We start from the raw sequence: 46614 nt of genomic DNA on the forward strand, positions 1-46614 counted from the left end.
TATCTCGGCGCCACCCGACAGGTGGTGGTCGAGACCGACGCCTTCGGCCCGCTGACCGCGACCGGCTTCGCCTGGGAGGCGGCGGCGGACCTCGGCCTCGGCGCCACCGCCTGGGTCAGCTGGGCGCCGGAGGCCACCGTGCTGATCGAAGACGAAGCCGACGGCAGTTCGGCCTGAACAGACAGGGGGCAATCATGACGGCATCTCGGTATCGCGCGGATCTCGCCGCCATCGCGGCGGAGCGGTTCGCGGACGGACACATTGACCGGCGCAGCTTCCTGGCCGCGCTCGGCGCCCTCGGCGTCACGCCGCTGCTCGTCTCCGGCCCCGCCGGGGCGGCGGCGCAGGAGGTGGTGGTGGTGAATTTCGGCGGCGACGCCGTGCCGGCCTGGGGCAAGGCCTGGGGCGAACCCTTCACCAAGGACAGCGGCATCAAGGTCACGGTGCTGGGCGCCGAACCGACGCCCGGCGCGATCAAGGCGATGATCGACAGCGGCAATGTGGTGTGGGACTGCACCGACGCCGACGGCTTCTACCTGCCGATCCTGAGCAAGCAGGGTCTGATCCAGCCCTATGACTACAGCAAGGTCGACAAGGCCAAGGTGCGGCCGGAATTCGTGTTCGACTACGGCTGCGCCACCTACATGTATTCGACTGTCAACGCCTTCAGCCTGGACAAGACCGGCGGCAAGACGCCGAACGGCTTCAAGGACTACCTCAACTTCAAGGACTTCCCGGGCAAGCGCGCCATCTACAAATGGCTGGTCGGGTCGCTGGAGGCGGTGCTGATCGGCGCGGGGGTCGAGCCGGACAAGCTGTATCCGCTCGACGTGAAGAAGGCGTTCGCCATCATCAAGGACAACCGCGACCAGTTCCTGCTGTGGGGCGGCGGGGCGGAAAGCCAGCAGCTGTTCCGCGACGGCGAGGTGACGATGGGGCCGATCTGGTGCACCCGCGCCTCGGTGCTGGACCGCGATTCCGGCGGCAAGATCACCTGGACCTGGGACCACGGCATCGTCGCCCCCGGCGTGCTGCCGGTGCTGGTGAAGAACCCGGCCGGCGCCGCCGTCTTCGACTTCATCGCCTCGACCCAGACGCCCGCGCGGCAGGTCGAACTCCTGAAGCTGCTCGGCAACGGCCCGGCCAACCCGGCGGCGAGCGCCAGCCTGACGCCCGACCTGCAGAAGATCGACTGCGGCTACGAGCCCAACTTCAAACGCCAGATCCCGATCGACAGCGCCTGGTACGCCGAGAACTACGACACCGTGCAGAACGACTTCCTCGACCTGATGGCGGGTTGAGGGATGATGCCAACGGCCTTTGAGATCCCCGCCTCAGCCTTTCCTCGTCATGGCGAGCCCCGCAGGGGCGTGGCCATCCAGGGCGGCTCGCACCGGCCCCTGGATGGCCACGTCGCTTCGCTCCTCGCCATGACGGGTCAATGGTTCGGGCTGCGTTTCGGGCCGCCGGCATGACAGCACGCGCCGCCCTCGACAGCGCACCCCCTGCCGTCGCCCGGCGTCGCACGCCGGCGTCGGCCTGGGCGCTGGTGCTGCCGCTGATGACGGCGCTGCTGCTGCTTTACTTGGTGCCGCTGGCCAACATCCTGTGGATCAGCGTCACCGATCCCGCGCCCGGCCTGGGCAACTACCAGCGGTTGGTCGATTCCGACGCGATGCAGCGGGTGCTGTGGACCACCTTCCGCATCGCGGCCTGGACCACGGTGTGCGCGCTGCTGCTCGGCTACCTCGTCGCCTATGTCATGCTGCATGCGACGCCGCGGCACCGGCTGTGGATCACCGCCTTCGTGCTGGTGCCGTTCTGGGTGTCGGTGCTGGTCCGCGCCTTCGCCTGGCTGACCCTGCTGCGCAGCGGGGGGTTGGTGAACGGGGCGCTGGCCGGGCTGGGGCTGATCACCGAGCCGCTGCCGCTGGTGCGCAACGAGTTCGGCGTGCTGGTCGGCATGGTGCATTACATGGTGCCCTATGCCGTGCTGCCGCTCTATGCCGGGATGAAGGGCATCGACCCGGCCCTGGGCGCCGCGTCGCGCTCGCTCGGCGCCGGGCCGCTGCGCACCTTCCTCGAGGTGTTCCTGCCGCTGTCCCTGCCCGGGATCTTCGCCGCCGGCCTGCTGGTCTTCGTGCTGTCGCTCGGCTTCCTGGTCACGCCCGCGATCCTGGGCGGCGGCAAGGTGGTGATGATCGCGGAATATGTCCGGCTGCAGATCTTCCAGACCGTGCGCTGGGGCGTCGGCACCATGATGGCCTCGGTGCTGCTGCTGTCCGTCCTGGCGCTGATCGCCATGCTGTCCCGGGTCGTGGATGTCCGCCGCCTGTTCGGGGGAGGGGCCTGATGCGCTGGTCCGTCCTGGTCGCCCTGTGCTGGGCCGTCCTCTTGTTCCTGATGCTGCCGACCCTGGTGGCGATGCCGCTGTCGGTGACGCCCAACCGCTATCTGTCGCTGCCGACCGACGGCATCTCCTTCCAGCATTACGAGACCCTGTTCGGCGACCCGGTCTGGCGGTCGGCGATGCTGCAGAGCCTGGGCATCGGCCTGGCCGTCACCGCCCTGTCGGTGACGCTGGGCACGCTGGCGGCGATCGGGCTGTGGCGGCTGTCCTCGGGCTTGGGCGAGCTGGCGCGAATGCTGGCGCTGGCGCCGCTGATCGTGCCGCCCGTGGTCTCCGCCCTCGCCTTCTACCGGTTCTTCGCCGATCTCGGGCTGCTCGACAGCTTCGCCGGGGTGATCCTGGCCCACACGCTGCTGGCGGCGCCCTATGTGCTGGTCACGGTGTCGGCGGCGCTGGCCGCAGTCGACCCGCGCCAGGACCAGGCGTCGCGCTCGCTCGGCGCCTCGCAGTCCCAGACCGTCCGCTGGGTGATCCTGCCGCAGATCCTGCCCGGCATCCTGGCCGGCGCGGTGTTCGCCTTCCTGACCTCCTGGGACGAGATCGTGGTGACGCTCTTCATCGCCGCCCGCGCCGTCTACACCCTGCCGCGGAAGATGTGGGACGGCATCAACGACCAGGTCGACCCGACCATCGCCGCGGCGGCGACGGTGCTGTTCGCCGTCACCCTGCTGCTGGTGATCCTGCAGATCCTGCGCGCCGGCCGGGAGCCGGCGTCTTCCGACCGAGAGGTTGTGCGATGACCGAGACGAGCCCGGCCGAGACGGCGCCGGAAGGCTTCACCTGGACCCTGCCGGCGGCCTGGTACCGCGACCCGGAGCGCTACGAGCAGGAGCGCACGCGCATCTTCGCCCGCAACTGGATGCTGTTCACCTGGTCGGGCCGGCTGCAGGCGCCCGGCGACTATGTCACCGGCACCGTCGCCGGCTATCCCGTCTTCGCCATCCGCGGCGAGGACGGCCAGGTCCGCGCCTTCCACAATGTCTGCCGCCATCGCGGCGCCCAGCTGCTGACCAAGCCGGAGGGCCAGTGCCCGCGGCTGGTGGTCTGCCCCTATCACAGCTGGAGCTACACGCTGGACGGCAAGCTGAAGCGGAACCCCGATTTCGGCTCGGCCGCCGCCTTCGATCCGGAGGAATGGGGCCTGTTCCGCATCGCCGCCGAGGAATGGCGCGGCCTGGTGTTCCTGCGGATCGAGCGCGAGGGCGAAAGCCTGCGCGACTGGCTGGGCCCGATCGACGCCCTGGCCACCGACTATCCGCTCGAGCAGCAGCACTGGTTCGCCGAGAAGAACCGCGACTGCGAGGTCGACTGGAAGACCTACGGCGAGAACTACCTGGAATGCTACCACTGCCGGACCATGCATCCCGGCCTGTGCGCGTCGCTGGACATGGACCGCTACAGCATCGACGTGCATGGCGATGCCGGCATGTTCCACCTGCACGCGCCGAAGCGCGACGGCGGGCTGACCCGCGGCGTCTACTTCTACCGCTTCCCGTTCCTGATGCTGAACCTCTACGACTGGGGCAGCTCGATCGCCACGATCGAACCGCTGGGCCCCGGCCGCCTCCGGCACATCAACTGGTACTTCTTCACCGATGTCTCGCCGGAGAAGGCGGAGGAGAACCGCCAGTCGATCGCCTGGTCGGCCCAGATCGTCAGCGAGGACCTCGACATCATCACCGGGGTGCAGCGCAACCTGAACGCCGGGATCTACCAGCGCGGCCCGCTGTCGCCGAAGCACGAGCACGCGGTGCTCGGCTTCCAGGACATGGTCCGCCGCGGCATGGACCACCCCGCCCCGCGCCACCGCGCCGCCGCCGAATAGCCGCCCTTTCCCGGCCCGTCCTTTCGCCGAAAGACCGATCGCACCATGACCACGACCTCGATCCCCCAGGGCAGCAGCACCACGGCCAAGCGCTACGACGCCATCATCATCGGCGCCGGCCACAACGGCCTGGTCTGCGCCAACTACCTCGCCCGGTCCGGCCTGAAGGTGCTGGTGCTGGAACGGCGCAAGGTGCTGGGCGGTGCCGCGGTGACCGAGGAGATTGCGCCGGGATTCCGCGCCTCGATCTTCTCCTACCTGATGAGCCTGCTGCACCCGCGCATCATCCGCGACTTCGAGCTGAAGAAGCATGGGCTGGAGGTGCTGCCCTGCTCCGACATGGTCTCGCCGGTCGGGGGCGACGACTACATCCTGTTCTCCGACGACATGGCCAAGACCCAGGCCAGCTTCGCCAAGTTCTCGAAGAAGGACGCCGCGATCTATCCCGAATTCGACCGCTACCTGCAGGAGGCGGCGCAGGTGGTGCGCAAGCTGCTGTGGGAGACGCCGGTCGACCCGGCCCGGCGCGACTGGCGCGGCTTCCGCGAGGGTGCCTCGATGCTGTGGCGGCACCGCAAGATCGGCCGGAAGATGTACCGCATCGCCGACATGCTGAGCATGAGCGCCTACGACTTCCTGCGCGAATGGTTCGAGGACGACCGGGTGATGGCGGTCCTGGCTTATTACGCCTCGATCGGCACCTTTGCCGGGCCGAAAACTCCGGGGTCGGCCTACGTCATCATGCACCACATCATGGGCGAGCATGAGGGCGCCGGCGGCTGGGGCTTCATCAAGGGCGGCATGGGCGCGATCACCCAGGCGCTGGCCTCCTACGGCCGCACCATCGGCGTCGACCATGTCACCGAGGCGGAGATCGCGGCGGTGCGGCTGACCGGCGACCGCGCCACGGCGGTGACCACGACCAAGGGCGACACCTATTCGGCCCGGGTCATCGTCTCCAACGCCAGCGCCAAGACGCTGTATCTCGACATGATCGGCGAGGCTCATCTGCCGGCCGAGGTGCTGCGCGAGATCCGCGGCTACCGCAGCTTCTCCACCGCCTTCAAGATGAACATCGCCTGCGAGCGGCCGCCGCAATACCGCATCCTGGACAAGGTGCGGACCGAGGGCGCGCTGGGCAATTTCAACTATCCGACCTACATGCACATCGCGCCCGACATCGACTATCTCGAACGGGCCTATGACGACGCCAAATACGGCTGGTATTCCAGCCGGCCGTTCCTGACCCCGGTGGTGCCGACCATCGTCGACGACACCCTGGCGCCGCCGGGCAAGCATGTCGTCAACCTGTTCGGCGGCCACGCCCCCTACACGCTGAAGGGCGGCGACTGGGCGACGGAGAAGGACAAGTTCCGCAAGACCGTGTTCGACACGATCGAGGACTACGCCCCCGGCTTCTCCAACGACGTGATCGAGGCCCAGCTGTTGGTGGCGCCGGACATCGAGCGCATCGTCGCCCTGCCCCAGGGCCACATCTTCCATGGTGAGCTGTCAACCGACCAACTGTTCTTCCAGCGCCCGGTCTCCGGCTATGCCGACTACCGCACGCCGTTCCGGGGGCTTTACATCTGCGGATCGTCGATGCATCCGGGTGGCGGCGTCTCCGGCATCCCCGGCCACAACGCCGCGCGCGAGATCCTGCGCGACGTCAAGGCCAGGCGGGCGTGAAGCCCGACGGCATGAAGGTGGGGCGATGACCGAAGGCGAACACTCGGACCTGGAAGCGGCGGAGGCCGAGGCGCCGCCGTCCGGCGACCCGGTCGACACCATCGGGCCGCAGATCCGCGAGCTGCGGCAGCAGCGCGGCCTGACCCTGACCCGGCTGGCCGCCACCACCGGCCTGTCGGTCGGCCACCTCTCGCAGGTCGAGCGCGGGCTGTCGACGCCGACCATCCGCCAGCTGCAGCTGATCAGCAGCGCCATGGGCGTGACCATCGGCTGGTTCTTCCGCGACCCCGAACCGCGCGACGACGAGGACCGCGTCGTGGTCCGCGCCGGGCGGCGCAAGGTGCTGGACATGGGCGGACTGGGCCTGACCGACGAGCTGCTGGTGCCGCATCTCGACGGCCAGCTGGAGCTGCTGCTGTGCACCATCCAGGCCGGCGCCGGCAGCCCGGACGCCTACACCCATGAGGGCGAGGAGGCCGGCTTCATCCTGTCCGGCGCGCTGGAGCTGTGGGTCGACGAGAAGCTGTACGTGCTGGGCACCGGCGACAGCTTCGCCCTGGCCAGCACCCGGCCGCACCGCTACCGCAACCCCGGCCCCGGCATCACCCAGGTGATCTGGGCGATCACCCCGCCCAGCTTCTGAGGGTGGACGCCGGCGCTCCATCGTCGCAAACCGATACGGTATTGCCTGGCGCGAAGCTTTGTGCATACATAATTGCTCAGACCGACAATGAACGTGCACAATAGACGCGCAGGGAGGCAACTTTGGACACGAAGCCCGATGCATCGCTGTCCGAGCGGATCCGGCTGGCCCTGACCGACGACATCTCCACCGGCCGCCTGGCGCCGGGGACGGTGCTGGACGAGGCGCAGCTGGCCGAGACCTACGGCGCGTCAAGAACCCCGGTGCGCGATGCCGTCCGCCACCTCGCCGCCGCCGGGCTGGTCGAGGTCCGGCCGCGCCGCGGCATCGTGGTACTGCCGATGACGGTCGAGACCCTGTCCGAGATGTTCGAGGTCACGGCCGAGGTCGAGGCGATGTGCGCCCGGCTGGCCACCAACCGCATGACCGCGCTGGAGCGCGGCAACCTGGCAGCGCTGCATGAAGCGTCGGAGGGGCATCTGAAGGCCGGCGACATCGCCGGCTACGATGCCTTCAACCTGGAGTTCCACGAGGCGATCTACCGGGCGACCCACAACGCCTTCCTGGTCGAGCACGCCCTGCAGCTGCGGGCCCGGCTGCTGCCGTTCCGGCGGACCCAGCTGCGCTATGCCGGCCGGCTGGTGCAGTCGCGCATCGAGCACGGCCAGATCCTGAAGGCGATGACCCGCGGCGACCCCGACGAGGCCGCCTTCGCCATGCGCGAGCACATGCTGAACGCCGGCAGCGCCCTGGCGCGCTTCCTGGCGCCGCCGCCCGCGACCGACTGAACCACGCCGCATCGCGCGGCATATAGCGGGACGGCGCAAACCGCCGCCCGCGCCGAAGACTCATATCTCGGACTCAAGGGGAGGAATCGCGTGTCCGCGCAGATCGCATCCATCATCGGGCTGGTCGTGATGTTCGTCGTCGCCACCGCCCTGCCGATCAACATGGGCGCCCTCGGCTTCGCCCTGGCCTTCCTGGTCGGGACGGTGTTCACCGGCATGTCGGCCACCGCCATCCTGGCCGGCTTCCCGGGCGACCTGTTCGTCACCCTGGTCGGCATCACCTACCTCTTCGCAATCGCCCAGAACAACGGCACGGTCGACTGGCTGGTGCATTACTCGGTGCGGCTGGTCGGCGGCCGGATCTCGGCGATTCCCTGGGTGATGTTCGCGGTCTCGGCCGTGCTGACCGGCATCGGCGCGGTCAGCCCCGGCGCGGTCGCCATCATCGCCCCGATCGCGCTGCGCTTCGCCGCCCGCTACCGCATCCACCCGATGCTGATGGGGCTGATGGTGGTGCATGGCGCCCAGGGCGGCGGATTCTCGCCGATCAGCATCTATGGCGGCATCACCAACCAGGTGGTGCAGCGCGCCGGCCTGCCGGGCGATGAGATCGTGCTGTTCCTGTCCAGCCTGGCGTTCAACTTCCTGATCGCCCTGGTGATCTTCTTCGTGTTCGGCGGCCACCGCCTGGCCCTGCGGCGCCCGGGCGACGACCTGGAGGCCACGGTCGATGCGGCGCAGCCCGACACCTCGGTCGCGGTGCGCGGCCATGGCGGCACCCCGGCGGCGCCGGCCGGGCCGCGGCCGGGCGCCGTGGTGCGCGAGGGCGCCGACGACCATGTCGCGCTCGACCGCGAGCAGGCGCTGACCCTGACCGGCCTGGTGGTGCTGGCGGTGGCGTCGCTGGCCTTCAGCCTGAATGTCGGGCTGGTGGCGATGAGCGTCGCGGTGGTCCTGGCCCTGGTCTGCCCCAAGGGGCAGAAGGGCGCGGTCGACAAGGTCAGCTGGTCGACCGTGCTGCTGATCGGCGGCGTCATCACCTATATCGGCGTGCTGCAGAAGGCCGGCGCGGTCGACTATGTCGGCGGCGGCGTCTCGGCCATGGCCATGCCGCTCTTGGGTGCGCTGCTGCTGTGCTATGTCGCCGGCGTGGTCTCGGCCTTCGCCTCCTCGGTGGCGGTGCTGGGCGCCACCATCCCGCTGGCGGTGCCGCTGCTGACCCAGGGCCATCTCGGCGTCCCCGGCCTGATCGCCGCGATCGCGATCTCGACCACCATCGTCGATGTCAGCCCGTTCTCGACCAACGGCGCGCTGGTGGTGGCCAACGCACACGGCATCGACCGCGACGCCTTCTTCCGGCAGATGCTGATCTACAGCGGGATCGTCGTCGTGGTCGGCCCGCTGCTGGCCTGGCTGGCCCTGGTGGTGCCGGGGATGTTCTGACCGGCCTGAACTGGCCGGCCAGAATTCATCGACCGACCGGTCAGGAAATGCCGAAGCGGCCGCGCCAGCGCTCGATGTCGTTCACGGTGACGTTGCCGCCGCACAGGATCAGGGCCAGCCGGGCGTCGCGCGGCAGCCGGTCCTTCAGGCGCAGCGCCGCGGCCAGGGTGCAGCCGGCGGCCGGCTCGGTCACCACCTTGGCCTGTTCGATCAGCATCTGCACGCCGCGCACAGCATCCGCGTCGGGCACCACCAGCACCTCCTCCACCGCGTCGCGCACGATCGCCAAAGTGCGTTCGGACACGGACGGCGCGCCAAGAGTGGTGGAGATCGAGGTGATGGCCGGCAGGCGCACCGGGTGCCCGGCCGCCAGCGCCTGGCTCATCGCGTCGGCGCCCTCGGTCTCGACGCCCCAGATCCGGATGTCGGGCCGCAGCGCCTTCACCGCGGTGATGACGCCCGAGATCATGCCGCCGCCGCCGATCGAGGCGATGATGTCGGTGGTGTCGGGCGCGTCCTCCAAGAGCTCCAGCCCCATGGTGCCCTGGCCGGCGATCACCCGGGGGTCGTCGAACGGATGGATCATGGTGCGGCCGGCCGCGCCCTGGCGCTCGGCCTCGGCGAAGGCGGCGGAGATGTCGTCCACCAGCACCACCTCGGCGCCCTCGGCGCGGGTGCCGGCGACGTAGTTCTGCGGCGTCGCCTTGGGCATGACCACGACGGCCTTGAGGCCCAGGATGCGGGCGGCATAGGCGACACCGAGGGCATGGTTGCCGCCGGAGACCGCGACCACGCCGGCGGCGCGTTCGGCCTCGTTGAGGCTGAGCATGGCGTTGAAGGCACCGCGCGGCTTGAACGAACCGGCATGCTGCAGCAGCTCCAGCTTGGTCACGACGGGCAGGCCGAGCGTGGCCCGCAGCAGCTCGCGCGGCACGGTCGGGGTGCGCAGCACATAGGGGGCGATGCGGGCGCGCGCCTCGCGGATGGTCTCGAGCGTGATCGCGGTCACGATGGTCCTCGTCCTGGCGGAAGCCGGGCCCGGACGGCCATCGGCTGGGGGCTGCGACCCGGAACCGAGCGACTCAGAACTGGCGCAGCAGCCTTTCGATATAATCCCGCTCCGGCGCCGGACGCGAGCGGTCGTTGAGGCGCTGGCGCAACTCGTCGAGGATGGCGCGGGCGCGCTCGGTGTCGAATTTGGTGGGCAGGCCGACATCGCCGTCGGTGGTGCCGCCGCTGTTGGTCAGGGGCCGGCCGAGCGGATCCTGGTTCTCGAAATTCTGCCCGTTCTGGCCCCGGCCCGCCATGCCGGGCTGGGCCGTCATGCCTTCCATCATCTGCTGCGCCATGCCCTGCAGCCCCTGCTGCAGCTGGTCCAGCGCCTCGGTCTGCGACGGCACCGCCCCTTCGGGGTTGCCCTGGGCCAGCGCGTCGCCCGCCTGCTTCATCGCCCGTTCGGCGCGGCCGAGCGGCATCGGGATATCGCCGCCCATGTCGCCGAGCTCGCGCATCACCTCGCCCAGCGCGCGGCGCAGCGCCTCCTGGGTCTGCGCGTTCTGCTCAGGCGTGCCCGGCGGCGGCTGGCCGGATTCGCCCTCCTCGCCGCCCTGCTGCGACTGCTGCTGGCGGAAGGTCTGGTCCAGCAGCTGGCGCTGCGCATTGGTCAGCTTCTGCAGGTCCTTCATCAGGTTCATGGCGCGCTGCTGGGCCTGGGCCTGTTCCTGGCTCATCGCGCCCATGCGCATGTTTTCCATCATGTTCTGCATCTGCGACAGCATCTGCCGGGCCTGGTCCTTGGCGCCGGATTCGGACAGCTGCTGCATGCGGTCGATCATGTCCTGGAACTGCTTGCGGTCCATCACCTGCGCGTCCGGCGGCAGCTGGGTCTCGGTCATCTCGCCGCGCCGCATCTTGTCCTGCATCTGCTCCGCCATCGCCTGGAGATAGCGGTCCATGGCGCGGCGCAGCTCGTCGGTCAGCTGCCGGATCTCCTCGTCGTTGGCGCCGCGCTCCAGCGCGTCGGCCAGCCGCTGCTGGGCGTCGCGCAGCGACCGCTCGGCCAACGACATGTCGCCGTCCTCGATGCGCAGCGCGGTGTCCCACAGCAGGTCACGCAGCGGCGCCACCGGCGGCGGCGCCGAATCTTCAGCGAAGAACAGCCGCCGGGCGGCGGTGCGCAGGGCCAGGAACACCACCTTGTCGTCGTAGTAGCGGTCCGGCCGCTGCGACAGCGTGTCCAGCGTCTCGGCCACGCTTTCGGCCTGGTCGGGCTGCAGCGTCAGGATTCGGCGCTGGTCGATGATGGCGCGGGCGACCGGGTGGTGGAATTCGCGCTCCGGCAGGGTCACCCGCTCCGGCGCGGTCACCGCGGTCTGGCCCGCCGCATCGGTTGCGGTCAGCACGATGTCGACTGCCTGGCCGGCCCAGGGATGCGGCGTCAGGTCCTGGTAGCTGGTCGACTTGACCTCGCGCGGCCAGCGCCCTGGCACCGACAGCGGGATCACCAGCGGCGTCGCGTCCAGCACCGCCGGCGCGCCGGGGGCCAGGGTCACGGTCGCGGTCAGCAGGGCGATGCCATAGTCGTCGGTCGCGGTGGCGTCGAGCCGCAGCGCCTGGCGTTCTGTCGGCTTGGGCTTCTGGCCGAAGGCGATGGTCGGCGGCGCATCGGGCAGGATCTTGACCGGCCAGTCGCCCAGCACGGTGCCGCCCTGGCTGACGGTCAGGCGGTCGCCCGCCGTCACCTTGGCCTGCAGCTCGAAGCTGCCGCCGTCGATGGTGGCGAAGTCGGTCTTGGCCCCGGCGAGGCTGAGGCTGGGCGTCGAATCGCCGCCGGCGACGCGGCCCACCAGGGCGCTGCCGACCGGGATCTCGATCGGCCCCGTGGCCGGGCCCGAGGCGCCGTTGGACGGCCCCGCGACTTGTCCCGCGGTCAGGTAGATCGGCGGCCGGCCGGTGTAGGTCGGCGGGGTGACGAACAGGTCGAGCCGCGGCGCGGTCGCCGCAGCGGCGCCGAACAGCCCGGGCGTCACGGCGCGGCCGAGCCGCGGCCCCCAGTCGCCGCCGGCGGTGACGAAGGCCAGGGCCAGGCCGATCACCACCAACCCGCGCAGGGCGAAGCGGTCGGTCTCGGCGTTGCGCGGCCGCGGCAGGCCCGGCCGCAGCGCCCGCAGCTGGGCGGCGCGCAGCAGCTGGTGGCGCTGCCACAGGGCTCGGCTGAGCGCGTCGGTGGTGCCGGTCGCCTGGGTGTCGTGCAGGCCGGTCAGCGGCCGGTGGTCGATGCCGCTGTCGCGTTCCAGCCGGCGCCGCGCGGCGAAGCCGTCGGGCAGGCGCAGGCGCCACAGCGGCCGGCTGGCCAGCATCAGCCCCGCCGCGAAGCCGGCCAGGATCAGCGCATGCAGCCAGCCCGGCAGGTCGGGCAGCAGGTCGAAGCCGGCGATGACGAGGAAGGCGCCCAGCACGGTGACGGCCGGCCAGGTGGCACGCCACACCACCTCCCAGGCCGCAGCGGCCCAGGCCAGCGCGATCTTGACGCGCGGCTCGGACGGCGCAGCCGTCTTGGGAGACTCGCTCGGGTTCCGGGCCACCTCTCCTCAAACCTCCGTCATGCCAGCCAGGGCGGCAGGCTCTCTCCAGCGACCATCTCTTCAAATGTGGGCCGTTTTCTGACGATGGCAAAGTGGTCTTTGTCGACCAGCACCTCCGGCACCAGCGGCCGGGTGTTGTAGGTCGACGCCATCACCGCGCCATAGGCGCCGGCGCCGGTGAAGGCGACCAGGTCGCCGGCGGCCAGCGGCGGCAACGCCCGGCCCTTGGCGAAGGTGTCGCTGCTTTCGCACACCGGGCCGACCACGTCGAATTCGGCCTCCACCGCGCCTTCCGCCGGCTGGCGCAGTGGCACGATGCCGTGCCAGGCGTCGTACATCGCCGGGCGGATCAGGTCGTTCATCGCCGCGTCGAGGATGACGAAGTTGCGGGTCCGGCCCGGCTTGATGAAGATCACCCGCGACAGCAGGACGCCGGCGTCGCCGCAGATCGACCGCCCGGGTTCGACCATCAGGCTGCAGCCGAGGTCGCCGACGGTCTCGCGCACGATCCGGGCGTAGTCGGCCAGCGACGGCGCCGCGTCGCCCTTGTAGGAGATGCCGATGCCGCCGCCGAGGTCGAGCCGCTCGACCACATGGCCGGCGCCGCGCAGCTCGCGCACCAGCTCGGCCAGGCGGCGATAGGCGTCGCGATAGGGCGACAGGTCGAGCAGCTGGCTGCCGATATGGGCGGCGATGCCGACCGGGCGGACGCCCGGCAGGATGTGCGCCCGCTCGAACGCCGCGGCCGTGTCCTCCAGCTCGATGCCGAATTTGTCGCCCTTGCGGCCGGTCGAGATCTTGGCGTGGGTCTTGGCGTCGACGTCGGGGTTGACCCGGAACACCACCACCGCGTCGCGCCGGACCCGGACCGCGACCTGGGACAGCAGTTCCAGCTCCTGCAGCGATTCCACGTTGATCTGGTGGATGCCTGCCAGGAGCGCCGCCTCGAGGTCCTCCGCCGTCTTGCCGACGCCGGAGAAGACGATGCGGTCGGCCGGGCAGCCGGCGGCGAGCGCCCGCTGCATCTCGCCGGTCGAGACCACGTCCACCCCGGCCCCCTGGCGCACCAGGGTGCGCAGCACGGCGAGGTTGGAATTGGCCTTGGCGGCGAAGCAGACCGACATCGGCAGGCCGGCCAGCGCGTCGACATAGGCGCGATAGTTCGCGACCAGCGCCGCCGAGGAATAAACATAGGCCGGCGTGCCGACCTGGGCGGCCACGGCGGCGAGATCGACGTCCTCGGCGAAGAGGGCGCCGTTGCGATAGGAAAAAGCGGTCATGTGGAGGGATAGCCCCGCGGGTAGGCCGACGTCTTGGGGTCGGGTGCGCTGACCGACGCCGCCTTCTTGCCGCAGGCGACGAGGCCGAAGGCAAGGGTGGCGGCGAGGAGGAGACGCAGGAGGACGGACGGTTTCACAGGAAACGCTCCTTTGCGGTGCGGACGGCCTCGCGCACCCGGTCGGGGGCCGTGCCGCCGAAGCTCTTGCGGCTGGCGACCGAGGCCTCGGCCGTCAGCACGGCGTAGACGGCATCGGTGATGCCGGCATGGACCGCCTGCATCTCGGCCAGCTTGAGGTCGGACAGGCCGCAGCCCTTGTCCTCGGCCAGCTTCACCAGATGGCCGGTGATGTGGTGCGCCTCGCGGAACGGCACGCCCAGGGTTCGCACCAGCCAGTCGGCCAGGTCGGTGGCGGTCGGGAAGCCCGCCTCGGTGGCCCGGCGCATCGCCTGCGGGTTGACGGTCCAGCTTTCGACCATGCCGGTCAGGGCCGCCAGGCACAGCATCAGCGTGTCGTCGGCGTCGAACACCGGCTCCTTATCCTCCTGCATGTCCTTCTGGTAGGTCAGGGGCAGGCCCTTCATCACCGTCAGCAGGGCGGCCAGGCCGCCGAAGACGCGGCCGGTCTTGCCGCGCACCAGCTCGGCCGCATCCGGGTTGCGCTTCTGCGGCATGATCGAGGAGCCGGTCGAGAAGCCGTCGGACAGGCGGATGAAGCGGAACTGCGGCGTCGACCAGAACACGATCTCCTCCGCCAGCCGCGACAGGTGCATGGCGCAGATGCCCGCGGTGGCGAGGTAGTCGAGCGCGAAGTCGCGGTCGGACACGCTGTCGAGCGAATTGGCGGTCGGCCGGTCGAAGCCCAGCGCCGCGGCGGTCATGTGCCGGTCGATCGGGTAGGGCGTGCCGGCCAGGGCGGCGGCGCCGAGCGGGCATTCATTGGCCCGGGCGCGGGCATCGGCGACGCGGCTGCGGTCGCGGCCCAGCATCTCGACATAGGCCAGCAGGTGATGGCCGAAGACGATCGGCTGGGCGACCTGGAGATGGGTGAAGCCGGGCAGGATGGTGTCGGCATGCGCCTCGGCCTGGCCGATCAGCGCGGCCTGCAGCGCCTGCATCCCCTGGTCCAGCCGGTCGAAGGCGTCGCGCACCCACAGGCGGAAATCGGTCGCCACCTGGTCGTTGCGGCTGCGCGCGGTGTGCAGCCGGCCGGCGGCCGGGCCGATGATTTCGGTCAGCCGCGACTCCACGTTGAAGTGGATGTCCTCGAGCGAAGTCTTGAATTCGAACCGGCCCTCGGCGATCTCCTGCTCGATCTGGTCGAGGCCGCCTGTGATCGCCGCAGCGTCTTCGGCGGGAACGATGCCCTGGGCGGCGAGCATTGCGACATGAGCGCGCGACCCGGCGATGTCCTGCGCCCAGAGCTTGCGGTCGAAGCCGATCGAGGCATTGATCCGCTCCATGATCGCAGCCGGGCCGGCGGCGAAGCGGCCGCCCCACATGGGATTGGTGCCCTTGTCGGGCACGACGGGGGCGGCAGGCTGGGTCGGATCGGGCATGGGGAGCGGACCGGATGAGCAGAAGAGGAACGATCGCCGGGGGCGTGGCCGGCCTGGTACTGCTGCTGGCGGCGGGTGCGGCCTGGTGGACGCAGCGGACCCCGGAGGGCCGGCCGCCCCTGGGCGGCGCCGTCGCCAGTTTCGTCCTGGCCGACCGGACGGAGCCGGCCCCGGAGATTACCTTCTCCGACGCCGCGGGCAACACCCTTCGTCTCGCCGACTTCAAGGGCAAGGTGGTGCTGGTCAATCTGTGGGCGACCTGGTGCGCCCCCTGCGTCAAGGAGATGCCGGCGCTGGACCGGCTGCAGGCCAAGCTGGGCGGGCCGGATTTCACGGTGCTGGCGCTGTCGATCGACCGCGAGGGGCTGGCCAAGGTGCAGCCCTTCTTCGCCCAGAACAAGATCGCGGCGCTGGCCGCCTATCTCGACCCGGCCGGGCGGTCGCCGGCGCTGTTCGGCGCCCGCGGCCTGCCGACCACGCTGCTGATCGGGCGCGACGGCACCGTGATCGGCCGGCAGGAGGGCGGCGCCGCCTGGGACGAGGAAGCCGCCATCCGGCTGATGCGGTACTATCTCGATCTCGGGAAGGCCAAGTCGGCCTGAGACGCGGTCTCGCGGCGGCGACGGCTCAGATCGGTCTCTCAGAGGGGCGTGGCGCCCACATAGAAACCGAGCAGCAACATCACGCCATAAACCCAGATAATCGTGCGGAGCATCATGACCTTTGTCCTCGGGCTCTAGGCCCGAAGACAGATGTACGCCGTCCATCGTGAAATCACTGTGACCGCGGTCACGGCTTCGGCCGCTGGGCAGGATTGTCCCGTGCGCAGCCTCATGATATACATAGAGACATGTATATCATGGTGATGTCATGCGTGTAGCCAAATGGGGGAACAGCCTGGCGGTGCGGCTGCCCGCCGCCGTGGTCGAGGCGCTGAGCCTGAAGGAGGGCGACGACGTCGAGATCCACATCGCCGCCGACCGAACCTTCCTGGTGGACCGGGACCGCAGCCGGAGTGAGGCGCTCGACCGGCTCCGCGCCCTGCGGCGACCCCTGCCGCCCGGGTTCCGCTTCGACCGCGAGGAGGCCAATGGCCGCTGACGCGTTCCTGGACACCAACATCCTGCTCTACGCGATCGCCCAGGACGACAGCCGCAGCGCCATCGCGGAAGCGCTCCTCGCCTCCGGCGGCGTGATCAGCGTGCAGGTGCTGAACGAGTTCGCCTCCGTCGGCCGCCGCAAGCTCGGGATGTCCTGGGACGAGATCGGCGAGGCGCTGTCCGCGATCCGTGCCCTCTGCCCGCCGGTCGTGCCGATCACGGTCGAGACCCACGATGCCGCGCTCGCGATCGCCGCTCGGCTGGGCCTCAACCTCTACGACGCCTTGATCGTCGCGTCGGCGCTGCAGTCGGGGTGCCGGACGCTGTTTTCCGAGGACATGCAGGACGGCCAAAGCATCGACGGCCTGACCATCAGGAACCCGTTTGCCGCGTCCTGAGACTTTTGATCTGTCATGCCCGGGCTTGACCCGGGCATCCAGAAACTGTCGACATCTTCTGGATTGCCGGGTCAGGCCCGGCAATGACAGGTAGAGAGTCAGAGAGGTGCACCCGATGATCCTCCCCCGCCGCTCGCTGCTCTACGTCCCCGGCGCCAATGCCCGCGCGCTGGAGAAGGCCCGGACCCTGCCGGCCGACGGGCTGATCCTCGACCTCGAGGATTCGGTGGCGCCCGAGGCCAAGGCTGAGGCCCGCGACCGGGTGGTGGCCGCGGCCCAGGCCGGGGGCTGGAGCCCGCGCGAGGTGCTGATCCGCGCCAACGCCCTGGACACGCCCTGGGGCGCGGACGACCTGGCCGCCATCGCCACCAGCGATGCCCACGGCGTCGTGCTGTCCAAGGTCGAGCGGCCGGAGACGGTGCGCGAGGCCGGGGCGGCCCTGAGTGCCGCCGGCGCCCCCGACAGCCTGGCCCTGTGGTGCATGATCGAGACGCCGCTGGGCGTGCTGAACGCCGCCGCCATCGCCGGGGCCACGCCACGCCTCGCCGGGGGGCGCGTGGCCGGGCTGATCCTCGGCACCTCGGACCTGGCCAAGGATCTGCGCGCGGCGCATGAGCCGGGGCGGCAGCCACTGCTGACCGCGCTGGGGTTGTGCCTGCTGGCCGGGCGGGCCTACGGGCTGGCGGTGATCGACGGCGTGCATCTCGACCTCGAGGACGAGGCCGGCTTCGCCGAGTCGTGCCGCCAGGGCGCGGCGCTGGGCTTCGATGGCAAATCGCTGATCCACCCCAAGACCATCGCCGCCGCCAACACCGCCTTCGCCCCGACGGTCGAGGCGGTGGAGAACGCCCATCGGGTGATCGCCGCCCATGCCGCGGCCCTGGCCGCCGGCCGCGGCGTCACCGTGGTCGACGGCCGGCTGGTCGAGGCGCTGCATGTCAGCGAGGCGGAACGGCTGGTGGCGCTGGACCGCATCATCGCCGAGCGCGTCCGGGGTTAGCGTCCGGGGCTAGTTGAGAACCACTCGCATCTACTTGATAAACCAGGGCAGTTCGTTGACTTGCTGCAGTGCGGCGCGTAAGTCACTGACGACCCGTTCAGGCTCGTTCGCGACTGGCCGCGCCGTGTCTGGATGCCCTTTTTGCGCATCGGAGTAAGTCCGCATGTCCGCCTCCGAGGCAGTTCCTCAGAAACGGCCGAGGCCTCTGTCGCCCCATCTGCAGATCTACCGCCCGCAGATCAGCAGCGCGCTGTCCATCTTCCACCGCATCACCGGCTGCGCCCTGGCCGTCGGCTCGGTGCTGCTGGCGTGGTGGGTGATCGCCGCCGCCGCCGGCCCCGCCGCCTTCGAGAACGCGCAGTGGTTCCTGGGCTCCTGGCTCGGCCTGCTGATGCTGTTCGGCTGGTCGGCGGCGCTGTTCTACCATCTCTGCGCCGGCATCCGGCACCTCGCCTGGGACGCCGGCTATGGCTACGACCTGCCGACCATGCAGAAGACCGGCTATGCCGTGCTGATCGCCACCGGCGTGCTCACGGTGCTGGCCTGGATCGTCGGTCTGGTGGTGTGGTGATGACGACCAAGGACACCTCGCTCCGCACCCCGCTGGGCCAGGCCCGCGGCCTGGGCTCGGCCAAATCCGGCTTCCTGCACTGGCGCACCCTGCGCGTCACCGCGCTGGCGCTGATCCCGCTGACCATCTGGTTCGTGATCGCGGTGATCGCCCATCTCGGCGCGCCGCTGCCGGAGCTGCGGGCCTGGATCGGCCACCCGATCAACGCCGCCCTGTTCATCCTGTTCATCGCCATCGGCCTGCATCATGCCGCCAATGGCGTGACCGAGGTCTACGAGGACTACGTCCACGGCCACCACACCAAGCTGATCGCCGACCTGGCGACCAAGGGCCTGGCCCTGTTCCTGGGGGCGGCCATGATCGTCTCCGTCCTCAAGATCGCCATTCTGGGATAACCCCATGCCTGCGTCCTACACCATCATCGATCACCACTACGATGTCATCGTGGTGGGCGGCGGCGGCGCGGGTCTGCGCGCCACCTTCGGCATGGCCGAGAAGGGGCTGAAGACCGCCTGCATCACCAAGGTGTTCCCGACCCGCAGCCACACCGTGGCGGCCCAGGGCGGCGTCTCGGCCGCGCTCGGCAACATGGGGCCGGACGACTGGCGCTGGCACATGTACGACACCATCAAGGGGTCGGACTGGCTGGGCGACCAGGACGCGATCGAATATATGGTGCGCGAAGCGGTCCCTGCGATTATCGAACTTGAGCACTACGGCATGCCCTTCAGCCGTACGGCAGAGGGCAAGATCTACCAGCGCGCCTTCGGCGGCATGACCACCGAATACGGCAAGGGCCGCGCCTACCGCACCTGCGCCGCGGCCGACCGCACCGGCCACGCCATGCTGCACACCCTGTATCAACAGGCGTTGAAACATGACGCCGAGTTCTTCATCGAGTATTTCGCGCTCGACCTGATCATGGACGACGAGGGCGTGTGCCGCGGCCTCATGGCCTGGAACCTGGACGACGGCACCATCCACCGCTTCCTCGGCCACCAGACGGTGCTGGCGACCGGCGGCTACGGCCGGGCCTACTTCTCCTGCACCTCGGCCCACACCTGCACCGGCGACGGCGCCGGCATGGCCGCCCGCGCCGGCCTGCCACTGCAGGACATGGAGTTCGTGCAATTCCACCCCACCGGCATCTACGGCGCCGGCTGCCTGATCACCGAGGGCGTGCGCGGCGAGGGCGGGTACCTGACCAATTCCGAGGGTGAGCGCTTCATGGAGCGCTACGCCCCCTCGGCCAAGGACCTGGCGTCGCGCGACGTGGTCAGCCGGTCGATGACCATCGAGATCCGCGAGGGCCGCGGCGTCGGGCCGAACAACGACCACATCCACCTGCATGTCGAGCATCTCGACGCCGACATCATCCACCACCGCCTGCCGGGCATCGCCGAAAGCGCGAAGATTTTCGCCGGCGTCGACGTGACCAAGGAGCCGATCCCGGTCCTGCCGACGGTGCACTACAACATGGGCGGCGTGCCGACCAACGTGCATTGCGAGGTGATCAACCCGACCGCCGCCGACCCGAACCGCGTGGTTCCGGGGCTGATGGCGATCGGCGAGGCCGCCTGCGTCTCGGTGCACGGCGCCAACCGCCTGGGGTCGAACTCGCTGCTCGACCTCGTGGTGTTCGGCCGCGCCGCCGCGATCCGCTGCTCCGAGATCATCAAGCCGGGCCAGACCCACAAGCCGACCCCGGCCAATGCCGGCCAGTTCGCGCTCGACCGCCTCGACCGCCTGCGCCATGCCAAGCACGAGGTCCGCACCGCCGACCTGCGGCTGGAGATGCAGCGGACGATGCAGAACGACGCCGCCGTGTTCCGCACCGGCCAGACCCTGGCCGAGGGCTGCGAGAAGATGGACGTCACCTGGGACAAGCAGAAGGGCCTGGGCGTCGAGGACAAGTCGCTGATCTGGAACTCGGACCTGGTGGAGACGCTGGAGCTCGAGAACCTGATGATCAACGCGGTGTCGACCATCCGGTCGGCGGTCAACCGCGAGGAGAGCCGTGGCGCCCATGCCCGCGAGGACTTCGCCGACCGCAACGACGTCGACTGGATGAAGCACAGCGTCATCTGGATCGACGAGGCCGGCAAGACCCGCATCGACTATCGCCCGGTCCATCTCCAGCCGATGACCAACGAAGTCCAGAGCTTCCCGCCGAAGCCGCGGGTGTACTGACGGAGGATACGAAGGCCAACCTGTTCACCGCCATCAACTCTGGAGTTCGTCTCTCTTGGCCGTCATCCCCGCGAAAGCGGGGATCTCCTCGGGAACTCGGATGGACAAATCCTTCTTCGTCTACATCATGGCGAGCCGGAAGGACGGTGTGCTCTACGCCGGTGTCACGTCCAATCTCCCGAAGCGGGCCTGGGAGCATCGAAACAAGATCGTTCCGGGGTTTACGACACGTTATGGCGTCGGACGCCTGGTCTGGATCGAACGGCACGATGACGCGGAAGCGGCCATCCGTCGCGAGAAGCAGATCAAGAAATGGCGGAGAACATGGAAGGTCGAGCTGATCGAGAAGGACAATCCGGCCTGGGCCGATCTGTTCGACTCGCTGAACGAGTAGGCAAGAGATCCCCGCTTTCGCGGGGATGACAAGGTTGGTAATGGGCTGTGATCGTGGCCCGGCGCCGGAACAAAGGTCGAGTGCGACCCGAGGACGACATGGCCGAATTCACCCTCCCCCGCAATTCGAAGGTCCAGCCCGGCAAGACCATCCGGGTTCCCGGCGAGATCAAGACGCCGCGGAGCTTCAAGGTCTATCGCTGGGATCCTGACACCGACGAGAATCCCCGGCTCGACACCTACGAGATCGACCTGTCGCGCTGCGGGCCGATGGTTCTTGACGCCATCATCCACATCAAGAACGACATCGACTCGACCCTGACCTTCCGGCGGTCCTGCCGCGAGGGCATCTGCGGGTCCTGCGCGATGAACATCGACGGCACCAACACCCTGGCCTGCCTCAAGCCGATCGAGGAGGTGAAGGGCGACGTCAAGATCTACCCGCTGCCGCATCTGCCGGTGGTGAAGGATCTGGTGCCCGAGCTGACCCACATCTACGCCCAGTACGCCTCGATCAAGCCGTGGCTGCAGAGCGAGAGCCCGCCGCCGCCGGACCGCGAGCGGCAGCAGAGCCCGGAGGAGCGCGAGAAGCTCGACGGCCTCTACGAGTGCATCCTGTGCTTCTGCTGCTCGACCAGCTGCCCGAGCTACTGGTGGAACGGCGACAAGTATCTCGGCCCCGCGGTGCTGCTGCAGGCCTATCGCTGGATCGCCGACAGCCGGGACGAGATGACCGGCGAGCGGCTGGACGCGCTGGAGGATCCGTTCCGCCTCTACCGCTGCCACACCATCATGAACTGCACCAAGACCTGCCCGAAGGGACTGAACCCGGCCAAGGCGATCGGCGAGATCAAGAAGCTGATGCTCGAACGCGCCGGCTGAACAGCGCCGATCCACCTCAAAACGTCACAAAAAAGCGCTGGTGACCCCGGCGCTTTTTTCATATCACCCGCCCAGTCTGCCAAGACCCGTCCACCTCACGGAGCGATCTTGAACGCACCACACACTCGAGGAGTGTTTCCCTAAAATGACCCATCCCGCGCGCACACCCTTCACCGGCCGCATCCTGATGGTCGGCTTCGGCTCGATCGGCCAGGGCGTGCTGCCGCTCCTGCTGCGGCACCTGACCCTGACCCCCGATCGCGTCACCATCGTCACGGCGGAGACGAGAGGCCAGAAAGAGGCGGAGCTGTTCGGCGTCCGCTTCATCCATGAACCGGTCACGCGCGGCAACTACCGGACCCTGCTGGAACCCCTGTTCGGCCCGGGCGACGCCCTGGTCAACCTGTCGGTCGACGTCTCCTCGGTGGCGCTGATCGAACTGGCGCGGCAGCACGGGGCGCTCTACATCGACACCTGCATCGAGCCCTGGCTCGGCGGCTACACCGACCCCGATCTCGGCCCGGCCGACCGGTCGAACTATGCGCTGCGCGAGGCCGCGCTGGCGCTGGGCCGCGCCCCCGGCGCGCCGACCGCGGTGGTGACCCATGGCGCCAATCCCGGCCTGGTCTCGCATTTCACCAAGCGCGCGCTCCTGAACATCGCCGCCGCCACCGGCTTCGAGCCGCCGGTGCCGGCCGACCGCGCCGGCTGGGCGACACTGGCGCAGACGCTCGGGGTCAAGACCATCCATGTCGCCGAGCGCGACACCCAGGTGGCCCGCTTCCCGAAGAAGCCGGGCGAATTCGTCAACACCTGGTCGATCGACGGCTTCGTCGGCGAGGGCTGCCAGCCGGCCGAGCTGGGCTGGGGCAGCCATGAGCGCCACTTCCCGGCCGATGGCCACCGCCACGAGAAGGGCAGCCAGGCGGCGATCTGGCTGGCCCGCCCCGGCGCCGCGACCCGGGTGCGGACCTGGACCCCGCTGGCCGGGCCCATCCACGGCTTCCTGATCACCCACAACGAGGCGATCTCGCTGGCCGACTACCTCACGGTCGGATCGGGCACCCAGCCGGAATACCGGCCGACGGTGCACTACGCCTACCACCCGTCCGACGACGCGGTGCTGTCGGTGCATGAGTTCGCCGGCCGCAACTACGAGCTGCAGCCCGAGAAGCGGCTGATGATGGACGAGATCATCGAGGGCATGGACGAGCTGGGCGTGCTGCTGGCCGGCCATGCCAAGGGCGCCTACTGGTACGGCTCGCGCCTGACCATCGGCGAGGCGCGCGAGCTGGCGCCGCACAACAACGCCACCAGCCTGCAGGTGACGGCGGCGGTGCTGGGCGGGCTGGTCTGGGCGATCGAGAACCCCGACCGCGGGCTGGTCGAGCCCGAGGAGATGGACCATGAGCGGGTGCTGGAGGTGGCGGCGCCCTATCTCGGCGAACTCGCCGGCGCCTTCACCGACTGGACCCCGCTGGACGGCCGCGGCCAGCTGTTCCCCGAGGACATCGACACCGAAGACCCCTGGCAGTTCAAGAACATCCGGGTGGTGTGAGAAAACGATCGGGTAGGTTGGGTTCGCTTTGGCGAATCCAACACCTCTTCATGCACTGACGTCGCGATGTTGGGTTCGCCGAGGGCGAACCCAACCCACAGCCGGACGCTCGACGCCTCCCCCGGAGTCAGCCCAGGGATGCGCCGCCTCACCCTGGAATTTCGCCGGGGCTTGGGCTAAGCACGCTGCGACATGCCCGACATTGCCGCGCCAGACGACGAACCGCTCGCCCTCTATCGCCGCCGGATCGCCGACGGCGCGCTGCGGGCCGATCCCGCCCAGGCCGCGGCGGCCGAGAAGCTGCAGCGGCTGCACCGGCAGCTGCGCAGCTACACCCCACCCGATCCCGAGGCCGGCAACGGCCTGCTCGCCAGGCTCGGCTTCGGCAGGAAGAAGCCGGCGGCCGACCCGCCGCGCGGCCTCTACTTCTGGGGCGGCGTCGGGCGCGGCAAGTCGATGCTGATGGACCTGTTCTTCGAGACCACGCCGGTGCCGCGCAAGCGCCGCGTGCATTTCAACGCCTTCATGCTCGAGGTCCACCAGCGCATCCATGAATGGCGCCAGTCCGGCGCCGCCGCCGAGGGGGACGCCGACCCGATCCCGCCGCTGGCCCGCCGCGTCGCCGCCGAGGCCTGGCTGCTGTGCTTCGACGAGTTCCACGTCGTCGACATCGCCGACGCCATGATCCTGGGCCGGCTGTTCCAGGCGCTGTTCGGCCTGGGCGTGATCGTGGTCGCCACCTCGAACTGGCCGCCGGACGACCTGTACAAGGACGGGCTGCAGCGCGACCGCTTCCTGCCCTTCATCGCCATGATCAAGAAGAAGCTGGAGGTGGTGCAGCTGGATGGCGGCCGCGACTACCGCCTCGACCGGCTGCGCGGCCGGCCGGTCTACCATTCGCCGCTGGGCGCCATGGCGCACAAGGCGCTGGCCGGGCTGTTCGCCGACCTGACCGACGGCGCCGAGGGCCAAGCCGTCACCCTGCCCGTCCCGGGCGCGCGAACCCTGGAGGTGCCGCGCGCGGCGAAGGGCGTGGCGTGGTGCGACTTCGACGCGCTGTGCGGCCGGCCGCTGGGCGCCGCCGACTACCTGACCCTGGCCGCCGCCTTCCACACCGTGATCATCGAGGGCGTGCCGCGCTTCACCGAGGCCCGGCGCAACGAGATGAAGCGCTTCATCGTGCTGATCGACAGCCTGTACGAGGCCCGCCGCCGGGTGGTGATCGCCGCCGAGGCCCCGGTCACCCAGCTCTATGCCGGCGACAGCCACGCCCTGGAATTCGCCCGAACCGAAAGCCGGCTGATGGAAATGCAGTCGGTCGACTACATCGAGGCGAAGAAGGCGGCCTGACGGCCGCCCCTCCCCTGCCGACGGATCTCAGGCCGGTTCGGCCGCCGGGAAATCGGTGCTGCGGGTCACCTCTTCCCAGCGGTTCATCTCCTCGATCAGCGCGTCCAGCTTGGTCTGGGCCCGCAGCAGGGCATCGCTTCCCAGCAGCAGGTGCAGCGGCGGATTGTCCGACCGGACGGCCGCGAGGATCGCCTGCGCCGCCCGGTCGGGATCGCCGAGCTGCTTCCCGGCCATGGTGTCGAATGCGGCCGCGCTGCGCCCGACGCTCGCCGCATAGGCCGCGCCCTCCGCCTCGCTCTTGCGGATCGAATGCGTCGACAGGAAGTCGGTCCGGAAGGCGCCCGGCGCCACCGCGGTCACCTTGATGCCGAGCGGCGCGACCTCCTGCGCCAGGCCCACGCTCAGCCCTTCCAGGGCATGCTTCGCCGCGCCGTACAGGCTGGAGCCGGGACCGGGAGCGCGGCCCGCGATCGAGGTGATGTTGACGATGTGGCCCGCCCCTTGAGCCCGCAGATGCGGCAGGGCCGCGCGGATGATGCGGAACGGCGAGAACACGTCGACGTCGAACAGCCGGGCCACATCCGCGTCATCTGCCTTCTCGACCGCGCCGAGCAGGCCGTAGCCGGCATTGTTGACGATCACGTCGACGCGGCCGGCCAGGGCGAAGGCGCGTTCGACCGCCGCCTCCGCCGCGGCGCCGTCGGCGAGGTCGAGGGCCAGGACATGCAGCGTCCCCGCCTTGGCCGAAAGATCGGGCGCGCCGCTTCGGACGGTGCCGATGACGGTGTCGCCATCCGCCAGCGCAGCCTTGGCCAGCGCCAGCCCGAGGCCGCGGGAAATGCCGGTGATGAACCAGGTCTTCATAAGAGGTCTCCTTTGTGCGACCCCTGAAATAGGCCCGGCCGCCCGCCTTCAGAATGCACGCCGCTCTGACAGCGCTTGTAAGCTGACCTTAAAAGCGGTTGATTGGGCCATGGATCCCCTGTTGTCGGGCAGCGACTACAACCAGCTGCGGGCCTTCGTCGCCGTCGGCGACCTGCTGAGCTTCAGCCGGGCGGCGGAGATGCTCGGCGTCTCGCCCTCGGCCCTGAGCCAGATGGTGCGCGGCTTCGAGGAGCGCGTCGGGGTGCGGCTGCTGAACCGCACCACCCGCAGTGTCGCGCTGACCGATGCCGGCGAGAACCTGCTGCACCGGGTGCGGCCGGTGGTGGCGGAGCTGAGCCAGGCCATCGGCCAGGTGCGGCGCTATCGCGAACGCCCGGCCGGCACGGTGCGCATCCACGCCTTCCGCTCGGCCGCGGAGAGCTTCATCCAACCGATCCTGGCGGCCTTCGCCGAATCCTATCCGGATGTGGTGCTCGACATCACCCTCGGCGACGAGGTGATCGACATCGTCGCCGGCGGCTTCGATGCCGCGATCCGCATCGGCGAGGTGATCGAACGGGACATGGTCGCGGTCCGCCTGGGCCCGGCAATGCGCCAGGTCGCGGTGGCATCCCCCGCCTATCTCGCCGCCCATGGCCGGCCGGAGCATCCGCGCGACCTGGTGCAGCACCGCTGCGTCCGCTGGCGCTGGCCGGGCCGCGCCACGCCCTATGCCTGGGAGTTCTTCGAGGACGGCAGCTGGTTCTCGGTCGCGGTCGACGGCCCCCTGATCGTCAACGACAAGGAGATGGCGCGGCGCGCGGCCCTGCAGGGCATCGGCATCGCCTTCCCGGTCGAGCAGACGGTGGCGGGCGACATCGCCGCGGGCCGGCTGGTGCCGATGCTGGAACGCTGGTCCGCGACCTTCCCCGGATTGTTCCTGTGCTATCCGCAGCAGCGCCAGATGGCCCCCGCCCTGCGCGCCTTCATCGACGCGGTGAAGGCCGCGGCTGCGGGAACGGCGCTGGCGTCGGGTTGATGATGTCGCCGCATCGCATCACTGTTTGAAGCAGTGCTCGCGATGCCACTGCAGGAAATGTGGATGCGGCCGGTCCAGCGGTCGCTGGGGTGACCGCGCGCGGCCGGTCCGGTTGATGAAGGCGCGGATGCTGTCCTGGTCGTTGGCTTGGCGTGAGATCAGGATCTCCAGGTCATCGCCCAGGCTGATCAGCCCGCGATCGAACATCCAATGCGCCGTCCCGGACAGGGCGATCCCGTTGCTGACAATATCAGGACCACTCGCCTCGACCGGCCGGATATGAGCAGCGGCGACCTCCGCGCGGCCACCACCATTGATCAGCTTGAGACCGGTGATCGCGCAGCGCTCGTCATAGGCCCGCAGGACGACCCGACGGAAAACCCGGTCCCGCACGATCCGTGAGGTGATGGAACTCACCCTGTCGCGGGTCTGCTCGAATTCCACCGGTGCCTGCTCCTCCTGGAATCCGAGGGGCGGAGCAGCCTCGCCAACACGCGGCAGCACGGGCTCGCTCTGGTCGAGGCCCAGGGCGACGATCCGGTTGAAGTCGCCGGGAGAAAGCGGCCGCACGGCCGATTGGGCTCGGCCGGATATGCGTCCTTGCTCGTTCAGCACGCCTCGCTCCACCACTCCATCGACATCGTTAAACGGGACGGGGCTGGCAAAGTCGAGATAGCTTCCGGGCTCGATCAAAGCGACGTACATGCCGGAGGCCGCGGGATCGGAAATGACCTGCTGCACCTTCGCGACGGCGAAGTAGCCGCGCGTCTCCGCGACCTTTCGAGGCTCGTAGTAGATGATCCAGTCGCCGGCGCAGGCCTGGACACGACCGAGATACTGGCTGGGAAACTGATACCGCTCAGCAGGGCTGTCGTCGTAGATCGAATCTGAGCGGTGGATGAAGACCCCGAATCCCATGAAGCCTGTATAGCGTGCCCTCGATTCGAGAACACGCCTCTTTCAGGCACTAACCTCAGGCCTTCGGCACCACCAGGCGCTCGAAGGCGGCCAGGGTCTCTTCGCTGACATGGTGCTCGATGCCCTCGGCATCGATCTCGGCGACGTCGTCGCTGACCCCGATCGACTTCAGGAATTCGACCACGATGCGGTGCCGCTTGCGGCAGGCATCGGCCATCGCCCGGCCGGCATCGGTCAGAAAGATCGAGCGGTAGGGCCGGGCGCTGACCAGCCCCTCGCGCTGCAGCCGGGCCACGGTCTTGTTCACCGTGGCATGGGCCACACCGAATCGCTCCGCCAGCTCGACGATCCGCGCCTCGCCCTGGCTGTCGATCAGCTCGGCGATCATCTCGACATAGTCTTCCGCCGTCTCCGTCTGCCGGGCCTGGCGCACGCGGCTGAAGCCGGCGGCCTGAAGCTCGGTGTCGGCGAGGCGATCCTGGTCATCCATCTCGTCTGTCCCTGGAAGGGGCCGGCGCATTTTGCGGCGCATCATACTGACGGGACCGGAAATGACAAGGTTATGACGCTTGCCAAGAAGTTAGCCGTGGCTACATTATAAGGACAGATCATCGATCGGTAGCCGGCATTCGACCGGAGGCGAGATCGTGCGGAAGCGGAAGTGAACGAGCGCGCATGATGAGAAGCGATATCACTGCCCACGACGTCGGCCCGCAGGGCAGCCCCTCCGGCGCCGGCTGGCGCACCGACCCCACGGCCCCGAGCCTGCCCGAGGTCCATCGCAGCATCGCCATCCCGCATGGCGCAGGCTGGCTGCGCAAGCTGTTCGCCTTCGCCGGCCCCGGCTACCTCGTCGCCGTCGGCTACATGGACCCGGGCAACTGGGCGACCGACCTCGCCGGCGGTTCGGCCTTCGGCTACACGCTGCTGTTCGTGATCTTGCTGTCCAACGTGATGGCGATCCTGCTGCAGGCTCTGTCGGCCAAGCTGGGCATCGTCACCGGGCGCGACCTGGCCCAGGCCTGCCGCGACCATTATCCGCGGCCGGTGGCGATCGCACTGTGGTTCCTGTGCGAGATCGCGATCGTCGCCTGCGACCTGGCCGAGGTGATCGGCACCGCGATCGCGCTGCAGCTGCTGTTCGGCATTCCGCTGCTGTGGGGCGTGGTGCTGACCGCGCTGGACGTCATGGTGGTGCTGTACCTGCAGAACCGCGGCTTCCGGCACCTAGAGGCGTTCATCATCGGGCTGATGGTGATCATCGCCGGCTGCTTCCTGGTCGAGCTGATCCTGGCCCAGCCGGTGATGGCCGATGTCGCCCGCGGCTTCCTGCCGTCGTCCGAGATCGTGACCAACCCGATGATGCTGTACATCGCCATCGGCATCATCGGCGCGACGGTGATGCCGCATAACCTCTACCTGCACTCCTCGATCGTGCAGACCCGGGCCTATGAGCGGACCGACACCGGCAAGCGCGAGGCCATCCGCTTCGCCACCATCGATTCGACCGTGGCCCTGATGATCGCCCTGTTCATCAACGCCGCGATCCTGATCCTGGCCGCCGCCGCCTTCCACACCAGCGGCCGCACCGACGTCGCCGAGATCCAGGACGCGTATCAGCTGCTGGCGCCGGTGCTGGGCGTCGGCATCGCCAGCACGCTGTTCGCGGTGGCGCTGCTCGCCTCCGGCCAGAATTCGACGCTGACCGCCACCCTGGCCGGCCAGATCGTGATGGAAGGCTTCCTCTCGATCCGGCTGCGGCCCTGGGTGCGGCGGCTGATCACCCGCGGCATCGCCATCGTGCCGACCGTGATCGTGACCGCGATGTATGGCGAGAGCGGCACCGCCAACCTGCTGGTGCTGAGCCAGGTGATCCTGAGCCTGCAGCTGCCCTTCGCGGTGGTGCCGCTGGTCGCCTTCACCAGCGACCGCGCCAAGATGGGCCGCTTCGCCAACCCAGCCTGGCTGAAATGGACGGCCTGGGGCGTTTCGGCCGTGATCATCGTGCTGAACGTCAAGCTGATCTTCGACTGGATCACCGGGGCGTAGCCGGCGCCCCCGCGAACAGCCGCGCCAGGGCCCGGTCCAGGCCGGGCCTGTCCGGCAGGGCCAGGCCGAACACCCCGGCCAGCATCGCCTTCAGCTCGTCCACATCGGCCAGCCGGCGCCGCTCGGTGCCGCCGCCGAGATGGTGGACCGCGAAATCCGCATCGCGCAGGGTGTAGCCCCCCCTCCGCCGCCCGCGCGGCGCTGAGGCCGGTGACGAAATGCGAGTCCGGATGGGTAGCGACGTACCAGTTCGGCGCCTCGCAATCGATCGGCTGCTGCGCCTGCAGGTCGAAGCGGTAGAGCGACTTCCATTCCGCCCCGATCAGCGCCTGCAGCTTGAACCCGTCCTCGAGCCGGACCAGGCGGAACGGCTCATGCGGCGTCGGCTGCTCGAGGTCGGGCTCCAGCCGCAGCACGCCGGTCAGGGTCTGCCCGCCGAAGCCGACATCGACGATCCGCGGCCCGTCGGCGAGATCGACCTGCAACAGCATGTGGCTGCGCTGGCCGATGTGATCCTCGGCCTGGCCCCACAGCACCCGCGCGAGACGGATCGAGGTGCGGAAGCCGATCGCGACCAGCGCCGCCCGCAGCAGCAGGTTCTGCTCGTAGCAATAGCCGCCGCGCCGGCCCTGGACCAGCTTGCGCTGCAGCGAATCCAGGTCCAGCCGCGGCGCCTGGCCGCCGAAGGAATCGAGGTTCTCGAAGGCGATCGTCGCCGTGTGCCGCCGCACCAGCGCCTGCAGCGTCCCGAGGTCGGGCGCCACCGGGCCGTCCTGGCCGATGCGGCGGAGATAGGCGTCGAGATCGAAGCTGTCGGTCATGGCGGCTCTCCTCCCTCCACGACAGCGCGGAGGGAGGAGAGCCTAACCTGATGTCGTCAGATGACGAAGTCGATGCCCGGAGGAACCGGGATCGAGTGATCCATGGTCAAAGCAGGAAGCGGCTCCGAACACGAACCGACGATGCGGGCGGGGACACCCACCGCCGTCCGGTGCGGCGGCACGTCGGTCAACACCACGCTGCCGGCGCCGATCTTGGCGCCCTCGCCGATCTCGATGTTGCCGAGGATCTTGGCCCCGGCGCCGATCAGCACGCCGTCGCGCACCTTGGGATGGCGGTCGCCGCTTTCCTTGCCGGTGCCGCCGAGGGTGACGCCATGCAGGATCGAGACGTCGTTGCCGACCACCGCGGTCTCGCCGATCACGACACCGGTGCCGTGGTCGATCAGCAGCCCCCAGCCGATCCGGGCGGCCGGGTGGATGTCGACCGCGAGGCTCTCGGACACCCGGCTCTGCAGGAAGTTGGCGAGGGCCGTGCGCCCCTGGCCGTGCAGCCAGTGCCCGATCCGGTACCATTGCAGCGCGTGGAAGCCCTTGAAGAACAGGAACGGCGTCAGATGGTCGCGCGCCGCCGGGTCCCGGTCCTTGATGGCGTCGAGGTCGAGCACGGCATGGCCGGCGATCGCCGGGTCGGCGCGCATCGCCTCCGCCGCCAGCGCCAGCAGCCGGTCATGGCAGGCGGTGTCGCATTCCAGCTTGGTGGCCAGCAGACGGGCGAGCGCATCGCTGAAATCCATGGCGCCGAGCACGATGCGCTCGACCACCGGGGCCAGGATCGCCTCCTGCCGCGCCAGGATGGCGGCGGAATCGCACATCAGTGCGAAGACCGCGGCCTCCTTGTCGAGAGCGATCTCGTCGGCGGCATAGAATTTCCGCGCCAGGGCGATATCGGGCATGGCCTCTCTCCCCTTTGCCGGGCCGAAGGGCGGGAGTTCCGTCCGGCCGAAAGGTGATCGTCCGGAATGAGATAAGCCGTCACCGGCCGATTGTCATCAGCCGAGATAAATCTTCACCATATACGTCGGAAATTTGCTTATTCTATTGTTTCAACACAGATTTCCGCAGAACTAAGGCTGCCCGGATCAATGCCCGGCCGGACCGGCCGCGCCGGCCTTGCCGACATCCAGCTCGACCCTGACGGTGCCTGCCTTTTCGAAGGTCAGGGTCAGCGGCACCCGGGTGCCTTGCTTCAACGGCGCCTTGAGGCCGACCAGCATGATGTGCACGCCGCCCGGCGACAGCGCGACCGTCTGCCCCGCCGGCACCGCAAGCCCGCCATCGACCGGGCGCATGCGCATGATGCCATTGTCCATGGTCATGGTGTGGAGTTCGGCCGCGTCAGCAATCGCCGGGTCGATCGCGGCGCCGGTCAGGCGGTCGTCGGTGGCGCCCTTGTTCTCGATCGTGAGGTAGCCGGCACCGGTCTTGCCCGCGGGCGGCGTCGCCCGGCTCCAGGGCTGCTCGATGGTCAGCGCACCGACGGTGACGTCCTGCGCCTGGGCGGCCAGGGAGGCGAAGGACAGGGCGACCGCGGCAAGGGCGGAGAGCAGGCGCTTGGTCATCAGCTGGATCCCTGATGGAGGACGGGCGGGGAATGCAGGATAAGGCGATAGCACCGCCGCGGCCCTGGCGGCCAGTGCGGGGCTGTCCTGCGGACGATCGGTCGCGACCGGGCTTGCCGGAACCCGCGGGATCGGCGATTTGGCTGCGATGCCGGCCGCCAGGCGTCCATCATAGAATCCAGAGACCAGGGAGATCCGTGCCATGCCCGTCGCCGTCTTCGCCTCGGCCACCGACGATCCCGCCCAGTGGCTGCCGGCGCTGCGCAAGGCGATGCCGGCACTGGAGGTGCGGGTGTGGCCCGAGATCGGCGAACCCGCCGAGATCGACTACGCCATCGTCTGGAAGCCGCCGGCGGGGATGCTGGCCGGGCTGCCTAATCTGAAGGTGATCTATTCGCTCGGCGCCGGCATCGATGCGATGCTGCTGGACCCGACCCTGCCGGCTGGGGTGCCGCTGGTGCGGATGGTCGACCTCAGCCTGACCGAGGGCATGATCGAATATGTCGCGGAGCAGGTGCTGGCGATCCACCGCCAGGCCCGGACCTATCGCGAGCACCAGGCGGCGCGGCGCTGGCAGCAGCACGACCAGCCTTTGGCCCGCGACGTCACGGTCGGCATCCTCGGCCTCGGCACGCTGGGCGGGGCGGTGGCGCGGGCGCTGAAGGGGCTGAACTTCGGGGTCGCCGGCTGGAGCCGGTCGCCCAAGGCGGTCGAGGGGGTGGAGAGCTTCGCCGGCGCGGCGCAGTTGACCGCCTTCCTGGCCCGGTCGCAGATCCTGGTCTGCCTGCTGCCGCTGACGGCGGAGACCGAGGATATCCTGGACGCCAGGCTGTTCGCCGCCCTGCCGCAGGGCGCCTGGGTGGTCAATGCCGGGCGCGGGCCCCAGCTGGTCGATGCCGACCTGATCGCGGCGCTGGACTCCGGCCATCTCACCGGCGCCGTGCTGGACGTGTTCCGGACCGAGCCGCTGCCGGCGGACCATCCGTTCTGGACTCATCCCAAGATCGTGCTGACGCCGCACATCGCCGCCAGCAACAACGCCCATTACGCGACGCTGCGCCTGGCCGAACAGGTCGCCCGCTTCGAACGCGGCGAGCCGATGGACGACGTGGTCGACCGGTCGCGGGGATATTAAGATGGCTGCCGCCGATTGGCGGCAGCGTCATGACATGGTATATACCTCGTAGGTACTCGAGAGGCAGCCATGTCGAAGGAAGCGATGTTCTCCCTCAAGCTGGAGTCGGAGCTGCGTGAGCAGTTCATGGCCGAGGCGGCGGCCACGCATCGGCCCGCGTCCCAGATCATCCGCGAATTCATGCGAGATTTCGTGACGCGGCAGCGCGCAGCGCGGGAGCATGACGCATGGTTCCGCGCCGAAGTCGAACAGGGCATGCGCGAAGCCGACAATCCCACGGTGGAGCGCATCCCACAGGAGGATATCTCGGCGAAGTGGCGTCGACAGCGCGCCGAATTGATGAAGCGCGCCGGTGAGCGAACCGAGTGAAGATCGAATGGCTGCCGGCCGCCGAGGCAAATCGCGACAGCCAGCTGACTTACATCGGAGAAAGAAATCCCTGGGCCGCGATCGACATGGGCGACGCCATCGAGGCGGCCATACTGCGATTGGCCCAGCATCCACACATGGGCCGACCCGGCCGGATCAGAGGTACGCGCGAGCTGGTGGTCGATGGCACGCCCTATGTGATCACCTACCGCGTCGAGCCCGATATCGTGGTCATCTTGCGACTCCTGCACGGGGCGCAGGCGTGGCCGCGCCAACTGTAGGAACCCACCTCCCCGGGGCTACTGACTCAACCGTCGCACCGCGAACGATACCCTCGCCCTCGGCCGTTTCGGACCGGGCGGCGACCTCGGCGAGGGAGTCCCGCCCGACATCGGCATCGGTGCAGACCAGCGTGCCGGCGGTCTGCACCTGGCGGTAGGTGTCCCTCTCGACCGCCAGGCCGACGCGCTTCTCACTTAGGGTCAGGATGACTTTCCCAAAAGTGCGGAACCCCCGGTCGGCCAGGTGGACAGCGCCTGCTCGGCAACGGCCTCCAGCATGTCGCGGCTGAAGCCGGCCTTGGCCTGCACCGCCATGCCATGGGTGACAGCCATCACGAATGCCGCAAGGGCATCGGGTTTGGCCGTCGCCGGCAGGTCGCCCTCGGCCTTCGCCCGTTCGAAGCGGTCCCGCAGCTGCGCCTGAGCCGCCGCGCGAAAATCGATCAGCGCCTGCCGCACCGGTTCCGCGTCATCCGACCCCGCCAGCACCCCATTGATGCCGAAACACCCGGTATGGTCGGGATACCGCGTATTGAGGTCGGCTGCATTGACCAGGATGTGCGCCGCAACCTGGCGCGCCGTGGGCAGCTGAAGCGCCTCCGGAAGGTAGCCCAGATATCGCTCGGAGTAGCGATCCAGGGTCCGGCGGAAGAGGGCCTCCTTGTTGCCGAAGGCGGAATAGAGGGCAGGCCTCTCCACGCCGGCGGCCTCGGTCAGGTCGGCGTAGGAGGCGCCCTCATAGCCCTTGCGCCAGAAGACGCACAGCGCGGCGTCGAGCGCTTTCTCCACGTCAAATTCGCGATGGCGTCCCATCAGACCGCCCCAGCCCTTTTTCCATAACGGTCATTACTAAACCACTTGACAGCCGCTGTCCAGATTTCATACCAGTCGTTATCGTAATGACCATTACGTAAAAGAGAGCGCTGCTTCCCAAGGTTGAGGCGGCGCCCTCATCGCATACACAAGGGGTTCTCATGTCGAACATTCTGAAGGGCAAGGTCGCCCTCGTGACCGGCGGCTCGCGGGGGCTCGGCGCCGCCGTGGCGGAGGCGCTGGCCGACCAGGGGGCGGATGTTGCGATCAGCTACGTCGCATCGGCCGCGAAGGCCGAAGCCGTGGCCGAAAGGCTGAAGGCGAAGGGCGTCCGGGCCCTCGCGATCCGCAGCGACCAGGCCGACATGGAGGCGGCCAGGCCGCTGGTCGACACCGTCGTCGCGCAGCTCGGCAGGCTCGACATCCTCGTCAACAATGCGGCGATCGCCGTGCAGGGCAGGACGGTCGACGATCCCGATCTCGACACGGTCAATCTCGATCGCCAGTGGCAGATCAACGTCATGGGCGCGGTGGCGACGACGCGGGTGGCGGCGCCCCTGCTGCCGGATGGCGGTCGGATCATCTTCATCGGCTCCCTGCTGGGCAGCCGCATCCCGTTCACCGGCGTCGCCGACTATGCGGGAACCAAGGCGGCCATCGCCGGGTATGCCAAGGGCGTCGCCCGCGACCTGGGCGGCCGCAACATCACGGTCAACATCGTCCAGCCCGGCATCATGCCGACCGACATGGCGGCCGAGGTGCGCGACAAGCTCCCCGCCGCGGTCATGGACCTGCACCCCATCCGCCGGATCGCGACGCTCGAAGAAGTGTCGGCCCTCGTCTGTTTTCTGGCGGGGCCGAACGGCGGCTACATCACCGGCAGCATGATCGACGTGGCCGGCGGCTTGCAGATCTGAGCCTCGAAGACCGGGGCTGACATCCGATACTCGCAAAGGAAAAGAGATGACCGAGACATTCGGTGCGACGTCGACCGCCGACGAGGTGCTGTCCGGCGTCGATCTCAGGGGAAAGCGATTTCTGGTGACGGGCGCATCGTCGGGCATCGGGCTCGAAACCGCCCGCTCGCTGGCCGCTCGCGGCGCCGGCGTCGTCGGCGCGGTCAGGAACCTCGCCAAGGCCGGGCCGGCCACCGCATCGGTGCGTGACGCCGCATCGCAAGGCGGCGGCAGCCTGGAGTTGATCGAGCTCGATCTGGCATCCCTGCAGAGCGTTCGTGCCTGCGCCGATAAACTGCTGGCTGACGGAAGGCTGTTCGATGCCATCGTCGCCAATGCGGGCGTCATGGCGACGCCGTTCGGCCGGACGGTCGATGGTTTCGAAGTCCAGTTCGGCACCAACCATCTCGGCCATTTCGCTTTGATCAATCGGATCGAGCCGCTGCTGGCCGACGACGGACGCCTGGTGGTGCTGTCGTCCCAGGCCCATCGCGTCGCCGATGTCGACCTGGATGACCCGAATTTCCAGCATCAGGCCTATGACCCATGGGTCGCCTATGGTCGATCGAAAACCGCCAACGCTCTCTTCGCAGTGGAATTCGACCGGCGGCATCGCCATCGCGGCATCCGCGCTGCCGCGGTGATGCCCGGGAACAGCCTCACCGATCTCCCCCGCCACCTCGCGCAGGAGGATCTGCAAGGCCTGTTCGAGACCGTCGGCAAGGCTCGCGCCGACGCAGGGCTTCCGCCGGCGGAGCTGAAAGGCATCCCGCAGGCGGCGGCAACATCGGTCTGGGCCGCAGTCGCGGCCGACAAGGACGAGATCGGCGGGCGCTATCTCGAGGACTGCGCGGTCGCGCCGGTCAATGACACGCCCAACCCGTTTGCCGACGGCGTGCGGTCGTATGCGCTCGACGCCGGCAAAGCCAGGCAGCTTTGGGCGAAAAGCGAGGAACTGGTGGGCGCCGCGCCGTGAAGGTGATCGCGCACAGCGAGACCTGACCCGGCGCTATTCGAAGCGCCGCACCGCGACGATGCCCTTGCCCTCGGCCGCTGCGGACCGGGCGGCGACCTCGGCGAGGGCATCCAGCGAGACGCACATCGCACGGGAATTGGCGTGGAGCAGGGTCTCGCCGTCGACCATCAGCCCGACATGGCCGGGGAAGTAGACCAGGTCGCCGCGCCGTAGGCCGACACTGGCATCGGTGCCGACCAGCGTGCCGGCGGTCTGCACCTGGCGGTAGGTGTCGCGCTCGATCGCCAGGCCGGCCGCGGCATGGGCCAGCTGGGCCAGGCCGGAGCAGTCGATGCCCAGGCTGGAGCGGCCGCCCCAGAGATAGGGGATGCCGAGGAAGCGCTGCGCGGTGGCGACCACGTCGGGCTCGACCGCATCCAGCGTGCCCAGCGTCACCTCCGCCAGCCAGCCGCCGGGTTCGCCGGCCTCGCGGATCCGGGCATAGCCCTTCGCCGTCTCCACCACCTCGACCGGGCTGCGGAAGCTGAGCGCGCGGAGCGGCGGCAGCTTCATGTCCGGCGCCGGGTAGAGGAAGGCGCGGAAGGCGCGGACGCGATGGGTCGGCGCCATGATCCGGTCGGTCAGTGCCGAAGCCTGGACATAGCCGACATAGCCGTCGGCCGTCAGCTGGCCCCAGGCCCAGCCGTCCCTGGTCTCGTAGACCGTGATGGTCTCGCCATGCAGCATCTCGGTCGCCTGACCGAGCGATGCGTCCGGCGTCGACCGCATCGGCACGATGCCGCGGATCGCCTGGTGCAGCGTGCCGGCGGCGTAGCGTTCCGCCGGGTGGAGGCCGCGCAGGCTTTCCGCCGCGAGGTCGGGCCGCCAGGGCACCAGGTTGCGGTCGATGCTCACGCCGCCGCCCCGATCATGGTCGCCGCCTGGCGCACCAGATCGGCGAAGCCGTCGAGATAGGCCTGGCCGGCCGTGGTCCGTTCGATCAGCACGTTGCGGCGGTCGGCCGAATCGACGGTGCGGCGGGTCAGGTCCAGTTCGCCCAGCCGGTCGAGCGCGCGGGTCACCGCCGGCTTTGAGATGTGCAGGGCCGAGGACAGGCCGCGCACCGTGTGCGGCGCCGGCGTCAGGTAGATGGTGAGCAGCAGCGCGATCTGCCGCGACGACAGGTCGGGCGCCTCGCGCCGCACCGCCGCGGTCAGGGCATGGCGCCACAGCTCCAGCGCCTGGAGCGAGGTCAGCGCGACGGACATGCTGCCCTCCCGCTCGGCGCCGGCGGGGCGATCGATCGAATCAGTGCCGGCCTCCAAAACGCTCCTCCAGCAGGGCGTAGACGGCCCGCATCGTCATCGCCTCGCCGCCCTTCGGCCGGCCCGGACGGTCGGCGCCGTTCCAGGCGTAGAGGTCGATATGCACCCAGGGCACGGCGGGGGCCACGAAGCGCTCGAGGAACAGCGCCGCGGTGATGGCCCCGCCGAAGCGCGTGTCGGGGGCGTTGTTGACGTCGGCGATGCCGGATTTCAGCAGCCGGTTGTAGGGCTGCCACAGCGGCAGGCGCCACAGCGGGTCGTCGACCCGGCGCGACGCGGCGGACAGGGCGTCGGCGGTGGCGTCGTGGTTGGAGAACATCGCCGGCAGGTCGGTGCCCAGCGCGACCCGGGCGGCGCCGGTCAGGGTGGCGAAGTCGATGATGATCTCCGGCGTCTCGGACGACGCCTCCTCCAGCGCATCGCACAGCACCAGCCGGCCCTCGGCGTCGGTGTTGCCGATCTCGACCGTCAGGCCCTTGCGGCTGCGGTAGACGTCCATCGGCCGGAAGGCGTCGCCGGACACCGCGTTCTCGACCGCCGGGACCAGCACGCGCAGCCGCACCGGCAGCCGCGCCATCATCACCATCCGGGCCACGCCGAGGGCATGGGCCGCGCCGCCCATGTCCTTCTTCATCATCAGCATGCCGGCGGCGTCCTTGAGGTCCAGCCCGCCCGAATCGAAGCACACGCCCTTGCCGACCAGCGTCACCTTCGGTGCCGACGGGTCGCCCCATTCGATGTCGATCAGCCGCGGCGCCCGGCTGGACGCCCGGCCGACCGCATGGATCATCGGATAGTTGCGGGTCAGCAGCTCGTCGCCGGTGATGACGCTGAAGCGCGCGCCGAACTCCTTCGCCAGGCCTTCGGCCGCGGTGGCCAGTTCGGCCGGGCCGAGGTCGTTGGCCGGGGTGTTGACCAGGTCGCGCACCAGGGCGGTGGCGCTGGCCGCGCGCTCGACCGCGGCGCGGTCGGCGGCCCGCGGCCACACCAGATTGGCCGGTGCCCGCTCCGGCCCCTTGTAGCGGCTGAAGTGATAGCCGCCGAGCGCCCAGCCGAAGGCGGCGGCGGTCGCCGTCTCCGCCTCCACCGAATCGGCCAGCGCGTAGGTGCCGGCCGGCAGCGATGTCGGCAGCCCGCCGAAGGCCCAGATGTCCAATGGGCCCTCGAGGCCCACCAGGACGGCGGCGACCCGGCCGCCCTCGCCCGGCAGCACCAGGGTGCGGCCCGATTCCGCGACGAAGCCATGCGCCTCGACCCAGGCCCGCTGCGCCGGAACCGCGGCGGCGCGCCACGCCTCCAGCGTCGTCTTGCTGAGCGGGATCAGAGAGACGGCTTCTCCCTCGGCGGCATCGACAAGATTCGGCAGCACGGTCGGGCCTTCTTGCATTCGGTAACTCGGGGCGGCACACCATGCTCCAGCCCGTTTCCCTTGCCAACCCCCCGCCCACCGGACCCGCCCATGCCCGATCTGCGCCTCGTCATCGGCAACCAACGCTACTCCTCCTGGTCGCTGCGCCCCTGGCTGGCCCTGGCGCATCACGAGGTCCCGTTCGAGGAGGTCGTGATCCCGCTCTACGGCCCAGGTTCGAAGGAGGCGATCCTGCGCCATTCCCCGGCCGGCAAGGTGCCGGTGCTGCGGGACGGCGACCTGACCGTCTGGGACACTCTGGCGATTCTCGAATATCTCGCCGAACGCTTTCCCGAATGGTCGCTGTGGCCGCGCGATCCGGCGCGGCGGGCGCTGGCGCGGTCGGTCTCAGCCGAGATGCATTCGGGCTTCGCCGCGCTGCGCGACGTGCTGCCGATGGACGTGCTGGCCCGCGAACCCGACCGGCCGCGCGACCCCGCGACCGAAGCCGACATCGCCCGCATCGCCACGATCTGGCGGCAGTGCCGCGAGGCGAGCGCCGCAGACGGCCCGTTCCTGTTCGGCGCGTTCGGCGCGGCCGACTGCATGTACGCCCCGGTGGTGTTCCGGTTCGACCGCTACGGCGTGCCGTTGGACCCCGCCTGCCGCGCCTATGTCGACGCCATGCTGGCGCTGCCGGCGATGCAGCGCTGGGTCGAGGCCGCGCGGGCGGAACCCTGGGTGCTGACCTTTTAGCCCTTAAGGCGTCTTAGCCCTTAAGGCGTCGCCCGGGTCGGACTGCCGATCCCGGCGTGTTCGGCGTAGTAGCGGGCGGCGCCGGGATGCAGCGGCACGCCCAGGCCGCGCACCGCGCGCTCGGCCGAGATCTCCTTGCCGCGCGGATGGCCGGCGGCGAGCAGGGCCAGGGTCGAGTCCTGCCACAGGGCTCGGGTGATCTGGTAGACGGTCTCGTCGGCGACCTTGGCGGAGACCAGCCAGATCGCCCCGACCGACAGCGTCGGCACCGCCGGGATGCCGTCATAGGCGCCCTCGGGGATCGATTCCAACGTGAAGAAGGGCGCCTTGGCGACCAGCGCCTCGGCATCCGCGCCCTCGATCGGCAGCAGCCGCATCGGGCGACGCTTGGCAAGGTCGGTGATCACCCCGAGCGGCGGCCCGCCGGTCATCACCATGGCGTCGAGCTTGCCGTCGACCACGAGGTCGACCGACGGCTCCGGCCGCTCGAACACCTCCTCGACATCGGTCTGCTTCAGCCCGTAGCCGGCCAGGATCAGGCGGGTGTCGTAGAGCGTGCCCGACCCTTCGGTGCCGACCGAAACGCGCCGGCCCTTGAGGTCCTTGACCGACTGCACCGGGCCGTCGGCCGGCACCGCGATGTGGACGAACTCGGAATAGAGATGGGCGATGGCGCGCAGGCTGGTGACCGGCGGCTCACCCGCGAAGGGCCCTTCGCCGGTGTAGGCGGCGAAGGCGACATCCGCCTGGGCCAGGCCGGAATCGAACTCGCCGCTGCCCATGCGCCGGATGTTGTCGATCGACCCGGCGCTGGCCTGGGCGATGGCGATCAGGCCGTTCACGCCGCAGCTGCCGCCGGCGCTGCCGCAGGGCGGCAGGCCGGGCGGGCCGGAGATGGCGCCGGCGATGATGCCGCCGATCGGGAAATAGGTGCCGCCGGTGGTGCCGGTACCGATCTTGAAGAAGAACGGGTCCTGCGCCCGCGCCGGCCGCAGCCCGCCCCACCCCGCCAGGGCCAGGCCGATGGCGGGAAGCGACGTGATCAGGCGGCGACGGTCGAGCGGCATGTCCATCCCTTCAGGCGGCGTCGCGCACGGTCGGCGGCGCCGTGCCCGGCGCGCGCGGGTCGAGCCCGGCGGCGACCGGCGTGGTCGTCGGCACCACCGTCACGAAGCTGCCCTGCTCCTCGTTCGGTTTCGCCACGCGGCGGGTCATCCGGTACATCGTGAACAGCGCCAGCAGCGCCGCCACCGTCCCGGTCCACGCGAACAGGCCGGCGGGCCCCAGCAGCCCCATCACCCGCGACGCCATGATCGGGCCGAAGATGGCGCCGACGCCGTAGCACAGCAGCAGCCCGGCCGCGGCCGGCACCAGCTGTTCCGGCTGCATGAAGTCGTTCGCATGGCTGAGGCTGAGGGGATAGATGGTGTAGGACAGCCCGCCGAACATCGCGAGCAGCACCAGCATCAGCGTCATCGACAGCCCGCCGAACAGGGCCAGGCCGGCGCTGACCAGGGCCAGGGCGATGCTGATGCCGAGGAACACCTGCCGCCGGTCGAACCGGTCGGACAGCTTGCCCACCGGGTACTGCAGCAGGAAGCCGGAGAAGATCGCCGTCATCATGAAGGCGGCGATCCAGTTCGGCGACGGGTCGATGGTGCGGGCATAGACCGGCCCCATGCCGGAGAAGGCGGCGCTGATCAGCCCGACCGAGAAGCAGCCGCCGACGCCGAGCGGCGAAATCGCGATCAGGGTGCGCAGGCCGAAGCGCTTGACCTTGATCACCGGCGGGGTCTCGACCGGGGTCAGCGACAGCGGCACCAGCGACAGCGACACCAGCATCGCCACCACCGAGAACAGGGCGAAGCTGGCCGGGTCCATCACCGTCAGCCAGGGCTGCGACAGGCCGAAGGCGGTGTAGTTCACCGCCATGTAGGAGGACATCACCCGGCCGCGCACCGCGTTCACCGCCTTGGCGTTCAGCCAGCTCTCGATGATGGTGAACAGCACCGCCATGCTGATGCCGGTGACGAAGCGCAGCGCCGCCCACACCACCGGGTCGACCCACAGCGCATGGAACAGCGCCGCGGCCGAGGCGATCACCGCGAAGGCGGCGAAGGTCCTGATATGGCCGACCAGCAGCACGATCCGGGGGCAGATCAGCGTGCCCAGCGCGAAACCGCCGGAATAGCAGGCGAGGACCAGGCCGATGGTGCCCACGTCGTTGCCGTCGAGATCCATGCGGATCGCGACCAGCGTGCCGAACAGCCCGTTGCCCATGATCATGATCGCCGCGCTGAACAGCAGCGGCGCCACGGCCAGCAGGACCGAGCCGAGCGACGGCGACATAGGGGCGGAATCGGTGACGGCCATCAAATCCCTTCTAGGTCGGGCGAGGGGTCGGGGCCAGGGAAGATTCGTGACGTTTTCAGGGCAGGCGGGCCAACCCGCACGGCCCGGGCACGGTCCGCGGATTTCAGGGGCGAGGCAACCGGAACCTCCGTCACAGGACCCGGCGGGATTCGACGGCCGTCGGCGGCCGAGGAAACGGCGGGATCGGCTTCGCCGACCCCGGCTTAGCCGCCCCGCTTCGGCCGGTAGAAGACGTGGTCGCCGATCGAGGCGGTGCGCGAGAAGCGCGTGGTCCAGGCCGGCATGCCGCGGCCGAGCGCCCGCATCGCCGCCGGGGCCAGGAAATACTGGGCGCCGTCGGTCGGGTCGTCGGCGAAATAGCCGTCCAGCATCTGCCACACCACCAGCCGCGCGGTGCGCAGCAGGATCTCGTCCTGCGGGTTCAGCGGCTGCGGGAATTTCGGCATGGCGCCGCTGCGCACGGCCTTGGCGAAGGCGCGGAAGCGCGGCCGCTGCAGCGGTTCGAACTGGCCGGGATCGGCCAGGACCTCGCAGGGCGAATCGCCGAAATCATCCGATACGGCGATGCGGTTCATCACCACCCAGACCACCGCGGCCATGCCGCGGGTGCCCTGGTTGCCGGCTTCGGTATAGGCGGTGAAGGCGAGGCATCGCAGCGCCTTCTCGGCGTCCGGGCCGGCGGCCGGCAGGGGGACGCCGCCGATCGACAGCGTTTCGCCCGCATGGCGGGCCAGCAGCGGCGACGGCTGGTCGAGCGCGCTGCCGCTGCCGGAGACGAAGGTGGAGCAGGCGAGGTCGCCCAGGCCGCAGCCGGTCAGGCGGCGGCCCGCCCCATCCGCCTCGGCGGTGCGCAGCCAGGAGGCGCCGGCCGGTTCGATCAGCGACACGGCGCGGGCCAGGGCGACGTCCAGCCGCTCCGACACCTCCGGCTCCGGCCGGGCGACGCGCAGCAGCGAGGAGCGCGAGCGGGCCCAGACCGGGGCGACCCCGGGGCCGGCCGGCTGTTCGGCATGCAGGTCGTCGGTCGCCACCACGGCGCGGTCCGACCCGGCCTGCACCGCGACGCCTGATGTGGCGGGGGCCGGGGCGGCGGCGACCGGGACGATCGCCGCCACCGGCGCAGGCGCCGGGCCGACGGCCTCGGCCAGCAGTTCCTTGGTCGGCGCCAGCGAGGCCACCACTATGGGCTTCGCCGTCTGCGAGGTGGTGTCGATCACCGTGGCAGTGCCGGGCTGGGCCGGCAGCAGCGCAGATCCCAGCGCCACCGGCGCCGCCTCCACCCCCGCGGCCGGGGCCAGCGGCGGTTCGGCGGTCGCCTGCACCGGCGGCGGCGCCACCGGCAGCGGCCCGGCGGTGGGCTGCGGGTCGGCCAGGCGTTCGACCGGATCGGCGAGGGCGGCCTGGCCGGACGGCAGGCTGACCGGCACCAGGGCGGGCACAGCGTCCTGCGGCGGCGGCGGCGTTATGCGCGCCACCTCCTGCATCGCCCCCGCCCAGGGGTCCAGCCCTGGACGCTCAAGGGGCGGCGGCGACGCCAGGTCGGTGAAGCGGGGCACGCCGGCGAAAGCCGTGCCGAAGAAGATGTGGAGCAGCCTGGAGGTGACCGGGCGCGCGGGTTGCCGGGCCGCGGCCAAGCGCACCACCGCCGCGACCGCGGGATGGGGCCGCGCCGCCTCCGCCGGGTCGACCAGGCGCGCCTGTTCGACCGCGATCTGGGTCAGATCCACGGCGATGACGGGCGACGGTGTCGGACGCGCAGAATCGATCCCGATCACGCCACCGAGGGCCACGGCCCCCACCAGTGCGATCGACAGAAGAAGGTGGCCCTTCCACGTCATGCCCCTCCTCCTTCCGGTCGGCGCGCCGGATGGTGACCATCCGGATGCCGCCCGCCACCGCCGACCGGGCGGTGGAAATTTCGGCCCGCGAGGCGCAAAGCGCCCGGCGTCGCCGGGAGACGGGGCAACGTTCTGCGCCGACGGTCAGGTCCCGGATCGCGACCCGCAATCCTTGGGTCGCAGCTTGCAAACCCGGGAACACCGACCGCCTCAGTGCATTTCATTGCGGTCACGGGGGGCGCGGGTATCATGGCGCGCCTTGCGAGTCCAGATCGACGGGAGCCCAGATGCCGCGCCAGAACCCCAAGACCCGCCGTTTCGCTCGATTCAGGACGGCAAGTTTTTTCGCAGCTTTTGTTGCGATTGCCGCCTTTCCGGCGCTGGCGCAGGAAAAGCAGCCCCCCGAGTCGACGCCCAAGGAGGGCATCGACATCGAGCTCAACAAGCTCGAACCCGGCAACAACGGCTGCCGCGCCTTCATGGTGATGCACAACGGCACCGCCCGTAATTACAGCAATATGCAGCTCGACCTCGTGGTCTTCGATCCGAAGGGCATCATCGTCGACCAGCTGGCCGTCGACATGGCACCCCTCGCCGCGGGCAAAACGATGGTGAAGGTGTTCGAGATCGCCGGGCATGATTGCGGAAATTTTGGCCGGGTGCTGTTGAACGATGTCTTGACTTGCAAGGCAGGGGACGCAGCGGTCGAACGCTGCATCGATCTATTGGTTCCCACCAGCCGTGCGGCGATCGGTTTCATCAAGTAAACAAGGCCACATCATGGCGTTGGATCCGCAGGTCGCCCGGATGCTGGAGCGGATCGCCGCGATTTCGGGCGACCGCCCGCCGCTCGAAAGCCTGTCCCCGGCCGCGGCGCGCCAGGGCATGGCGGCCGTCCTGCCGCTGCTCAACGAGCGTGCCCCGACGGTGGCGCGGGTCGAGGACCGCACCATCCCCGGCCCTGGCGGCGCGATCACCGCCCGGCTGTACGACCCCGGCACGGCGGAGCTGTCGCCGGCCGTCATCTACATCCATGGCGGCGGCTGGGTGCTGTGCGACCTCGACAGCCATGACGGCATCTGTCGCGAGCTGGCGGTGCGCTCCGGGCTGAAGGTCGTCAGCGTCGCCTACCGGCTGGCGCCGGAGCACCCCTTCCCGGCCCCGCTCGCGGATTGCGTCGCGGCGGTGCGCTGGCTCGCCGCGCATGGACGCGACTGGGGCATCGATCCCGGCCGGCTGGTGATCGCGGGCGATTCCGCCGGCGCCAACCTGGCTCTGGCCGCCCTGCTGTCGCTGCGCGATGCCGGCGAGACCCCGCTGCGCGGCGCCGCCCTGATCTACGGGGTCTTCGCGCCGGACCACGACACGCCATCGCATCTGGCCTATGGTGCGGATAACCGCTATTTCCTCTCCACCGCCGAGATGGAGTGGTTCTGGAACCATTACGTGCCGGCGGGCACCGACCGGCGGACTCCGCTCGCGGCCCCGCTCACCGCCGATCTTGCCGACCTGCCGCCGCTCTACCTGGCCGCGGCGGAGTATGATTGCCTGAGGAATGACAGTGAACTGCTCGCCGATCGACTGGCCCGGGATGGCCGGCCGCACGAATTTCGCCTGTGGCCCGGCATGATCCACGGCTGCCTTCACATGATCGGAACTGTGGACGCGATGCGGCCCGAGGCCGACCGCATTGCCGATTTCCTCCGCCGACAGGCCATGACATGACCAAGCCCCCCCGCCCCCCGAAATCCGGCGCCGGCCGTCCCCCGCGCGGCGGTGCCGGATCGAAGCCGACCGACCGGCGTTCGGCCAAGCCCCCGACCGCCGGCGAAGGCGAGGCTGCCGGCCACGGCCCGCGCCGCCCGCCGCGCGGACGCAGCCCCCGGACGGACGACGCGCCGCCGGTCTCGTTGAGCGGCCATGGCCCCGGCCGCAAGGCTCGCCCGGCCAAGGCCCCGCGCTTCCTGCCGGCGGAGCCGGACGCAGGCGATCACGCCGAGCGCCGCCCGGCACCCCGCGGCCGCAGCGCCGCGCCGCGACCTGCGCGGCGGGAGGAGTCGCCGGCCGCGTCGACGGAGCGTCGTCCGGCCCGCGCCGGCCAGCGCCCCCGCGCCCGGACGACCGAGGACGAGGCCGTCGGCGAGCGCCGTCCGACCCGCACCCGCAACGCCGCGCCGAGACCCGCAAGACGGGAGGAGTCGCCGACCCCGTCGGCGGAGCGTCGTCCGGTCCGTGCCGACCAGCGCCCCGGCCGGCCCCGCGCCCGAGCCACCGAGGACGAGGCCGGCGCCGAGCGTCGGCCATCACGCGGTCGCGCTGCAGCCCCGGCCGCGCGAAGCCCGCGGCGGGACGACCGGGCCGCTTCGGAAGACGCCCCGCGTTCCGGCCGCGGCAAGGCCCCATCCACCCGCGCGGCGGCCCCCAAGGGCAAGCGCGACCTGGCGGGCGCGGATCGCCGGCACAGCGAAGAGTCCCGCGACGACAGCCGCGCCGGACGGCGCGGCCCGGCCACCGGTGCGCGCGGCGCCAAGC

46 protein-coding genes and 1 pseudogene (1 of these 47 running past the window's edge) are annotated in these 46614 nt (G+C 69.8%); 30 read left to right on the plus strand and 17 right to left on the minus strand.

Annotated elements, in window-relative coordinates; translation table 11 throughout:
* From AB4112_RS30945 to AB4112_RS30985, 9 genes are all read left to right on the plus strand, one after another.
* On the plus strand, positions 1 to 177 hold the final stretch of the coding sequence (locus tag AB4112_RS30945; RefSeq protein WP_441725356.1) for an ABC transporter ATP-binding protein. 957 nt of this gene lie to the left of the window's left edge; 177 of the gene's 1134 nt are visible here — the last part of the coding sequence; its start codon lies beyond the left edge, outside the window; the stop codon is at positions 175 to 177.
* A gap of 17 nt (positions 178 to 194) precedes the next feature.
* Entirely contained in the window at positions 195 to 1301 is a 1107-nt protein-coding gene (locus tag AB4112_RS30950; protein ID WP_441725359.1) for an extracellular solute-binding protein, read from the plus strand.
* Between the two features lie 170 nt (positions 1302 to 1471).
* On the plus strand, positions 1472 to 2353 hold the full coding sequence (locus AB4112_RS30955) for an ABC transporter permease (protein WP_441725362.1): 882 nt from the start codon (positions 1472 to 1474) through the stop codon (positions 2351 to 2353).
* Positions 2353 to 3150, plus strand: a complete 798-nt coding sequence (locus AB4112_RS30960; RefSeq protein ID WP_441725365.1) for an ABC transporter permease — start codon at positions 2353 to 2355, stop codon at positions 3148 to 3150. The genes AB4112_RS30955 and AB4112_RS30960 overlap by 1 nt, the downstream gene beginning before the upstream one ends.
* Entirely contained in the window at positions 3147 to 4235 is a 1089-nt protein-coding gene (locus AB4112_RS30965; protein WP_441725368.1) for an aromatic ring-hydroxylating oxygenase subunit alpha, read from the plus strand. Before AB4112_RS30960 ends, AB4112_RS30965 begins: the two co-directional genes overlap by 4 nt.
* Positions 4236 to 4280: 45 nt before the next feature.
* Positions 4281 to 5924, plus strand: a complete 1644-nt coding sequence (locus AB4112_RS30970) for a phytoene desaturase family protein (RefSeq protein WP_441725371.1) — start codon at positions 4281 to 4283, stop codon at positions 5922 to 5924.
* A gap of 25 nt (positions 5925 to 5949) precedes the next feature.
* On the plus strand, positions 5950 to 6567 hold the full coding sequence (locus AB4112_RS30975) for a cupin domain-containing protein (RefSeq protein WP_309801696.1): 618 nt from the start codon (positions 5950 to 5952) through the stop codon (positions 6565 to 6567).
* A gap of 122 nt (positions 6568 to 6689) precedes the next feature.
* Complete coding sequence (locus AB4112_RS30980; RefSeq protein ID WP_309801697.1) at positions 6690 to 7355, plus strand: GntR family transcriptional regulator; 666 nt, start codon at positions 6690 to 6692, stop codon at positions 7353 to 7355.
* Between the two features lie 90 nt (positions 7356 to 7445).
* Complete coding sequence (locus tag AB4112_RS30985) at positions 7446 to 8798, plus strand: SLC13 family permease (RefSeq protein WP_441725376.1); 1353 nt, start codon at positions 7446 to 7448, stop codon at positions 8796 to 8798.
* Positions 8799 to 8838: 40 nt separating this feature from the next.
* Here AB4112_RS30985 and AB4112_RS30990 read toward each other — a convergent pair whose 3' ends face one another.
* The 4 genes from AB4112_RS30990 to argH form a co-directional block, all read right to left on the minus strand.
* On the minus strand, positions 8839 to 9807 hold the full coding sequence (locus AB4112_RS30990; protein ID WP_309801699.1) for a threonine ammonia-lyase: 969 nt from the start codon (positions 9805 to 9807) through the stop codon (positions 8839 to 8841).
* 73 nt (positions 9808 to 9880) lie between these two features.
* Entirely contained in the window at positions 9881 to 12382 is a 2502-nt protein-coding gene (locus AB4112_RS30995) for a TIGR02302 family protein (RefSeq protein ID WP_441725380.1), read from the minus strand.
* A 17-nt stretch (positions 12383 to 12399) separates the two neighbouring features.
* Positions 12400 to 13662 (minus strand): diaminopimelate decarboxylase, encoded by a 1263-nt coding sequence (gene lysA, locus AB4112_RS31000; protein ID WP_309801701.1) that lies wholly within the window; start codon positions 13660 to 13662, stop codon positions 12400 to 12402.
* A 133-nt stretch (positions 13663 to 13795) separates the two neighbouring features.
* Complete coding sequence (gene argH, locus AB4112_RS31005; protein WP_309801702.1) at positions 13796 to 15220, minus strand: argininosuccinate lyase; 1425 nt, start codon at positions 15218 to 15220, stop codon at positions 13796 to 13798.
* A gap of 14 nt (positions 15221 to 15234) precedes the next feature.
* Between argH and AB4112_RS31010 the strand changes: the two genes are divergently transcribed.
* The 11 genes from AB4112_RS31010 (at position 15235) to zapE (ending at position 24662) form a co-directional block, all read left to right on the plus strand.
* Complete coding sequence (locus tag AB4112_RS31010; RefSeq protein ID WP_441725383.1) at positions 15235 to 15822, plus strand: TlpA family protein disulfide reductase; 588 nt, start codon at positions 15235 to 15237, stop codon at positions 15820 to 15822.
* 268 nt (positions 15823 to 16090) lie between these two features.
* Positions 16091 to 16321 carry an AbrB/MazE/SpoVT family DNA-binding domain-containing protein gene (locus AB4112_RS31015; protein WP_309801705.1) on the plus strand — a complete coding sequence of 77 codons (231 nt, stop codon included), beginning with the start codon at positions 16091 to 16093 and terminating at the stop codon, positions 16319 to 16321.
* Positions 16311 to 16718, plus strand: a complete 408-nt coding sequence (locus AB4112_RS31020) for a PIN domain-containing protein (protein ID WP_441725386.1) — start codon at positions 16311 to 16313, stop codon at positions 16716 to 16718. Before AB4112_RS31015 ends, AB4112_RS31020 begins: the two co-directional genes overlap by 11 nt.
* Positions 16719 to 16833: 115 nt before the next feature.
* Positions 16834 to 17718, plus strand: coding sequence for an HpcH/HpaI aldolase/citrate lyase family protein (locus tag AB4112_RS31025; protein ID WP_441725389.1), 885 nt, complete (start codon positions 16834 to 16836; stop codon positions 17716 to 17718).
* A gap of 163 nt (positions 17719 to 17881) precedes the next feature.
* Positions 17882 to 18289, plus strand: a complete 408-nt coding sequence (gene sdhC / locus AB4112_RS31030) for a succinate dehydrogenase, cytochrome b556 subunit (RefSeq protein WP_441725392.1) — start codon at positions 17882 to 17884, stop codon at positions 18287 to 18289.
* Positions 18289 to 18684 (plus strand): succinate dehydrogenase, hydrophobic membrane anchor protein, encoded by a 396-nt coding sequence (gene sdhD, locus AB4112_RS31035; protein ID WP_309801709.1) that lies wholly within the window; start codon positions 18289 to 18291, stop codon positions 18682 to 18684. Before sdhC ends, sdhD begins: the two co-directional genes overlap by 1 nt.
* Before the next feature lie 4 nt (positions 18685 to 18688).
* Positions 18689 to 20479, plus strand: a complete 1791-nt coding sequence (sdhA, locus tag AB4112_RS31040) for a succinate dehydrogenase flavoprotein subunit (RefSeq protein WP_309801710.1) — start codon at positions 18689 to 18691, stop codon at positions 20477 to 20479.
* A 100-nt stretch (positions 20480 to 20579) separates the two neighbouring features.
* The gene (locus tag AB4112_RS31045; RefSeq protein ID WP_441725397.1) at positions 20580 to 20873 is read left to right on the plus strand and encodes a GIY-YIG nuclease family protein; all 294 of its coding nucleotides are present in this window, start codon (positions 20580 to 20582) and stop codon (positions 20871 to 20873) included.
* A 98-nt stretch (positions 20874 to 20971) separates the two neighbouring features.
* Complete coding sequence (locus AB4112_RS31050) at positions 20972 to 21754, plus strand: succinate dehydrogenase iron-sulfur subunit (protein ID WP_441725400.1); 783 nt, start codon at positions 20972 to 20974, stop codon at positions 21752 to 21754.
* A 145-nt stretch (positions 21755 to 21899) separates the two neighbouring features.
* On the plus strand, positions 21900 to 23312 hold the full coding sequence (locus AB4112_RS31055; protein WP_309801712.1) for a homospermidine synthase: 1413 nt from the start codon (positions 21900 to 21902) through the stop codon (positions 23310 to 23312).
* 192 nt (positions 23313 to 23504) lie between these two features.
* Positions 23505 to 24662, plus strand: a complete 1158-nt coding sequence (zapE, locus tag AB4112_RS31060) for a cell division protein ZapE (RefSeq protein WP_441725403.1) — start codon at positions 23505 to 23507, stop codon at positions 24660 to 24662.
* Between the two features lie 27 nt (positions 24663 to 24689).
* Here zapE and AB4112_RS31065 read toward each other — a convergent pair whose 3' ends face one another.
* Complete coding sequence (locus tag AB4112_RS31065; protein ID WP_309801716.1) at positions 24690 to 25526, minus strand: oxidoreductase; 837 nt, start codon at positions 25524 to 25526, stop codon at positions 24690 to 24692.
* Positions 25527 to 25635: 109 nt separating this feature from the next.
* On the opposite strand from AB4112_RS31065, the gene AB4112_RS31070 reads away from it, so the two are divergent.
* On the plus strand, positions 25636 to 26565 hold the full coding sequence (locus tag AB4112_RS31070; RefSeq protein WP_441725407.1) for a LysR family transcriptional regulator: 930 nt from the start codon (positions 25636 to 25638) through the stop codon (positions 26563 to 26565).
* An 18-nt stretch (positions 26566 to 26583) separates the two neighbouring features.
* On the opposite strand, the gene AB4112_RS31075 is transcribed toward AB4112_RS31070, so the two are convergent.
* Both AB4112_RS31075 and mntR read right to left on the minus strand, forming a co-directional pair.
* A complete protein-coding gene (locus AB4112_RS31075; RefSeq protein WP_441725410.1) occupies positions 26584 to 27483 on the minus strand; it encodes an HNH endonuclease in 900 nt (299 codons plus the stop codon).
* 55 nt (positions 27484 to 27538) lie between these two features.
* Positions 27539 to 27973, minus strand: coding sequence for a manganese-binding transcriptional regulator MntR (gene mntR / locus AB4112_RS31080; protein ID WP_309801718.1), 435 nt, complete (start codon positions 27971 to 27973; stop codon positions 27539 to 27541).
* A 185-nt stretch (positions 27974 to 28158) separates the two neighbouring features.
* Between mntR and AB4112_RS31085 the strand changes: the two genes are divergently transcribed.
* Positions 28159 to 29532, plus strand: coding sequence for an Nramp family divalent metal transporter (locus AB4112_RS31085; RefSeq protein WP_441725414.1), 1374 nt, complete (start codon positions 28159 to 28161; stop codon positions 29530 to 29532).
* Positions 29533 to 29768: 236 nt separating this feature from the next.
* Here the strand turns inward: AB4112_RS31085 and AB4112_RS31090 are convergent.
* The 3 genes and pseudogenes from AB4112_RS31090 to AB4112_RS31100 all read right to left on the minus strand — a co-directional run.
* A pseudogene (locus AB4112_RS31090) lies at positions 29769 to 30353 on the minus strand (arylamine N-acetyltransferase family protein); the annotation flags it as partial.
* 56 nt (positions 30354 to 30409) lie between these two features.
* Positions 30410 to 31267, minus strand: coding sequence for a serine O-acetyltransferase (gene cysE, locus AB4112_RS31095; RefSeq protein WP_441725417.1), 858 nt, complete (start codon positions 31265 to 31267; stop codon positions 30410 to 30412).
* 186 nt (positions 31268 to 31453) lie between these two features.
* Positions 31454 to 31933: a copper chaperone PCu(A)C gene (locus AB4112_RS31100; RefSeq protein ID WP_441725419.1), complete on the minus strand. Its 480-nt coding sequence runs from the start codon at positions 31931 to 31933 to the stop codon at positions 31454 to 31456.
* Between the two features lie 202 nt (positions 31934 to 32135).
* Between AB4112_RS31100 and AB4112_RS31105 the strand changes: the two genes are divergently transcribed.
* The 3 genes from AB4112_RS31105 (at position 32136) to AB4112_RS31115 (ending at position 33718) form a co-directional block, all read left to right on the plus strand.
* Positions 32136 to 33068, plus strand: a complete 933-nt coding sequence (locus AB4112_RS31105) for a 2-hydroxyacid dehydrogenase (RefSeq protein WP_441725422.1) — start codon at positions 32136 to 32138, stop codon at positions 33066 to 33068.
* Positions 33069 to 33137: 69 nt separating this feature from the next.
* Positions 33138 to 33437: a hypothetical protein gene (locus tag AB4112_RS31110; protein WP_441725425.1), complete on the plus strand. Its 300-nt coding sequence runs from the start codon at positions 33138 to 33140 to the stop codon at positions 33435 to 33437.
* The gene (locus AB4112_RS31115) at positions 33434 to 33718 is read left to right on the plus strand and encodes a type II toxin-antitoxin system RelE/ParE family toxin (RefSeq protein ID WP_441725428.1); all 285 of its coding nucleotides are present in this window, start codon (positions 33434 to 33436) and stop codon (positions 33716 to 33718) included. The genes AB4112_RS31110 and AB4112_RS31115 overlap by 4 nt, the downstream gene beginning before the upstream one ends.
* 201 nt (positions 33719 to 33919) lie before the next feature.
* On the opposite strand, the gene AB4112_RS31120 is transcribed toward AB4112_RS31115, so the two are convergent.
* Positions 33920 to 34531, minus strand: a complete 612-nt coding sequence (locus AB4112_RS31120) for a TetR/AcrR family transcriptional regulator (protein ID WP_441725431.1) — start codon at positions 34529 to 34531, stop codon at positions 33920 to 33922.
* Positions 34532 to 34692: 161 nt separating this feature from the next.
* Here AB4112_RS31120 and AB4112_RS31125 point away from each other — a divergent pair, with 161 nt between their 5' ends.
* Positions 34693 to 35448, plus strand: coding sequence for an SDR family NAD(P)-dependent oxidoreductase (locus AB4112_RS31125; RefSeq protein ID WP_441725434.1), 756 nt, complete (start codon positions 34693 to 34695; stop codon positions 35446 to 35448).
* Between the two features lie 46 nt (positions 35449 to 35494).
* A complete protein-coding gene (locus AB4112_RS31130) occupies positions 35495 to 36463 on the plus strand; it encodes an SDR family NAD(P)-dependent oxidoreductase (RefSeq protein WP_441725437.1) in 969 nt (322 codons plus the stop codon).
* Between the two features lie 33 nt (positions 36464 to 36496).
* Here the strand turns inward: AB4112_RS31130 and AB4112_RS31135 are convergent, their stop codons facing one another.
* Genes AB4112_RS31135 through AB4112_RS31145 form a run of 3 tightly spaced genes read right to left on the minus strand, consistent with a single transcriptional unit; the run spans position 36497 to position 39136 of the window.
* Complete coding sequence (locus AB4112_RS31135; protein WP_441725440.1) at positions 36497 to 37357, minus strand: C40 family peptidase; 861 nt, start codon at positions 37355 to 37357, stop codon at positions 36497 to 36499.
* Complete coding sequence (locus tag AB4112_RS31140; RefSeq protein WP_309801736.1) at positions 37354 to 37710, minus strand: MarR family transcriptional regulator; 357 nt, start codon at positions 37708 to 37710, stop codon at positions 37354 to 37356. Before AB4112_RS31140 ends, AB4112_RS31135 begins: the two co-directional genes overlap by 4 nt.
* A gap of 40 nt (positions 37711 to 37750) precedes the next feature.
* Positions 37751 to 39136, minus strand: a complete 1386-nt coding sequence (locus tag AB4112_RS31145) for a leucyl aminopeptidase family protein (RefSeq protein WP_441725443.1) — start codon at positions 39134 to 39136, stop codon at positions 37751 to 37753.
* Positions 39137 to 39226: 90 nt separating this feature from the next.
* Between AB4112_RS31145 and AB4112_RS31150 the strand changes: the two genes are divergently transcribed.
* Complete coding sequence (locus tag AB4112_RS31150; RefSeq protein ID WP_441725446.1) at positions 39227 to 39871, plus strand: glutathione S-transferase family protein; 645 nt, start codon at positions 39227 to 39229, stop codon at positions 39869 to 39871.
* Between the two features lie 20 nt (positions 39872 to 39891).
* On the opposite strand, the gene AB4112_RS31155 is transcribed toward AB4112_RS31150, so the two are convergent.
* From AB4112_RS31155 to AB4112_RS31165, 3 genes are all read right to left on the minus strand, one after another.
* A complete protein-coding gene (locus AB4112_RS31155) occupies positions 39892 to 40938 on the minus strand; it encodes a TAXI family TRAP transporter solute-binding subunit (protein WP_441725449.1) in 1047 nt (348 codons plus the stop codon).
* 10 nt (positions 40939 to 40948) lie between these two features.
* On the minus strand, positions 40949 to 42244 hold the full coding sequence (locus AB4112_RS31160) for an MFS transporter (protein ID WP_309801741.1): 1296 nt from the start codon (positions 42242 to 42244) through the stop codon (positions 40949 to 40951).
* 203 nt (positions 42245 to 42447) lie between these two features.
* Positions 42448 to 44082, minus strand: coding sequence for a cell wall hydrolase (locus tag AB4112_RS31165; protein WP_441725453.1), 1635 nt, complete (start codon positions 44080 to 44082; stop codon positions 42448 to 42450).
* 287 nt (positions 44083 to 44369) lie between these two features.
* Between AB4112_RS31165 and AB4112_RS31170 the strand changes: the two genes are divergently transcribed.
* Both AB4112_RS31170 and AB4112_RS31175 read left to right on the plus strand, forming a co-directional pair.
* The gene (locus AB4112_RS31170; RefSeq protein ID WP_441725456.1) at positions 44370 to 44849 is read left to right on the plus strand and encodes a Tat pathway signal sequence domain protein; all 480 of its coding nucleotides are present in this window, start codon (positions 44370 to 44372) and stop codon (positions 44847 to 44849) included.
* 13 nt (positions 44850 to 44862) lie between these two features.
* Positions 44863 to 45807, plus strand: a complete 945-nt coding sequence (locus AB4112_RS31175; RefSeq protein ID WP_441725459.1) for an alpha/beta hydrolase — start codon at positions 44863 to 44865, stop codon at positions 45805 to 45807.
* The last annotated feature ends 807 nt before the right edge of the window (positions 45808 to 46614 follow it).

The organism is Inquilinus sp. 2KB_23 (assembly GCF_052115705.1).
GTDB lineage: Bacteria > Pseudomonadota > Alphaproteobacteria > DSM-16000 > Inquilinaceae > Inquilinus > Inquilinus ginsengisoli_A.

Excerpts from the sequence above, each read along its gene's own strand:
- AB4112_RS30950 (WP_441725359.1), top strand. The coding sequence starts at position 195 with ATGACGGCATCTCGGTATCGCGCGGATCTCGCCGCCATCGCGGCGGAG.
- AB4112_RS30955 (WP_441725362.1), top strand. The coding sequence starts at position 1,472 with ATGACAGCACGCGCCGCCCTCGACAGCGCACCCCCTGCCGTCGCCCGG.
- AB4112_RS30960 (WP_441725365.1), top strand. The coding sequence starts at position 2,353 with ATGCGCTGGTCCGTCCTGGTCGCCCTGTGCTGGGCCGTCCTCTTGTTC.
- AB4112_RS30965 (WP_441725368.1), top strand. The coding sequence starts at position 3,147 with ATGACCGAGACGAGCCCGGCCGAGACGGCGCCGGAAGGCTTCACCTGG.
- AB4112_RS30970 (WP_441725371.1), top strand. The coding sequence starts at position 4,281 with ATGACCACGACCTCGATCCCCCAGGGCAGCAGCACCACGGCCAAGCGC.
- AB4112_RS30975 (WP_309801696.1), top strand. The coding sequence starts at position 5,950 with ATGACCGAAGGCGAACACTCGGACCTGGAAGCGGCGGAGGCCGAGGCG.
- lysA (WP_309801701.1), bottom strand. The coding sequence starts at position 13,662 with ATGACCGCTTTTTCCTATCGCAACGGCGCCCTCTTCGCCGAGGACGTC.
- argH (WP_309801702.1), bottom strand. The coding sequence starts at position 15,220 with ATGCCCGATCCGACCCAGCCTGCCGCCCCCGTCGTGCCCGACAAGGGC.
- AB4112_RS31010 (WP_441725383.1), top strand. The coding sequence starts at position 15,235 with ATGAGCAGAAGAGGAACGATCGCCGGGGGCGTGGCCGGCCTGGTACTG.
- AB4112_RS31015 (WP_309801705.1), top strand. The coding sequence starts at position 16,091 with ATGCGTGTAGCCAAATGGGGGAACAGCCTGGCGGTGCGGCTGCCCGCC.
- AB4112_RS31020 (WP_441725386.1), top strand. The coding sequence starts at position 16,311 with ATGGCCGCTGACGCGTTCCTGGACACCAACATCCTGCTCTACGCGATC.
- AB4112_RS31025 (WP_441725389.1), top strand. The coding sequence starts at position 16,834 with ATGATCCTCCCCCGCCGCTCGCTGCTCTACGTCCCCGGCGCCAATGCC.
- sdhC (WP_441725392.1), top strand. The coding sequence starts at position 17,882 with ATGTCCGCCTCCGAGGCAGTTCCTCAGAAACGGCCGAGGCCTCTGTCG.
- sdhD (WP_309801709.1), top strand. The coding sequence starts at position 18,289 with ATGACGACCAAGGACACCTCGCTCCGCACCCCGCTGGGCCAGGCCCGC.
- sdhA (WP_309801710.1), top strand. The coding sequence starts at position 18,689 with ATGCCTGCGTCCTACACCATCATCGATCACCACTACGATGTCATCGTG.
- AB4112_RS31045 (WP_441725397.1), top strand. The coding sequence starts at position 20,580 with ATGGACAAATCCTTCTTCGTCTACATCATGGCGAGCCGGAAGGACGGT.
- AB4112_RS31050 (WP_441725400.1), top strand. The coding sequence starts at position 20,972 with ATGGCCGAATTCACCCTCCCCCGCAATTCGAAGGTCCAGCCCGGCAAG.
- AB4112_RS31055 (WP_309801712.1), top strand. The coding sequence starts at position 21,900 with ATGACCCATCCCGCGCGCACACCCTTCACCGGCCGCATCCTGATGGTC.
- zapE (WP_441725403.1), top strand. The coding sequence starts at position 23,505 with ATGCCCGACATTGCCGCGCCAGACGACGAACCGCTCGCCCTCTATCGC.
- AB4112_RS31065 (WP_309801716.1), bottom strand. The coding sequence starts at position 25,526 with ATGAAGACCTGGTTCATCACCGGCATTTCCCGCGGCCTCGGGCTGGCG.
- AB4112_RS31070 (WP_441725407.1), top strand. The coding sequence starts at position 25,636 with ATGGATCCCCTGTTGTCGGGCAGCGACTACAACCAGCTGCGGGCCTTC.
- AB4112_RS31075 (WP_441725410.1), bottom strand. The coding sequence starts at position 27,483 with ATGGGATTCGGGGTCTTCATCCACCGCTCAGATTCGATCTACGACGAC.
- mntR (WP_309801718.1), bottom strand. The coding sequence starts at position 27,973 with ATGGATGACCAGGATCGCCTCGCCGACACCGAGCTTCAGGCCGCCGGC.
- AB4112_RS31085 (WP_441725414.1), top strand. The coding sequence starts at position 28,159 with ATGATGAGAAGCGATATCACTGCCCACGACGTCGGCCCGCAGGGCAGC.
- cysE (WP_441725417.1), bottom strand. The coding sequence starts at position 31,267 with ATGCCCGATATCGCCCTGGCGCGGAAATTCTATGCCGCCGACGAGATC.
- AB4112_RS31100 (WP_441725419.1), bottom strand. The coding sequence starts at position 31,933 with ATGACCAAGCGCCTGCTCTCCGCCCTTGCCGCGGTCGCCCTGTCCTTC.
- AB4112_RS31105 (WP_441725422.1), top strand. The coding sequence starts at position 32,136 with ATGCCCGTCGCCGTCTTCGCCTCGGCCACCGACGATCCCGCCCAGTGG.
- AB4112_RS31110 (WP_441725425.1), top strand. The coding sequence starts at position 33,138 with ATGTCGAAGGAAGCGATGTTCTCCCTCAAGCTGGAGTCGGAGCTGCGT.
- AB4112_RS31120 (WP_441725431.1), bottom strand. The coding sequence starts at position 34,531 with ATGGGACGCCATCGCGAATTTGACGTGGAGAAAGCGCTCGACGCCGCG.
- AB4112_RS31125 (WP_441725434.1), top strand. The coding sequence starts at position 34,693 with ATGTCGAACATTCTGAAGGGCAAGGTCGCCCTCGTGACCGGCGGCTCG.
- AB4112_RS31130 (WP_441725437.1), top strand. The coding sequence starts at position 35,495 with ATGACCGAGACATTCGGTGCGACGTCGACCGCCGACGAGGTGCTGTCC.
- AB4112_RS31140 (WP_309801736.1), bottom strand. The coding sequence starts at position 37,710 with ATGTCCGTCGCGCTGACCTCGCTCCAGGCGCTGGAGCTGTGGCGCCAT.
- AB4112_RS31150 (WP_441725446.1), top strand. The coding sequence starts at position 39,227 with ATGCCCGATCTGCGCCTCGTCATCGGCAACCAACGCTACTCCTCCTGG.
- AB4112_RS31155 (WP_441725449.1), bottom strand. The coding sequence starts at position 40,938 with ATGCCGCTCGACCGTCGCCGCCTGATCACGTCGCTTCCCGCCATCGGC.
- AB4112_RS31160 (WP_309801741.1), bottom strand. The coding sequence starts at position 42,244 with ATGGCCGTCACCGATTCCGCCCCTATGTCGCCGTCGCTCGGCTCGGTC.
- AB4112_RS31165 (WP_441725453.1), bottom strand. The coding sequence starts at position 44,082 with ATGACGTGGAAGGGCCACCTTCTTCTGTCGATCGCACTGGTGGGGGCC.
- AB4112_RS31170 (WP_441725456.1), top strand. The coding sequence starts at position 44,370 with ATGCCGCGCCAGAACCCCAAGACCCGCCGTTTCGCTCGATTCAGGACG.
- AB4112_RS31175 (WP_441725459.1), top strand. The coding sequence starts at position 44,863 with ATGGCGTTGGATCCGCAGGTCGCCCGGATGCTGGAGCGGATCGCCGCG.